57 protein-coding genes (1 of these 57 only partly in view) are annotated in these 55,707 nt (G+C 61.2%); 9 read left to right on the top strand and 48 right to left on the bottom strand.

The genetic code is table 11. The features are described 5' to 3' along the window. The 6 genes from DSD28_RS02445 to DSD28_RS02420 all read right to left on the bottom strand — a co-directional run. On the bottom strand, positions 1–1,463 hold the 5' portion of the coding sequence (locus DSD28_RS02445) for an aldehyde dehydrogenase family protein (RefSeq protein WP_119254750.1). Its footprint begins 16 nt before the window's first position; 1,463 of the gene's 1,479 nt are visible here — the first part of the coding sequence; its start codon is at positions 1,461–1,463; its stop codon lies beyond the left edge, outside the window. Between the two features lie 106 nt (positions 1,464–1,569). Beyond that, complete coding sequence (locus DSD28_RS02440; RefSeq protein WP_119254749.1) at positions 1,570–2,382, bottom strand: amino acid ABC transporter ATP-binding protein; 813 nt, start codon at positions 2,380–2,382, stop codon at positions 1,570–1,572. Further along, entirely contained in the window at positions 2,379–3,035 is a 657-nt protein-coding gene (locus tag DSD28_RS02435) for an amino acid ABC transporter permease (protein ID WP_119254748.1), read from the bottom strand. Before DSD28_RS02435 ends, DSD28_RS02440 begins: the two co-directional genes overlap by 4 nt. A gap of 90 nt (positions 3,036–3,125) precedes the next feature. Beyond that, the gene (locus tag DSD28_RS02430) at positions 3,126–3,965 is read right to left on the bottom strand and encodes a transporter substrate-binding domain-containing protein (RefSeq protein WP_119254747.1); all 840 of its coding nucleotides are present in this window, start codon (positions 3,963–3,965) and stop codon (positions 3,126–3,128) included. A 44-nt stretch (positions 3,966–4,009) separates the two neighbouring features. After that, positions 4,010–5,002 carry a proline racemase family protein gene (locus tag DSD28_RS02425; RefSeq protein ID WP_119254746.1) on the bottom strand — a complete coding sequence of 331 codons (993 nt, stop codon included), beginning with the start codon at positions 5,000–5,002 and terminating at the stop codon, positions 4,010–4,012. Further along, positions 4,999–5,685 (bottom strand): GntR family transcriptional regulator, encoded by a 687-nt coding sequence (locus DSD28_RS02420; protein ID WP_119254745.1) that lies wholly within the window; start codon positions 5,683–5,685, stop codon positions 4,999–5,001. The genes DSD28_RS02425 and DSD28_RS02420 overlap by 4 nt, the downstream gene beginning before the upstream one ends. Before the next feature lie 349 nt (positions 5,686–6,034). On the opposite strand from DSD28_RS02420, the gene DSD28_RS02415 reads away from it, so the two are divergent. Beyond that, positions 6,035–6,268: a hypothetical protein gene (locus DSD28_RS02415; protein WP_245424706.1), complete on the top strand. Its 234-nt coding sequence runs from the start codon at positions 6,035–6,037 to the stop codon at positions 6,266–6,268. A 100-nt stretch (positions 6,269–6,368) separates the two neighbouring features. Then, positions 6,369–6,521 carry a hypothetical protein gene (locus tag DSD28_RS26430; RefSeq protein WP_348627886.1) on the top strand — a complete coding sequence of 51 codons (153 nt, stop codon included), beginning with the start codon at positions 6,369–6,371 and terminating at the stop codon, positions 6,519–6,521. Positions 6,522–6,722: 201 nt separating this feature from the next. On the opposite strand, the gene DSD28_RS02405 is transcribed toward DSD28_RS26430, so the two are convergent. The 7 genes from DSD28_RS02405 to DSD28_RS02375 are packed head-to-tail and all read right to left on the bottom strand — an operon-like array spanning position 6,723 to position 12,968. After that, positions 6,723–7,772: an ABC transporter ATP-binding protein gene (locus DSD28_RS02405; protein WP_119254744.1), complete on the bottom strand. Its 1,050-nt coding sequence runs from the start codon at positions 7,770–7,772 to the stop codon at positions 6,723–6,725. After that, the gene (locus tag DSD28_RS02400; protein WP_119254743.1) at positions 7,772–8,350 is read right to left on the bottom strand and encodes an AAA family ATPase; all 579 of its coding nucleotides are present in this window, start codon (positions 8,348–8,350) and stop codon (positions 7,772–7,774) included. Before DSD28_RS02400 ends, DSD28_RS02405 begins: the two co-directional genes overlap by 1 nt. Before the next feature lie 6 nt (positions 8,351–8,356). Continuing rightward, the gene (locus DSD28_RS02395) at positions 8,357–9,202 is read right to left on the bottom strand and encodes a class II fructose-bisphosphate aldolase (RefSeq protein ID WP_162911195.1); all 846 of its coding nucleotides are present in this window, start codon (positions 9,200–9,202) and stop codon (positions 8,357–8,359) included. Continuing rightward, positions 9,199–9,999 (bottom strand): ROK family protein, encoded by an 801-nt coding sequence (locus DSD28_RS02390; RefSeq protein WP_119254741.1) that lies wholly within the window; start codon positions 9,997–9,999, stop codon positions 9,199–9,201. The genes DSD28_RS02395 and DSD28_RS02390 overlap by 4 nt, the downstream gene beginning before the upstream one ends. Beyond that, on the bottom strand, positions 9,996–10,814 hold the full coding sequence (locus DSD28_RS02385; RefSeq protein ID WP_119254740.1) for a carbohydrate ABC transporter permease: 819 nt from the start codon (positions 10,812–10,814) through the stop codon (positions 9,996–9,998). The genes DSD28_RS02390 and DSD28_RS02385 overlap by 4 nt, the downstream gene beginning before the upstream one ends. Then, complete coding sequence (locus DSD28_RS02380) at positions 10,807–11,691, bottom strand: carbohydrate ABC transporter permease (RefSeq protein WP_119254739.1); 885 nt, start codon at positions 11,689–11,691, stop codon at positions 10,807–10,809. The genes DSD28_RS02385 and DSD28_RS02380 overlap by 8 nt, the downstream gene beginning before the upstream one ends. 11 nt (positions 11,692–11,702) lie before the next feature. Then, positions 11,703–12,968 carry an ABC transporter substrate-binding protein gene (locus DSD28_RS02375; RefSeq protein ID WP_162911194.1) on the bottom strand — a complete coding sequence of 422 codons (1,266 nt, stop codon included), beginning with the start codon at positions 12,966–12,968 and terminating at the stop codon, positions 11,703–11,705. A 129-nt stretch (positions 12,969–13,097) separates the two neighbouring features. Here DSD28_RS02375 and DSD28_RS02370 point away from each other — a divergent pair, with 129 nt between their 5' ends. Beyond that, positions 13,098–13,964, top strand: coding sequence for a MurR/RpiR family transcriptional regulator (locus DSD28_RS02370; RefSeq protein ID WP_119254737.1), 867 nt, complete (start codon positions 13,098–13,100; stop codon positions 13,962–13,964). A gap of 181 nt (positions 13,965–14,145) precedes the next feature. Here DSD28_RS02370 and iolG read toward each other — a convergent pair whose 3' ends face one another. Genes iolG through iolD form a run of 11 tightly spaced genes read right to left on the bottom strand, consistent with a single transcriptional unit; the run spans position 14,146 to position 25,521 of the window. Continuing rightward, positions 14,146–15,150 carry an inositol 2-dehydrogenase gene (gene iolG, locus DSD28_RS02365; RefSeq protein ID WP_119254736.1) on the bottom strand — a complete coding sequence of 335 codons (1,005 nt, stop codon included), beginning with the start codon at positions 15,148–15,150 and terminating at the stop codon, positions 14,146–14,148. An 18-nt stretch (positions 15,151–15,168) separates the two neighbouring features. Beyond that, complete coding sequence (locus tag DSD28_RS02360) at positions 15,169–16,044, bottom strand: SMP-30/gluconolactonase/LRE family protein (RefSeq protein WP_119254735.1); 876 nt, start codon at positions 16,042–16,044, stop codon at positions 15,169–15,171. Next, positions 16,041–16,955, bottom strand: coding sequence for a TIM barrel protein (locus tag DSD28_RS02355; RefSeq protein WP_119254734.1), 915 nt, complete (start codon positions 16,953–16,955; stop codon positions 16,041–16,043). The genes DSD28_RS02360 and DSD28_RS02355 overlap by 4 nt, the downstream gene beginning before the upstream one ends. After that, complete coding sequence (locus tag DSD28_RS02350) at positions 16,955–18,088, bottom strand: Gfo/Idh/MocA family protein (RefSeq protein ID WP_162911193.1); 1,134 nt, start codon at positions 18,086–18,088, stop codon at positions 16,955–16,957. The genes DSD28_RS02355 and DSD28_RS02350 overlap by 1 nt, the downstream gene beginning before the upstream one ends. A 21-nt stretch (positions 18,089–18,109) precedes the next feature. Then, a complete protein-coding gene (locus DSD28_RS02345; RefSeq protein ID WP_119254732.1) occupies positions 18,110–18,913 on the bottom strand; it encodes an ATP-binding cassette domain-containing protein in 804 nt (267 codons plus the stop codon). A gap of 11 nt (positions 18,914–18,924) precedes the next feature. Beyond that, entirely contained in the window at positions 18,925–20,043 is a 1,119-nt protein-coding gene (locus tag DSD28_RS02340) for an ABC transporter permease (protein ID WP_119254731.1), read from the bottom strand. A 57-nt stretch (positions 20,044–20,100) separates the two neighbouring features. After that, entirely contained in the window at positions 20,101–21,036 is a 936-nt protein-coding gene (locus DSD28_RS02335; RefSeq protein ID WP_119254730.1) for a sugar ABC transporter substrate-binding protein, read from the bottom strand. 52 nt (positions 21,037–21,088) lie between these two features. After that, positions 21,089–21,859 (bottom strand): HpcH/HpaI aldolase family protein, encoded by a 771-nt coding sequence (locus DSD28_RS02330; protein ID WP_119254729.1) that lies wholly within the window; start codon positions 21,857–21,859, stop codon positions 21,089–21,091. Next, a complete protein-coding gene (locus DSD28_RS02325) occupies positions 21,849–22,826 on the bottom strand; it encodes a hydroxyacid dehydrogenase (protein ID WP_162911192.1) in 978 nt (325 codons plus the stop codon). The genes DSD28_RS02330 and DSD28_RS02325 overlap by 11 nt, the downstream gene beginning before the upstream one ends. An 11-nt stretch (positions 22,827–22,837) precedes the next feature. Then, positions 22,838–23,671 (bottom strand): NAD-dependent epimerase/dehydratase family protein, encoded by an 834-nt coding sequence (locus DSD28_RS02320; RefSeq protein ID WP_162911191.1) that lies wholly within the window; start codon positions 23,669–23,671, stop codon positions 22,838–22,840. Positions 23,672–23,673: 2 nt separating this feature from the next. Beyond that, the gene (gene iolD / locus DSD28_RS02315) at positions 23,674–25,521 is read right to left on the bottom strand and encodes a 3D-(3,5/4)-trihydroxycyclohexane-1,2-dione acylhydrolase (decyclizing) (RefSeq protein WP_119254726.1); all 1,848 of its coding nucleotides are present in this window, start codon (positions 25,519–25,521) and stop codon (positions 23,674–23,676) included. A gap of 234 nt (positions 25,522–25,755) precedes the next feature. Between iolD and DSD28_RS02310 the strand changes: the two genes are divergently transcribed. Then, on the top strand, positions 25,756–26,553 hold the full coding sequence (locus tag DSD28_RS02310; RefSeq protein WP_119254725.1) for an IclR family transcriptional regulator domain-containing protein: 798 nt from the start codon (positions 25,756–25,758) through the stop codon (positions 26,551–26,553). Between the two features lie 40 nt (positions 26,554–26,593). On the opposite strand, the gene DSD28_RS02305 is transcribed toward DSD28_RS02310, so the two are convergent. Continuing rightward, positions 26,594–27,364, bottom strand: a complete 771-nt coding sequence (locus tag DSD28_RS02305) for an SDR family NAD(P)-dependent oxidoreductase (RefSeq protein ID WP_162911190.1) — start codon at positions 27,362–27,364, stop codon at positions 26,594–26,596. 29 nt (positions 27,365–27,393) lie between these two features. Then, positions 27,394–28,704: a histidinol dehydrogenase gene (gene hisD, locus DSD28_RS02300; RefSeq protein ID WP_119254723.1), complete on the bottom strand. Its 1,311-nt coding sequence runs from the start codon at positions 28,702–28,704 to the stop codon at positions 27,394–27,396. Positions 28,705–28,794: 90 nt separating this feature from the next. Here hisD and DSD28_RS02295 point away from each other — a divergent pair, with 90 nt between their 5' ends. Next, positions 28,795–29,775, top strand: a complete 981-nt coding sequence (locus DSD28_RS02295; protein ID WP_119254722.1) for a LacI family DNA-binding transcriptional regulator — start codon at positions 28,795–28,797, stop codon at positions 29,773–29,775. 103 nt (positions 29,776–29,878) lie between these two features. On the opposite strand, the gene DSD28_RS02290 is transcribed toward DSD28_RS02295, so the two are convergent. The 10 genes from DSD28_RS02290 to DSD28_RS02245 all read right to left on the bottom strand — a co-directional run bounded on the left by DSD28_RS02290 (position 29,879) and on the right by DSD28_RS02245 (position 39,135). Next, positions 29,879–30,634 (bottom strand): SDR family NAD(P)-dependent oxidoreductase, encoded by a 756-nt coding sequence (locus DSD28_RS02290; RefSeq protein WP_119254721.1) that lies wholly within the window; start codon positions 30,632–30,634, stop codon positions 29,879–29,881. A 4-nt stretch (positions 30,635–30,638) separates the two neighbouring features. After that, positions 30,639–31,391: an SDR family NAD(P)-dependent oxidoreductase gene (locus tag DSD28_RS02285; RefSeq protein WP_119254720.1), complete on the bottom strand. Its 753-nt coding sequence runs from the start codon at positions 31,389–31,391 to the stop codon at positions 30,639–30,641. Next, positions 31,388–32,419 carry a proline racemase family protein gene (locus tag DSD28_RS02280; protein WP_119254719.1) on the bottom strand — a complete coding sequence of 344 codons (1,032 nt, stop codon included), beginning with the start codon at positions 32,417–32,419 and terminating at the stop codon, positions 31,388–31,390. The genes DSD28_RS02285 and DSD28_RS02280 overlap by 4 nt, the downstream gene beginning before the upstream one ends. Further along, positions 32,416–33,885: an aldehyde dehydrogenase family protein gene (locus DSD28_RS02275; RefSeq protein ID WP_119254718.1), complete on the bottom strand. Its 1,470-nt coding sequence runs from the start codon at positions 33,883–33,885 to the stop codon at positions 32,416–32,418. Before DSD28_RS02275 ends, DSD28_RS02280 begins: the two co-directional genes overlap by 4 nt. 17 nt (positions 33,886–33,902) lie before the next feature. Next, the gene (locus DSD28_RS02270) at positions 33,903–35,135 is read right to left on the bottom strand and encodes an NAD(P)/FAD-dependent oxidoreductase (protein WP_119254717.1); all 1,233 of its coding nucleotides are present in this window, start codon (positions 35,133–35,135) and stop codon (positions 33,903–33,905) included. Positions 35,136–35,199: 64 nt separating this feature from the next. Further along, positions 35,200–36,078 (bottom strand): 4-hydroxy-tetrahydrodipicolinate synthase, encoded by an 879-nt coding sequence (gene dapA / locus DSD28_RS02265; RefSeq protein WP_119254716.1) that lies wholly within the window; start codon positions 36,076–36,078, stop codon positions 35,200–35,202. Positions 36,079–36,114: 36 nt separating this feature from the next. Next, entirely contained in the window at positions 36,115–36,780 is a 666-nt protein-coding gene (locus tag DSD28_RS02260) for an amino acid ABC transporter permease (protein WP_119254715.1), read from the bottom strand. Positions 36,781–36,790: 10 nt separating this feature from the next. Then, the gene (locus DSD28_RS02255; RefSeq protein ID WP_119254714.1) at positions 36,791–37,459 is read right to left on the bottom strand and encodes an amino acid ABC transporter permease; all 669 of its coding nucleotides are present in this window, start codon (positions 37,457–37,459) and stop codon (positions 36,791–36,793) included. Between the two features lie 10 nt (positions 37,460–37,469). Next, positions 37,470–38,243 (bottom strand): amino acid ABC transporter ATP-binding protein, encoded by a 774-nt coding sequence (locus DSD28_RS02250; RefSeq protein ID WP_162911189.1) that lies wholly within the window; start codon positions 38,241–38,243, stop codon positions 37,470–37,472. Positions 38,244–38,304: 61 nt separating this feature from the next. Further along, complete coding sequence (locus DSD28_RS02245) at positions 38,305–39,135, bottom strand: substrate-binding periplasmic protein (protein WP_119254965.1); 831 nt, start codon at positions 39,133–39,135, stop codon at positions 38,305–38,307. Positions 39,136–39,335: 200 nt separating this feature from the next. On the opposite strand from DSD28_RS02245, the gene DSD28_RS02240 reads away from it, so the two are divergent. From DSD28_RS02240 to DSD28_RS02230, 3 genes are all read left to right on the top strand, one after another. Then, positions 39,336–40,055 (top strand): GntR family transcriptional regulator, encoded by a 720-nt coding sequence (locus DSD28_RS02240; RefSeq protein ID WP_119254712.1) that lies wholly within the window; start codon positions 39,336–39,338, stop codon positions 40,053–40,055. 382 nt (positions 40,056–40,437) lie between these two features. Further along, the gene (locus DSD28_RS02235) at positions 40,438–40,788 is read left to right on the top strand and encodes an antitoxin Xre/MbcA/ParS toxin-binding domain-containing protein (protein ID WP_119254711.1); all 351 of its coding nucleotides are present in this window, start codon (positions 40,438–40,440) and stop codon (positions 40,786–40,788) included. A gap of 8 nt (positions 40,789–40,796) precedes the next feature. Next, the gene (locus DSD28_RS02230) at positions 40,797–41,294 is read left to right on the top strand and encodes an RES family NAD+ phosphorylase (protein WP_119254710.1); all 498 of its coding nucleotides are present in this window, start codon (positions 40,797–40,799) and stop codon (positions 41,292–41,294) included. A gap of 419 nt (positions 41,295–41,713) precedes the next feature. Here DSD28_RS02230 and DSD28_RS02225 read toward each other — a convergent pair whose 3' ends face one another. The 4 genes from DSD28_RS02225 to DSD28_RS02210 are packed head-to-tail and all read right to left on the bottom strand — an operon-like array spanning position 41,714 to position 45,911. Further along, the gene (locus DSD28_RS02225) at positions 41,714–42,136 is read right to left on the bottom strand and encodes a GlcG/HbpS family heme-binding protein (protein WP_119254709.1); all 423 of its coding nucleotides are present in this window, start codon (positions 42,134–42,136) and stop codon (positions 41,714–41,716) included. Positions 42,137–42,145: 9 nt separating this feature from the next. Then, complete coding sequence (locus tag DSD28_RS02220; protein ID WP_119254708.1) at positions 42,146–43,879, bottom strand: FAD-dependent oxidoreductase; 1,734 nt, start codon at positions 43,877–43,879, stop codon at positions 42,146–42,148. Positions 43,880–43,912: 33 nt separating this feature from the next. Then, positions 43,913–44,740, bottom strand: coding sequence for a phosphoenolpyruvate hydrolase family protein (locus DSD28_RS02215; protein ID WP_119254707.1), 828 nt, complete (start codon positions 44,738–44,740; stop codon positions 43,913–43,915). Next, positions 44,727–45,911 (bottom strand): Tm-1-like ATP-binding domain-containing protein, encoded by a 1,185-nt coding sequence (locus tag DSD28_RS02210; protein ID WP_119254706.1) that lies wholly within the window; start codon positions 45,909–45,911, stop codon positions 44,727–44,729. The genes DSD28_RS02215 and DSD28_RS02210 overlap by 14 nt, the downstream gene beginning before the upstream one ends. 326 nt (positions 45,912–46,237) lie before the next feature. Here DSD28_RS02210 and DSD28_RS02205 point away from each other — a divergent pair, with 326 nt between their 5' ends. Continuing rightward, a complete protein-coding gene (locus DSD28_RS02205; RefSeq protein ID WP_162911188.1) occupies positions 46,238–46,672 on the top strand; it encodes a hypothetical protein in 435 nt (144 codons plus the stop codon). A 12-nt stretch (positions 46,673–46,684) separates the two neighbouring features. On the opposite strand, the gene DSD28_RS02200 is transcribed toward DSD28_RS02205, so the two are convergent. Genes DSD28_RS02200 through DSD28_RS02165 form a run of 8 tightly spaced genes read right to left on the bottom strand, consistent with a single transcriptional unit; the run spans position 46,685 to position 55,431 of the window. Beyond that, on the bottom strand, positions 46,685–48,439 hold the full coding sequence (locus DSD28_RS02200; RefSeq protein ID WP_281048092.1) for a phosphoenolpyruvate hydrolase family protein: 1,755 nt from the start codon (positions 48,437–48,439) through the stop codon (positions 46,685–46,687). A gap of 54 nt (positions 48,440–48,493) precedes the next feature. Next, positions 48,494–49,606, bottom strand: a complete 1,113-nt coding sequence (locus DSD28_RS02195) for an ABC transporter ATP-binding protein (protein ID WP_119254703.1) — start codon at positions 49,604–49,606, stop codon at positions 48,494–48,496. Positions 49,607–49,639: 33 nt separating this feature from the next. Then, positions 49,640–50,428: an HAD-IIA family hydrolase gene (locus DSD28_RS02190; RefSeq protein ID WP_119254702.1), complete on the bottom strand. Its 789-nt coding sequence runs from the start codon at positions 50,426–50,428 to the stop codon at positions 49,640–49,642. Continuing rightward, positions 50,421–51,194 carry an SDR family NAD(P)-dependent oxidoreductase gene (locus DSD28_RS02185; protein ID WP_104680096.1) on the bottom strand — a complete coding sequence of 258 codons (774 nt, stop codon included), beginning with the start codon at positions 51,192–51,194 and terminating at the stop codon, positions 50,421–50,423. Before DSD28_RS02185 ends, DSD28_RS02190 begins: the two co-directional genes overlap by 8 nt. Continuing rightward, the gene (locus tag DSD28_RS02180) at positions 51,194–52,132 is read right to left on the bottom strand and encodes a ribokinase (protein WP_119254701.1); all 939 of its coding nucleotides are present in this window, start codon (positions 52,130–52,132) and stop codon (positions 51,194–51,196) included. The genes DSD28_RS02185 and DSD28_RS02180 overlap by 1 nt, the downstream gene beginning before the upstream one ends. Continuing rightward, the gene (locus tag DSD28_RS02175) at positions 52,129–52,989 is read right to left on the bottom strand and encodes a carbohydrate ABC transporter permease (RefSeq protein WP_119254700.1); all 861 of its coding nucleotides are present in this window, start codon (positions 52,987–52,989) and stop codon (positions 52,129–52,131) included. Before DSD28_RS02175 ends, DSD28_RS02180 begins: the two co-directional genes overlap by 4 nt. Positions 52,990–53,000: 11 nt before the next feature. Beyond that, entirely contained in the window at positions 53,001–53,954 is a 954-nt protein-coding gene (locus DSD28_RS02170) for a carbohydrate ABC transporter permease (RefSeq protein ID WP_119254699.1), read from the bottom strand. A 58-nt stretch (positions 53,955–54,012) separates the two neighbouring features. Continuing rightward, on the bottom strand, positions 54,013–55,431 hold the full coding sequence (locus tag DSD28_RS02165) for an ABC transporter substrate-binding protein (protein ID WP_245424705.1): 1,419 nt from the start codon (positions 55,429–55,431) through the stop codon (positions 54,013–54,015). Between the last annotated feature and the right edge of the window lie 276 nt (positions 55,432–55,707).

The following is a 55,707-nucleotide window of genomic DNA, read 5'->3' as shown; positions in this document are numbered from 1 at the left end:
CACACGGCCTTCTGCCGGGTGAATTCCTCGATGCCGGCGCGGCCCATGTCCTTGCCGAAGCCCGAGCCCTTCCAGCCGCCGGCGGCATAGGTGAATTCGGGATCGCGCCCGTGCTGGTTGACCCAGACCATGCCGGCCTCGACGGAGTCGGCGACCTTCATGGCAAGCTTCAGGTCCTGCGTGTGGACGGAGGCGGCAAGGCCGTAGATCGGGTGCTGCGCCTCGGCGATGGCCTCCTCGATCTCGTCATAGGTCGTCACCGACATAACCGGGCCGAAATACTCCTCTGTGAAACCGATATTGGCGCGCGAGACATTGGCCAGCACCGTCGGGGCATAGAAGTTGCCCTGGTTGGGACCTTCGAGCCGCGCCGCGCCGGTCAGCACCTCGGCGCCCTGCTTCACGGTCTCCTGCACGAGTTGGTCGATCCGCTCGAACTGCCGGGCGGAGATCACAGGGGCGAAGGTGGTGGCCTCGTCCCATGTGGGGCCGGCCTTGATCTGCTTCGTCCTTTCGAGGACGCGGTCGACCAGTTCGTCCGCGACCAACCGGTCGACGATCAGCCGCGAGGCGAGCGTGCAGACCTGGCCGGCATTGACCATGAAGGCGTTCGCGACGCGCGTTGCCACCGCATCCATGTCACCCGGATTGCGGGTGACGATCTGCGGGCTCTTGCCGCCGAGCTCCAAAACGACGGGCTTGATGCCGGATTGCGCCGCAAGCGTCATGACCGCCGTACCGGTTTTCGTGGAGCCCGTGAAGGAAACGATGCCGATGTCCGGATGAGCGACGATGGCCGCACCCGTCGTATGCCCCCAGCCGTTCAGCACGTTGAGAAGACCGCCCGGCAGTCCGGCTTCCGCAGCGCATTCGGCGAGCGCCAGCAGGCTGTGCGGCGTCAGTTCCGACGTCTTCATCACGACCGCGTTGCCGGCCGCGAGCGCCGGCGCGAATTTCCAAGCGGCGGTGATCATCGGGAAGTTCCACGGCACGATCGCGCCGCAGATGCCGTAGGGTTCCCGGCGCGTATAGCTGAGCGTCTCCGCCTTGGTGGCGGTGACGATGCCTTCCAGCTTGTCGCAGTATTCGGCGAAGTAACGGACGACGCCGGCGGTGCGGATGGCATCGCCGGTGACCGTGCCCGCCACAAGCCGGCTCGAGCCCATGGCTTCCAGGCGGCCGAGATACTCGGCCTTTTCCTCGATCTTCCCGGCGAAGCGGAACAGGACCTTCGCCCTGTCGCGTGGGTTCATTCGCGCCCAGCCGGAGGCGGCGAGCGCGGACTTGGCAGCGGCAACGGCCATCTCGACCGCATCCTTGCCGCCATCAGTGACGGGACGCATCGGCTGCTCATCCGAGGGGCGCAGCACGGCGATCTTCTCACCGGGCAACTCGACGAAGCGTCCGCCGATATGGTGGCCAGAGGGAATGGTGACTGTGTCGGGATTGAAGCTGAGGGACATGCTTTTCTACCTTCATATCTTGCCCGCGACGGGACGCAGGAAACCGTCCGGCCCCAGCGGGCCGGCGCTCTGGATGCGGGTTCGGCAATGCGCCGTTCGTTCCGGATCAGCCGCCTTCGAGGAAGGGGCGCAGTAGGTCGGCGGTCTCGTGGAAACGGCCGACGAAGCTCTTCAGCCGGGGATGGGTCGGTCGCAGCAGAACATCCTTCGGCGGCCCGTCCTCTGCGATGGTGCCAAGGTCGAGGAAGATCACCCGGTCGGCGATCTCGAAGGCGAAGCCGAGTTCGTGGGTCACAATGACCATGGTCATGCCGGTGCGGGCAAGATCGACCATGGCCTTCATCACCTCGCCGACCAGTTCGGGATCGAGCGCGGAGGTCGGCTCGTCGAACAACATGACCTGCGGCTGCATGGCGCAGGCGCGCGCAATGGCGACACGCTGCTGCTGACCGCCAGAAAGCTGGCGCGGATGCTTGCCGACATGCTCCTGAAGGCCCATCTGCGCGAGCAGGTCGAGCGCCTCCTTGCGGGTCACCTCGACATTCGCGCCCTTCACCGTGACCGGCCCTTCCATGACGTTCTCAAGAGCCGTCATGTGCGGGAAGAGGTTGAACTGCTGGAACACCATGCCGGTCTGCGAGCGGATACGGTTCACGATCTTGGACGGCACGCCATTGCCGTCGCGGCCGGCCGGGTCTGCATTGTAGATCGCCTCGCCGCCGATCGTGATGCGGCCTGCGGACGGCATGTTGAGGAGGTTGATGCAGCGCAGCAGCGAGGTCTTGCCCGAGCCGGAAGCGCCGATCAGCACCACGACCTCGCCCTTCTCGACCGAAAGGTCGACGCCCTTCAGTACTTCGCGTTGGCCGAATTTCAGCCGCAGGCCCTCGATTTTCAGAAGCGGATCGGACTTGCTCATTTGACGCGCTCCGAGATGGTTTCCAGCTTGCGCGACAGGAATGTCAGCGGCACCAGCAGGACGAGGAACATGACGCCGACCATGGTGTAGACTTCCATCGGCCGGTAGGTGAAGGAGCTGACATAGCTTGCCTGGTAGAGCAGGTCGGGCACGGTGATCATCGACATGAGGGTTGTATTCTTGATCTGGATGATAGACTGGCCGGCGAGCGGCGGGATCATGCGGCGGAAGGCCTGCGGCAGGATCACGCGGCGCATGCGCTGGCCGTAGGTCATGCCGAGCGCGGTGGAGGCGTCGGTCTGGCCCTTGTCGATCGACTGGACGCCGGCCCGCAGGATCTCGGCATAGAAGGCGCCGGCATAGAGGCTGAGGCCCGCAAAGCCGGCCCAGAACTTGGTCACGGCAAGGCCCGCGAAAATGGGGAAGGCGTAATAGATCCACAGCAGGATCACCAGAAGCGGGATATTGCGGAAGATCTCGACATAGACGCGCCCGAGCACGGAAAGGGCGCGTGAACCGGTGAGCTGGATCAATCCGACGACCAATCCGATCACGAGACCTGCGGCGATGGAGATCGCCGAATAGAACAGCGTGACCAGCAGCCCGTTCCAGAACAACGGCCAGTTCTGCTGAATGACGGAAATATCGAACAAATGCGTGACTCCAGGCTGGTTCGACCGGCACCGCACGGGCGCGGGGTGTGAGGACCTGCCGAACAAGGCGTCGGCAGATCCCTTGGCGGATCAGAAGCTGAAGTTGCTGGGCAGGATCGACAGATCGATGCCCCGGTCTTCCCACGACTTGGCAAGACGCCCCTGCGCAAGACCCAGCGAACGCTGCTGCTGGATCCAGTTGGTCAGGAAGTTGATGAAGCCCGCATTGCCCGGCTTGCGGGCGACGGCCAGCGTTGCCGGATTGCGCAGCATGGGCTCGGGCACCGAAACCTCGCCGTTGACCTGCTTGGATATCTGGAGAACATCGAAGATCGACTGGATCATCGCGTCCGCGCGGCCGGCCTGCAGTTCCATGATGGCGAGGTTGCGATCTTCCACAACGGTAATCTTCGCCTTGGGTAGCAGCGCCTCGGCGACGATCTGCATCGTCGAGCCCTTCTGGACGACGACGGTCTTTTCAGGCGTATTCAGCTCCGCCCAGGTGGCGACCGGCTTGCCCTTCGGCGAGAAGACGCCCCATGCATCCGTGAAGATCGGCTCCCAGAGATAGTCGACCACGAGGCCGCGCTTGGGGTTCGGATTCACGCCGATGGCGACATCGATCTTGTTGGCCTGGAAGTCGGCGGCAAGGTTGCCCCAGGTGGTTTCGACCGGCGTGACCTTGACGCCGAGTTCGTTCGCGACGTCCGTCAGGAAGTCGACGTAGAAGCCGCTCCAGGTGCCGGTGGACGGGTCCTTGATGTAGCCGGGCTCCTCGCCCACCATGACCGGGATCTTCAGTTCGCCGCTGGCGCGGATCTCGTCGATCACCGCCGAGGGGTTTTCCTGGGCGGTCGCCGGGCTCCACGCGGCAACAGCTACCGCCGCCCCCAGGGCGCAGGCCCGGAGGATGTTTCCGAAAAATGACATTTCAACTCTCCCTGATTTCTTTCAACGATTGAGCGCGGAGCGTTTCACCGGCTCAGGAACCCCCCGGAAAGCGGATCACCCTTTTCGAGGTATAGTGTGCCCTGGGAGGCGACATGAGCCTCTCCCCGGACGATGACGGCATAACCCGTCGTACCGCAGGTCTCGCTCTTTTCGGCAAGTTCCGCGGCAAAGGGCACGCCGAAAATATTCTCGGCGCGATAGGTATCGGTCTCCGACAATTCGCCGCGGATCAGCAGCTGCGCCATCCGCGCGCAGGTGCCGGTGCCGCAGGGCGAACGGTCGTACTTGTTGGGCGCGAGCACCAGGAACTGGCGCGAATCCCCCTTGCCGAGATCACTATGGAACAGGACCGAAGGGGCAGGAAGGCCGCGCATCTCGGGCCGTCCGTCCGTGGCCTTCGCGATGGCTTCCTTGATCCTCCAGCCGAGCGCAAGGCCGGCCGAAGCATTTTCGGGGGTGAGCGCCAGCCCCAGCGGGTCGGCCGCCACCATCGCATACCACATGCCGGAATAGAGGATGTCGGTGCGGATCGTACCGAGCCCCGGAACCTCCACTTCCAGTCCTTCGATGCCCATATAGGCAGGCACGTTCTTCAGAGAGACCGCGCCGAGACGCCCCTCCCCGTCCCATTCCAGCCGGACATCGACCACACCGGCCGGCGTTTCCAGCGAAAACCGGTCGCCGGTGGCCGGAGAAATCGCGCCCGTAAAGGCCAACGTCTTGGCAAAGCCGATGGTGCCGTGGCCGCACATGCCGAGATAGACGTAGGACGAGATGAAGATCGCACCGAAATCCGCCACTTCGGAGGAAACCGGAATGAGCCCCACCATGGCGGCATGGCCGCGGGGCTCATGCAGGAGCGCGGGACGGAGATGATCGAAGCGGCGCTCGAAGTCCTCGCGCTTCTCCAGCACGCTGCGCCCTCGAAGCGGCGGAATCCCTCCCAAAACGGCACGGGTCGGATGCCCGGCCGTATGGGTGTCGATATAGGGAAAAGCCGCCTCGACGCCGATCATTTGCGACCTTCTCCGAACTCCGCACGGATCGCGTCTCGCGTCTCGCGCCAGATCTTCTCGATCAGATCGTGCTCCAGTGCGTAGGAACGCTCGGCATCGCCGTCCACGATCGCCTGGAAAACCCGCGCCGTGTCGTCGAAGGAGAGATCCACCACATTCCGGTCGCGCTGGTAGAGGTGATAGCGATAGCGCAATGCCTGCTTTTCCAGCCCCTTGAGCAGCCGGCGTAGCGTGGTGTTGTCAGCGATCTCGTAGATCAGCTCGGAACCGCGCACGTCATGCGTGAAGAAGAGCCGGGCATCGCCGGCCTCCCGCGCCTGTTTCATCCCGTCGAGCACCTGCCAGAGCTGTGCCTTAAGGGCGGCATTAGCAGAGCGAGCCGCCTGCTCGGCCGCAATGGCTTCCAGGGCGATGCGGCAGCGGTAGATCTCATCGAAATCCCGCAACGACATGGGCGTGACCCAGATACCCTTGCGCGCCTCGCGCAGCACGAGACCGTCACGCTCCAGCGAACGCAACGCATCCCGCACCGGAGAGCGACTGACACCATAGCGCTCCGCCACATCTTCCTCGGTTAGCCGCTCGCTCGGCGCGAGTTCTAGGAAGACAATCGCATTCTCAAGCACGGCAACGAGGTTGTCCGCGATTCCAGCCGAAAGCTTGTATGAGTGGCTCATATCCATGCACTCACCATACTGTACTCTGTATACAATGCAAGCTCCTTTTTCGTTTCGCCCTTCTTGGGGCTATCGGGTCCCAGCATTCAATGGCCGCAAAGGATTGCGGCATAATCGAACAGTGAACGCCAATAGGATGAAAACTTCTTATGCAGCGGACTAGCGATTCGAATCGAGCACCGGCTCAGCGCAATGATCGCCCGCTACTGTTGGCATGAGCCATCTCTCGAGAGATGCGAGAATTAATCACAAATCCTCGCTCTGGCAGCCATTGCAGTGATAGCGCTCATTTAAACGCATCATGGTGATGCAGCAAAAGCCGAAGACAGTTTGAAAGAGTTGTTCAGAGATGACTATGCTCACGGAACTCCTGATCAGCGGCGGGACGTACAACTACGTTTGGCCCTATGCCAACGGAAGGGAGATGGAGCAGGTGGTGGAGCCGCTCGTCACGGCCGTGCTGGACGCAGTCCTGAAGGACGACGTACTCTATGAGTACCTCGCGTTGGTCGATGCGATCCGGCTCGGGAACCAGCGGGAAGTTGGTCTCGCGGCCAACCACCTCAAGTCAAGGATCGTGAGCAAATGACGCGATCCGCGCTCAACTGCTGGAAATGATGAAAGCCGTTGCCTCGGCCCTTGGCGAAGACCTCCGCTCGCGCTTGGTCTTCCTTGGCGGAGGCACGCCCGTGCTATTCATCACTGATCCGGTCACGCTCGAGGATGTGCGTGCCACAGACGACATCGACCTGATCGTTGACCTGGCGGGCCTTCTCGCCTGGGCACAGATCCAGGAGGACTTCGACACCGGGGCTTCATGGAGGCCGCTGACGAAGCGGTGAACCGCCTTCGTCGCCTGCTGGAATTCGCCAGCTACCAATGGGCGGCGCGTGCGCGAATGGTGCCAGGAGCACCTGCGCATTATCACCGCGCTCCAGGAGGGCGACCGCTCGCAGCCGATCTGATGAAAGGCCATCTCAAAAGGGCGAAGGCCAGCGCCGAGCAGACGAAGCGCGAAGGATAGGGGAACGCCAGCCGACACCCTATCCAAGCCGCACCCCGTTTGCATCGAAGACATGTCGCGCCTCCTTTCGGAAGGAGACGTGGACTGTCGATCCGATATCGGCATTCGTTCGCTCACGCATGCTGGCGAGGATGCGTTCCCCGGCGATCTCCAGCGACAATACCGTTTCCGACCCCGTCGGCTCGACGAGAAGGACACGGGCCGGAATGCCGGCAGGGTCGATCTCCACATGCTCCGGGCGTATGCCGAAGACGATATCGCCCGAGGCTCCCAATGCGCCTGTCGCCGTCGCGAGGACGGTCCCGTCCCCGGCGACGAGCAATCCCTGCGACACCCTGCAAGGTATGAAATTCATGGCGGGCGAGCCGATGAAGCCGGCGACGAAGCGGTTGACGGGACGGTCGTAGAGGTCGAGCGGACGGCCGACCTGCTCGATCCTGCCATTGCGCAGCACGACGATCTTGTCGGCCATGGTCATGGCCTCCACCTGGTCATGCGTGACATAGATGGACGTCGTCCCGAGCCTCTGGTGCAGGTCCTTGATTTCCTGGCGCATCTGCACGCGCAGCTTGGCATCGAGGTTAGACAGCGGCTCGTCGAACAGGAAGACGGCCGGCTTGCGGACGATCGCGCGACCCATGGCCACGCGCTGGCGCTGGCCGCCGGAAAGCGCGCGCGGATAGCGCGCAAGAAGCGGCTCCAGGTTGAGAATGGCGGCGGCGGAGCGGACCGCCCTGTCGATCTCGTCCTTCGGCAATCCGCGCAGCTTCAGCGAGAAACCCATATTCTCCGCGACCGTCATATGCGGATAGAGCGCGTAGCTCTGGAAGACCATGGCAATGTCGCGGTCGCGCGGTGCGACATCGTTGACGACATTGCCGCCGATCGAGACCGAACCGCCCGTCACCGATTCCAGCCCCGCGATCATCCGAAGCAGCGTCGACTTCCCGCATCCGGACGGGCCGACAAGGGTCACGAATTCACCGTCGGCGATATCGATCGAGACACCGTGGATGGTTTCGAGGTCGCCGAACCGCTTGCGGACGTCGGAGAGGGTTACGCTGGCCATCAGGTTCCACTTTCTTTCTTGAGCGGCACGGCGTTCCCGCCCTCCGCCATATAGGCGACGATCTCTTCGACGATGCCGTCGAGCGCGCCCGTCATGTCGACCCTGATGTGCGGGAGATCCAGCGGCTCGAATTCGCCATGGATGCGCGCGGCCTTTTCCGGGGTGCGCTGCGCCCTGAGGTTCGAGGCATCGGAAAGGCCGTTCTTCAGCCGTTCGCTGATGACATCGAGCGGCGCGTCGCAATGCACCACATGGACGCGCGCATGGTGCCGCTCCGCCAGCGCGACGATGCTGCGAACCTCGTGCGCGCGTGAAAACGGCTTGCCGTCGATGATCAGGCGGGCCCCGTCGTGACGGTGCAGGATATATTGCAGGACGGAAAGCAGCGCATCCGTCCCGACCTGGTTCTGATCGGGGGAATAGTCGAGATAGACATCCGGGAAGATCGCATCCCGGATCCTGTCGCGACTGAGAATCTCCGCACCGATGCGCCGGGCCAGCGCATCGGCGAGCGTCGTCTTTCCGACGCCGGGCAGGCCCACGAGCAGGATGACTTGGGACGCAGGCGCTGCCGGCATGGCTCTTTACTCCGCGCGTCCGTTGGCGCCGAACATCCGCAGGCGGCGGTCGACGGCGATCTCGGCGAGCCTGCGCGACTCCGCCATCGGCTCGCGCGTATCGACCACCGGGTCGGCGACGCTGTAGGCCTTGATCAGCGCTTCGCGGAAGCCGCCCTTGACGGCGGCGTCGATGTTGATCTTGGCGATGCCCGCCTTGACCACGGCGGAAACCGTCTCGGCGGGAACGCTCGTTCCCCCATGCAGCACCAGCGGCATCTTCAGCGCGGCGGAAAGCTGCTCGACCAGCGGCACGTCGATCGGCGCGCCGTCGCCGAGAACGCCGGGCGTATTGCCGATGGAGACGGCGAGATAATCGACGCCGGTGTCGCGCACGAAGGCCACCGCCTCCTCGACCGTCGTCTTGCGCTCGATGACCTCGTCGCCCTCTTCCGCCAGCGTTTCGCCGATCTGCGCCTCGACGCCGACGCCGTGGCGGCGCGCCAGCGCAACGACCTTGCGCACGAGTTCGACATTCTCGTCGTAGGATGCGCTCGACGCGTCGATCATGACGGAATCGAAACCCGCCTCGATGCACATCCGCACCGTCTCGTAGTCGGCGCCATGGTCGAGATGGAGGATGAGCGGGACGGACGTGCGGCCGCGCGCGGCTTTGGCCATGCCCATGAAATAATCGAGGCCGACATGCTTGAGGCCGCCCATCGTGGTGCTGAGCATCAGCGGCGCCCTCGCCTTCTCGGCAGCGCTGGAGATCGCCTGAACGGCCTCCAGGTGATGCGCGTTGAACATGCCCACGGCCCAACCCTCGCGATAGGCCTTGTTGATCCAGTAGGTTGCGCTTTCTCTGATCATGATTGCTCCATCGATAGTAAAAGGGCGCCGCACAGGTTCGGGTCCGCCGCATAACTGCGGACCAGGCGCGGCTGGCTTGCTGCGGGATAGGTGAAGGCCGGAATGAGCGCGGCGAGCCGGTCGAGATCGAACCACGCCTGGTTGAGGGCGCCGCCGGAAAGGATGACGCATTCGGGCTCGACAAGCGTGACGGCATTGCCGATGGACAGCGCCAGGCGCTGAAGAGGCACGTCGCTCGCCGACTTGTCCGCCTGCGCGAGGCCGGAGGCCTCGGTACAAAGGCATCCCTGATGGCCGCAATAGCAGCGCGCGCCGGAGGGATCTACGATCGTATGGCCGAAGGCGTTCGCGCCGCGTCGCGCACCGCGCCACACGCGGCCATCGAGGATCAGCGCATGCCCGATGCCCGTGCCGATGCCGAGATAGAGCGCGGAGGTCGCGCCTGCCGCGGCACCGAGCCGCGTTTCATAGGCAGCGCCGCAGAAGACGTCGGTCTCCACGAGAACGGGACAGGAAAAGGCATCCGCCAGGATCCGGCGCAGCGGCACGTCCTTCCAGCCGAGGTTTTCCGAGGCGAGGAGATAACCCTCGTCATCGACCACCGCGGCGACCGAAACGCCGATCGACTGCGGCCGGCCGGTGCCCCATTCGCGGATGAGGTCGGACAGCAGGGCGACGAAGTCGGCCGGCGTCATTCCGGCCACGCGGCGCGAGCGGTGCTGGTGGCGCCATTCGCAGCCGGACTGCGCGGCCGCCACACGCACATGGGTGCCGCCGAGATCGACCGCATATCTCATTTGACACCCGATGCGACGGCGCCTTCGACGAAATATCGCTGGAGGCAGAGGAAGAAGATCGCGGTGGGCAAGGCGCCGAACACGGAAACCGCCATGACCTCGCCGTACTGCGTGTTGAAGCCGGCCTGGAACGCGGCCATGCCGAGCGGAAGCGTGCGCAGCGTATCGTCGGAGGCGACGATCAGCGGCCAGAGATAGCTGTTCCAGGTCAGGTTGAACGTCAGGATCGCGACCACGCCGGCCGTCGGCAGCACCATCGGCAGGATGATCGAGAAAAGGATGCGCGGCTCGCTCGCGCCGTCGATCCGCGCCGCCTCGATATAGGCGTCGGGGATCGACACCATCGCCTGGCGGAAGATGAAGATGCCGACCACGTTGAAGGCCGTGGGGAGGATCAGGCCGGCATAGGTATTGGTCCAGCCGAAGGCGTGCACTTCGAGGAATAGCGGAATGACGATGGCTTCGAGCGGGATCATCACGGAAACGAGCACGATCATCCAGAAGAGGGGCGCGAGGCCATGGCGGAACTTGGCGAAGCTGTAGCCCGCAAGCGCGCTCAGCAGCACCGTCAGGATCACGGAAATGCCCGAGGCGAGAAGCGAGTTGAGGAGATAGACGAAGAACGGGCGCTGCGAGAAGGCCGAGACATAGTTCCTGAACCCGGCCGATCCGATCGAGAAGAGCGCGGTGCTGAAGATTTCCCGGCTTTCCTTGAGCGAGGAGGACACCATCCACACGACGGGATAGAGCGTGAGCACGGCTCCGAGCAGGAGAATGGCGATGGCGCTGTAGCGCTGGAAGGCGGAGCTAGGCATTGCGGTCCCTCAGAAGCCAGATCTGCACGAGGCTGACGAGGAGGATGCCGCCGAAAAGCACGACCGAATAGGCGCTGGCGCGACCCATATCGAGATAGCTGAACGACGTCTTGTAGATCAAAAGGGTCATGATCTGCGTGGAATTGGCCGGCCCGCCGTCGGTGACGATCTGCTGGAAGGCGAAGGTCTTCAGTCCGTTGACCGTGGACAGCACAACCGCCAGCGCGATGGTCGGCTTCATCGCCGGAAGCGTGATGTAGCGCAGGACCTGGAAGCCGCGCGCACCGTCTATCGACGCCGCCTCGTAATAGTCGCGCGGGATCGCCAGGAAGCCGGCAAGGAAGATGATCATGTAGTAGCTCGCCGCGTGCCACCAGCTCATGATGACGAGAGCGATCGGCGCGTAATTGCTATTGTTGAGCCAGGGGATCGGGCTGCCGCCGAGGCTGGTGACCGCGTCGTTCATCGGTCCGTTGAAGTTGAAGATCAGCTTCCAGACGAGCGCGACCGAGACGATCGGCATGACCGAGGGGATGAAGAGAAGCGTGCGCCACAGCCTGCGGGACGTCCGCACCTGCGTCAGCGCCCAGGCCATCACGAACGACAACCCCAGAACCGGCACGACCGTATAGGCGACATAGGCGATGGTGATCCAGAGCGAGCTCATGAAGGCCCGGTCATGCGGCAGCGCGGCAAAGTGCTTGAAGCCGACATAGACCGGGTCCGACAGGAGATCGTAGTCATGAAGACTGATGTAGAAGGAAAAGAGGATCGGATAGAGCTGGAACAGCAGGATGTAGCCGAGGGCGGGCAGCGCGAAGACGATGCCCCAGACGGTCACGTTGCTCTGCCGGAAACGGCTCTGTCCGATCTTCATTGCTGCGGGCCTTACTTCTGCCGGACGCTGTCGATGTCCTGGGCGGCGTGGTCGAGCGCATCCTTCACCGGGACGCCCTGGGCGAACTGCTCGATGGCGGCCTTGATCGCGTTGCCTTCCTGCGTCCAGGTCTCGGAGCGCCAGACGAAGGAACCGTGCTTCTGGCCTTCGGCGAAGATCGCCGCGCCGCGGGTGTTCTTCGCCGTCTCGCTCTCGGCCCAGCCCTTGCGGCCCGTGACATAGCCCGTGGCGGCAAGGTAGCCCGCGCTGTCGGAGGTCAGGAAGTTGAGGAACTCGAAGGCTTCCTTCTTGTGCTTCGAGCCTTCCGTGACGGCCAGCGCATAGGAGTTCAGGAGCGTCTTCGGATTGGCGGCGTCGAGCTGCGGAAGCGGGGCGACGACATATTGCTCCTTGACCTCGTCGGAGAACAGCGGCGGCGCCCAGATGCCGGCGATCGCTATGGACTGGCGGCCTTCGCTGAAGTCCTGCAGCGCGTTGACCGGATTGACGGTCGCCATGGTCGGCCCGCCGATCTTCTTGTCGATCAGCGCCTGCCACGTTTCGGTGAAGGCCTTGACGCAGGCATCCGAATTGATCGTCGCCTTGCCGTTCGCATCGACGACATCGCAACCATATTGCTGGAGGATCGGCCAGTATTGCTGGGCATACCAGTAGGGATCGAGGTTCCAGACCCAGTTGAAGCCGAGGCGCGAGCCGTCTTCCTTCGTCAGCTTTGCCGAGACGTCGAGCAGGTCGTTCCAGCTTTTCGGCCAGTTCGCCTCGTCTTCCGCATCGAGGCCGATCTCCTTGAAATGCGCCTTGTTGATGAAGAGCGCCAGCGTGTTGAACTCTTCCGGAACGCCGTAGACCTTGCCGTTGATCGTCAGGCCGGAGAGGGCCTGGGGCTGATACAGCGACTCGAGCTCGGCGGCGTCCTTCACGCCGAACGCGGCATTGTCGACTTCGGCCAGAATGCCGCGGCCGGCATATTGCGGGAAGAGGTAGTCGAGAACGTTGACGATGTCCGGCGCGTTGCCGGCGGCGATCGCGGCGAGCAGCTTGACCTCATAGTCGCCATGCGGGTCGTCATGCAGCTTGATCGTGATGTCGGGATGCTGCGCGGTGAATTCGGCGGCCTTCTTCTCGATGAATTCGCGTGCCGGCGGGTAGGTGTGGTGCCAGAAGGTCAGCTCGACGGCGGCGGCCATGGACGATGCCGACAGGACGGTCGCAGCAGACAATGCGGCAATATATGCGGATTTCCTGATGAAATTCATGATTTCCTCCATTGCTGACGGCCTCACTCCCGAGCCGTCCTCCGTCTTTTGCCTACATGACAGTTTATGTTTCGCAAAATGTTTTTTTATGCAATTTATGAAGCATAATGCGTCAAAAACGAGGGTAAAATGACCTCCACAGGGGATTCTCTGCTCCACCGCGTCTCGCGCATGGAGTTTTCGGCCGCTGAAAAGCGCGTCATCGAGCTCTTGCTGAGCATTGCCGAATATGACGTGGCGGGCCTGCCCTCCTCGGCCATCGCCGAACGAACGGGGACGAGTCGCTCGACGGTCGACCGGCTCTGCAAGCGCCTGGGATATAACGGCCTCAAGGAGTTGCGCCGGGCGCTGCTTCAGGAAAGCCGCAGCATGCAGGGGCCGGTCTCGACGCATGTGGTGTCGGACGCCATCGCCCATTCCGACAGTTTTGCGGAAATCGCCTACAAGGTATTTCACAGCGCGTCGGTCCGGGCCCTGCGCTTTGCCGATCTCCTGTCCCATTCCACGGAGCTCGACCGGCTCGTCAATGCCATCCGCGACGCGCGCAGCGTGCAGGTCTTCGGCGTCGGCGCCTCGGCGGTCGTGGCGCTGGACCTGCATCAGCGCCTGATGCGTCTCGGCATACGCATCGCATTCTCCGAGGACCATCACAACCAGATCGCCGGCGCATCCCTGATGGAGCCGGGCGATCTGGCGATTGCCATTTCCTATTCCGGCCGGACGCGGCCGACGCTGCACGCTGCCCAGATCGCCAGGACGCGCGGCGCCACCCTCGCCGCCGTCCTCGGCGTCTCCACCTCCCCCCTGGAAGCCATTGCCGACATCCCGATAATCACCCCGCCGGGGATCAACCTGTTCGGCGCGGACGCCGTGATGACACGCGCGCTGGAGATCATGTTCAACGAGGTGCTGTTCCACTGCCTGGCGTTCGGCAACGAGAAGATGATGCAGAATGTGTCAAGAATCGAGGACGACCTGCGGGATGAGCGACGATAATTCTTATTGCTCCATGCACGCAACCAGGCACGAAGCGTTGATTCACGCTCTTGAATAGATTCGAACTGAAGATCGTGCGCCCAAACATCTAAAAGTGACCTGCGTCTTGCGAGGCGAGCAATCACAATCGCCCCCTCCCAACCGGAAGAATGCGGTCGAGAGGGATGCCATAGGTAGGGCTTCAGCTTCCCAAGTCGATCCGCACGAGTTCCCCACTCGTCATCGACCTGCGTGCGGCATCTGCCAGCAACACCGCGTTCCGTCCACTCCGAAAATCAGATTCAATCTTCCGGCCATTCGAAACCGCATCCACGAAATAGTTCAGTTCAGTAGCATAAGTCGGGAGGTAGCGTTCCATGAAGCTTGGGAGCAGGGTGTCGCGTGCCCCCGTATTGGCTGCTCCGAAGCGCTCAACACCTGTCTTCAGAAGGTTGCTTGAAGTGACCATTCCTTTGGAGCCAAACACTTCGACACGCTGATCATAACCGTAGACAGCCCGGCGACTACAATCGATGCGGCATATGGCGCCATTCTCAAAGCGTATCATGACGTGAGCCGTGTCGGTGTCGCCGAGTTCGCCGATGGCCGGATCGACCATGTTGCTGCCCATCGCGCAGAGCTCCAGACGCCCTATTGCACCTGTCAGCCACAAAGCCATATCGAAGTCGTGGATCATCTGGTCATGGAACTGGCCCCCGGACACAGCGATGTACGAGGCTGGCGGCGGTGACGGATCGCGGCTGATGATCGTGACGACTTCGACGGAACCAACCTCTCCGTCCAGTACGGCCTGCTTGACTGCCATGTGGGTCGCATCGAACCGTCTCTGGAAGCCGATCATAATCGGCACGTCGCAGTCCTTGATCCGATCCGCGCAATAGTCCACGCGCGCCAAGTCGAGGTCAATCGGTTTCTCGCAGAGGATCGCCTTGCCAGCCCTGGCCGATTCGACGATGAGATCGACATGCGTGTTCGTCGCGGACGCGATGATGACCGCGTCGACCGATGGATCATCGAGGGCAATACGGGGTTCGGCGATGGCCTTAGCCCCGTACCGTCCCGCAAGTTGTCGGGCGCGCTCCAGATCGACGTCACAGACATATTCCAGCACGGCCGTGTCGTGCGCCGCCAAATTCGCTATGTGCTGCGCGCCCATGCGACCAGCACCGAAAACACAAAACCTCATAGGACTTTCCTCGTAGATCTATATTGCAGCAAGACGTTGCGGGGGACCTGGCACTTTGACCTGGACCGAGAACAACCCGCCAGCAAAGGGAGCCGCGCGAAGCTCCTCGGCGGTGTGCATCACGCGAAGCGTCGTCGCAAAAAGGGTCTTCCGATCCCTCCCCCCGAACGTCACGCATGTCGGCCCCTTTGTCGGAAGCTGAACCCTTTCCTGCACGACACCTTCCTGACTGATGCGAACAAGGCATCCGCCCCAGACGCGGGCATTCCAGTAAGCGCCCTCAGAGTCGACCACCGCACCATCAGGTCGACCATCGGCAATGTCGAGTCCCGCCAGCGGACTGATTTCGCTGAGGTCTCCCCAGCCGGAAGTACCGATCTGGAACCGCCGGATCGTCCCTTCCGCGGTATCGGCGAAATACATGAGGTCGCCTGACGGCGAGAACGCGATTCCGTTGCTGATCGTGACATCGGACAGTAACTTACTGACCTTGCCTTCTTGAGAGCAGCGATAGAGAGCCGCGACGGGCTTGCGGTCTCGCTCGTCGAACGTCCCGAACACTACGCCGCCGAACGGATCAACGGCGGCATCGTTGACGCGGGTCTGGGGTAGATCCTCTTCGATGACGGAGATCGTCTCGAAGGACTTGAAACCGGCATCGCTGATGGCCACCCGCGTTGCCAGCCCAACCACGAAACCCGGCTGCTTGCGCGGCAGGATGAAACCGGCACGCTCCGGAAGCGGGAAAACGGTTACAGTCCCATCCCCGCTTAGCCGATAGATTCTGCTTTCAGCAATATCGGTCCAATAGACGCACCCGTCGCGATGATCCCAGACGCAGCCTTCGCCAAGGGTATTCTTGCAATCGACAATGCAGGATGCCTCCATCGTCATCCCCTTACCGAGGAGGACATCCCGATCGAAGCGAGATAGTCAAAGCTTTCCCGCGCATTGCTCAACGGCGATGCATCCCCCGTCGGATCGACGTCCTGCTCGACGACCGCCATTCCGCGATAATCGATCGCTGTCAGAGCATCACGAACGGCGACAAAATCGACGACCCCCTTGCCCAGTGGGCAGAAGATGCCGCGGGCAATCGCGTCGAAGAAACCAGTTCCATCGGCGATGCAGGCCGCGTGGACCTGCTTGTCGATGTTCTTGAGGTGCATGTGACCGATACGGCTGCCATATCGGCGGATGAGGCCAATCAGGTCGATACCGGCATAGGCGGAGTGACCAGTATCGACGCAAAGGCCGACAAGATCGTCGGGAAGATCGCTCATCGCACGATCGAGCTCGTCCTCATACTCGACATAGCAACCTGCATGAGCATGCAGATAGGACTTCACGCCGTAGTCGTTCCCGGCGATCTTCGCGAGCTCGACAATGCGGCCCATCATCGCCTTCCATTCATCTGCAGAAAGGCGGGGAGCATCGCCCGATCTGCCGGCATATTTTCCACGCTCGTCCGAAACGCGATCGATGATCACGAGACGGGGAGCACCGAGATCCTTCAGGATGGCGCAGGTTCGGCGCGTCTTATCGACGACACGTTCAAAGGCGCGGGGATCTGTCAGCGGATCAAAAAGGCCGCCTGCGGAAAGCACGAGATTGCGCTTTGCAAGCTCGTCCTTGAGCTGGGACGGATCGGTCGGGAAATAGCCGACCGGCCCGAGGTCGATCGCGGAAAACCCTGCCGCGGCCGCTTCGTCGAGAACCTTCGTCCAGGCGGGGTTTTCGGGGCGGTCGGCGAAATCGACGCCCCAGGAGCAGGGAGCGTTTGCAAGCCGATAGGCAACGGGCATCAGGCGATCTCCTCGGTCTTGACCCACCGGCCTTCATCGGCCGAAACCAGCACCGCCTCGACAACGCGATCGACGATGTAGCCGAATTCGAAATCCGCGACCCATCTCTTGCCCGCCGCGACGGATTCGATGAGCCGGCGAGCCTCGATGATCTTCAGGTCGTTATAGCCAAGCGGATTGCCCTGAAGGCCGAAAAAGGCGGCATAGTCGGGATGCTGCGGCGCGACCAGCACGCGCTTGTATCCGCGCTCCGCGGGATCGTCGGTCACGCGATAGAGGTTGAGTTCGTTCATCCGCTCCTGGTCGAAGAAGAGGGCGCCCTTGGTGCCCTGGATCTCGTAGGAGAGGTAGAGCTTGCGGCCGGTCCCGATACGGCTTGCCTCGAGATAGCCGGAGGCGCCGTTCTTGAAACGGCAGATGAAGTGCGCGAGGTCGTCATTCTCGACGGCGCGCTCGACACTCTTCGCATCACGCCGTTTGGCGTGCAGCACCTGACGCGCGCCGCTGACCTCGGTGACCTCCCCGACGAGATAGTGCGCGAGGCTGAGGACGTGGCTTGCCATGTCGCCCAGCGCCCCGGCCTTGCCCGCCGCTTTCGCATCGGTCCGCCAGGTGAACGGGAAGCTTTCATCGACCATATAGTCGTTGTCGAACGTGCCGCGGAAATGGAATATCTCACCGAGCTCACCATTCTCGATCAACTGGCGAGCATAGGCTTGGATGGGACTGCACAGGTAGTTGAAGCCAACGACGGTCACGACGCCGGCCTTTTGGGCGGCCTCATGCATCCGGCAGGCTTCGGCTGCCGTATTCGCCATCGGCTTTTCGCAATAGACATGCTTGCCGGCGGCGATGGCAGCAAGAGCGATCTCAGGATGAACATCGTTGGGCGTCGTGATGTCGATGACGTCGATGTCGGGATCATTCACGATGCTACGCCAGTCCCCTGTATGGCGCTCAACTCCGAAGCGCCCAGCGAATTCCTTCGCCGCCGCTTCGTTGACGTCGGCGACCGCGGCGATCTTCAGGATAGCCGGGTCGGTTCCAAATATCCGCGTGGCATTTTCGAACGCGGCGGCATGGGCGCGGCCCATCCAGCCCGCGCCGATAAGACCTACTTTAATGACGGTCACTTCTTGTCTCCGTATGACGTATCAGATTGTTCCACCAAGCTCGTCGGAAAGGGTCTGCAATTCCTTCCCGCCGGCCATCAGGTTTTGCAGCTCGTCGATCGCGATTTCGTCCTTCTTGAAGATGCCGAGCGTTTTGCCGCGATTGAGGACCGTGAAGCGGTTCCCGACCGCATAGGCATGACGAACGTTGTGCGTGATGAAGATCACGCCGAGGCCCTTGGATCGGACGGCATCGATATATTTAAGGACCATGGAGGTCTGGGCGACGCCAAGCGCCGAGGTCGGCTCATCGAGGATGAGCACCTTCGCGCCGAAATAGACCGCCCGGGCGATCGCGACGCACTGGCGCTCCCCGCCGGACAAGGTGCCGACGGCCTGATTGGGATCACGCACATCAATGCCGATCTTCATCATTTCGTCATGGGTGACCTTCTCGGCGAACCTTGCGTCGAACCAGGAGAACGGCCCTATGCGCTTCATGGGCTCCCGGCCCATGAAGAAATTCCGGCTGACCGACATCAGCGGGATCATGGCGAGATCCTGATAGACCGTCGCGATGCCGGCATCCAGCGCGTCTCGCGGGCTGCCGAATTCCACAGGCTTGCCGTCGACAAGAAATTCGCCCGACGTCGGCTTGTGCACGCCGGACAGGGTCTTGATCAGGGTCGACTTGCCCGCACCATTATCGCCCAGCAAGCAGAGGACCTCTCCCGGGTGCACGCTGAGCGAAACGCCGTTCAGTGCGATCACCGGCCCGAAATGCTTCACGAGATTCTTGATCTCGATGAACGGGGTCGTGTTGTCAGAGTTTTGACTGTTCAGCATGGACGTTCTCCTCAACGCTCGCCGGTTACGCGCTTGCGGATGATGTTGTTGAAGAGGACGGCAAGGAGAAGCATGCCGCCGAGGAACACCTGATACCAGTCTTGGTCGATCTGCGTGTAGGTGAGACCGATGAGGACCATGCCGAAGATGATCGAACCGAAGAATGCGCCGATTGCCGAACCGTAGCCGCCGGTGAGGAGGCAGCCGCCGATAACCGCGGCGATGATGGCCTCGAATTCCTTCTGGAAGCCGCGTCGGGCATCCGTCGATCCGGCGTCGAGCACGGTCAGGATGGCGACCAGGGCCGCGGCACAGGCGGTCAGAATGAACAGGATCGTCTTCACGCGGGCAACCGGCACGCCGGAATTGCGAGCGGCATTGGCATCACCACCCGCAGCGAAAATCCAGTTGCCGAAGCCTGTGCGCACGAGCAGGTATGTCGCTCCAAGCGCAATGGCCAGGAACCACAGGAGTTCCACCGGTACGCCGGGGACAGCGGGGCTACCGTTGGGGAACTTCGTGATGAGATCGTTGTCGGCCAGATACTGGAAAAAGCCCTTGAACGCATCGCCCGAGAAGAAGGGAACGAGCGGGCTATCCGCGGCGGCTTCCTTGATTCCTCGCATCTGCGTCGCGCCGCCCGTCACCCATTTTAGGCCGACGAGGGAGAGACCGCGAAGGATGAACAGGAACGCTAGCGTCACGATGAACGACGGCAGGCCGGTCCGCATCACGATCTGAGCGTTGGTTATACCAAGCAACGCGGCAACAGCCAGCGTCAGCAGAATCGCAACGCTGAGCGGCAAGCCCCAGGCCACGACGGCCGCGCCGAAAACCATGCCGCTGAAGGCGATCATCGAGCCGATCGACAAGTCGAACTCGCCGCCGATCATCAACAGGGCAGCCGCCACTGCGAGAATACCGAGCTGGGCGGCCGGCGCCATGAAGTTCATCACGCCAGCCAGCGTGAACATCTGCGGGCTTGCGGTCGTGAGGAAGAACACAAGCACGAAGGCCAGGCCGGCCAAGGCACCAAGTTCCGGCTTCCGGATCAGGGATGCCATCAGCGAAACGCGGATCAATCGCTCGTCTTTAGCCCCGCCTTCGGGCGCCTTGGATACGTCTACCATGTCACTATCTCCCGATCGGGCATGGATAGCTGCACGCTATCCATGCCTCGATTTCTGCTATCGGATGGCCTTCTCGGAAAGCTCCAGGACCTGCGGCGCTTCCTTCGCGGTGATGAACTTCGGTCCGCTCTCGATCAAGTCGTTGGTCGGCATCAGACCGTTGCGGATGTAGTTCGTCAGCAGGACGGTGCTGAGATAGCCGTGGAAATAGGGCTGATGCTCCACGGCGAACTCCGCCTTGCCGTCGATGATGGCCTGGAGGAAGCCCGGCGACAGATCGAAGGAGACTACCTTCACGTCGGTCCGTCCGAGGTCCTGAACAGCGGCGACCGCAGGCTCACCGGCCTGGCCGGCGCTGAGGCCGACGACGGTATCGATCTCCGCGTCGCTCGACAGCGCCGCGGTCACCTTGGACTTCACTTCCTGGAAGTCGTTGGACGTCGGCAGGATCGTGACCGCGCCGCCGAAGCCGTCGGTCACGCCGCGGCAACGGTCATCAAGAGCGGTGTTGCCGACCTCGTGATTGATGCAGATCGCCTTCTTGGCGCCGAGTTCCTTCAGCCGCTCGCCCACGCGCTTGCCGGCCGGATATTCGTCCTGACCGATATGGATGAGCGTGCCGAATTCCTTGGCAACCGTCGCACCGGAATTGACGGAGATGACCGGGATGCCCGAGGCGACCGCGCTCTTGATCGCGTCCTTGAGGGCATCCGCATCCGGGATCGTGACGATGATGCCGTCCGGCTTCTGGTTGACGGCGGAGGTGATGAGTTCGGACATGCGGACCATATCGAACGTCTCCGGCGCGATATAGTCGAACTTCACGCCCATCTGCTTGGCCGCCGTATCGCCGCCGTTCTTCACGATGTTCCAGTAGGGATCGTTGGCGAGCCCGTGGCTGATCATGATGAGGCGCTCTTCCGCAAAGCCGCTCGTGACGGCGCCGACGAGTGTTGCGCCCGCGAGAACTGCAATTTTCAGGAAATTCTTCATTCCATTCTCCTCCTCTAAAGATGACGCTCCCGCATCATCGGTTGCTCCGCACCTATTTGCGGTCACTCACACGGGCTCCGGTCGCTTCCGCAATCAGAGCCGATTTCAGAAGATTTGCGTCGCTGTTCGGCACGACGAAATCGAAGCCCTCGCCGCTGCGCCGCGCCGCGACCGCGCTCGACGGGCAGAAGATGCCGGCATGCTTTCCGTGCGCCCTGGCAGCGGACAGGCAGCGAAGGATCGCTTCGCGCACGGCCTCATCGGTCGGGTCGCCAAGCGTACCCTTCCCCATCGCCAGGCCGAGATCGTTCGGACCGACGAAGATTCCATCAAGCCCGTCGATCGCGAGGATCTCGTCGAGCGCCTCCAGCCCCTCGCGCGTCTCGATCATGCCCAGGCGGACGATCGAGGCATCGGCATGGGCGAAATAGTCGGCGCCGCCGTAGAGTAGGCCGCGCGCGGGGCCGAAGCTGCGGTTCCCAAGCGGCGGATATCGCGTTGCGGCAACGAAGGCTTCGGCTTCCCGGGCGTTGTTGATCATTGGGCAGATGATCCCGAAAGCGCCTGCATCCAGTGCTTTCATGATGGCTGCCGGATCGCACGACGGAACACGGACGATCGGCGTCGCGGGCGTTGCCGAAATCGCCTGCAGCATTGCGATCATCGTCTGTACGTCGGTCATCCCGTGTTGCAGATCGACCAGCACGCAGTCATAGCCCGACCAGCCGGCAATCTCCGCCGTGTAGGCGTTTCCGATCGACAGCCATGCAGATACGACAGCCTCGCCTTTTGCCCAGACATCGCGGATATTGTTATTGCGCATCGGCGGCCACCTTCAGGACTGCGCGATTGACGACCAGCGCCGGATCGAGGTTGCCATCGAGACCGGCCAGCGCGTTGCGCGCGGTCATGACGCCCATGGCGACAAGGGATTCCTCCGTGAGCGCCGCCGAATGCGGGCTCAGGACAACACGTCCCTCCGAAATCAGCGGATCGCCGGACGGAAGAGGCTCGACGGCGAAGGTATCGAGCCCTGCGGAGCGGACGTGACCGCTCTTCAGCGCGTCCACGAGTGCCGCTTCGTCGACGATGCCGCCCCGGGCCGTGTTGATGACAATGGCGCCTCGCTTGAGCGTTCTCAGCGCCTCCGCGTCGATGAGGTTTCGCGTGGCCTCCGAGAGCGGAATGTGGAGGCTGACGACATCCGCCGCGGCAAGCCCCTCCTCGAGCGTATCGACGAAGGATGCGCCGGCAAACGCCGTGCGCGACGCGAAGGGGTCGCGGACCAGGATGTCCATTCCGAAGCTCGCTGCCCGTTTCGCGACCTCGCGTCCGATCCGGCCGAAACCGACCAGAAGAAGCGTGCGGCCGCGAAGCTCGACACCGAGCAGCCGGGAACGAGCTGCGAAGTCGCCATTACGAACCGCGGCATCCAACTGAACCCCTGCCCTCGCGGCTGCCAGCATGAGGAACATGGTCTGCTCGGCAACGGAGATCGCGTTCACATCGCCGACGACCGTCACCGGAATGCCACGCGACGTGCAGTAATCGATGGGGATGTTGTCGTAGCCGACGCCGTGCCGGGACACGACCTTGACCTTCGATGCCGCGGCAAGGACCTCCTCCGGTAGCGGTGCATCGCGCACCGTGATCGCATCGGCGTCGACAACATGCCTCAGCAAGTTGTCTTTCGAGAAATCCGTCACGACTTCATACGACACGTCACTGCGCTGGTCGAAAAGGGCGAGCGCTTCGGCTCGAAGCGGCTGTATCACGACGATTTTCTTCAATGTTCCCTCCCTCACCAGCGCTTTCCAACGACTGGCACTGCGACACCCAATGGCATCAGCTTCTCGCGAATCCGGGCGGCCCGATCTTTCAGACGGCCCGTTAGAGTCATGTGTGGTCGATGACGCTCGAAGGGCGCATAGCCGATCGCCCGGTGAGCCTCTTCCAGGTTCCAGCGCATGCCATCATTGCGGGAGACCACATTGATCGCGTGGAAGCCGGTAAAATCGACGGTCGCGGATTTGACGACGGCCTGAGCCCAATCATCGTTGCCGAGCCACATCTGCTGGCCCCAGAGCCCGAAGGCCATGTGCGGACCGGGTTTGTTTTCTCCGGGCTGGCAGTAGCCGATCCGCAGCGACAGAAACGCCATGCCTGTTTCCTCGCTGACCATCCGGCCATAGCGCTCGATGAAGAGCTTTGACGCGCCGTAGGGATTGACCGGCCGAGGCTGCAAGCCAGCCGTCAATTCTTCACTGCGGAAGCGATACCCGCTGAGAACCCAATTCGAGCTGGCAAAGACAAACCGTTTCACGCCTCCGCTGCGCGCCGCCCGGATGACATTCAGCGCGAGATCGACATTGAGCTGCATGACGCTATCCCAATCGCCGGCCGCACGCGGATCGGCCGCGAGGTGAAGCACGGTGTCGATCCCACCGAAATGCGTCGCCCAGCTATTGTCAAAGACCTCAAGGTTCGCGGTAATGACTCCCGGATCGTTCCCGCCGTTGCGCCCGATACGAGTGAGTTCGATGCCCTCGGTCGCGTTGAGCGCGACGGTCGCCTTGTGCCCAAGATTTCCCGTCGAGCCCGTCAACAGGATGCGCCGTGTCGCGGGACCCGGCATGTTCAGACCCCTTTGCGCTGATGCTTGCGCTGTCCTTCTTGAGCGTCGCGGGCCGCGGCAATCGAGGCACGATCCGTCACTTCGGGCATCCCGACATCCCACCACGAACCGCCATCCATCCATTCATAGGGATGCGTGCGAAGGGCGATGACATAGGTTCGGTCGCTCGCCCGGGCGCGGGTAAGCGCGGCCTCGAGCTCGGCTATCGACGTGACATTCTCGGATTCCGCCCCCATCGACCGCGCATGCATCGCGAAATCGATCCGCGGCACGTCTCCGACATGCTTCGACGAGGCGAGCAGATTGTTGAACTCGGCGCCGCCCTTGCCGGTCTGCAACCGGTTGATGACCGCAAAGCCGCCATTGTCGCAGACGATGCAGATGATCTTGTTGTCGGTCAGGACCGACGAGTAAATGTCGGAGTTGAGCATCATGTAGGAGCCGTCGCCCAGCATCGCGATGATCTCACGCGTGGGATTAGCGATCTTCTGGCCGTAGGCCCCGGCGATTTCGTAGCCCATGCACGAGAAGCCGTATTCGGATTCGAATGTCCCAATGCCGATCGACTTCCATGTGCAATAGAGTTCGCCCGGCAAGCCGCCGGCGGCGGACACGATCACGTCATCCGCCTTGGCGCTGCGCTGGACCGCACCGATCACCTGCGGATAGTTCGGGAGTTCCTGGTTCGTCGGGCCGCTTCGGCTTTCGATGACCGCATCCCAAGCCGCCTTTTCCTTCACGGTTTCTTCGCCCCAAGCCGCCGGAGCACGCCAATCGCCGAGCTTGCCAGCGATTGCAGCCAGCGACAGCTTTGCATCCCCGACGACCGGCTGCGCCATGTGCTTGTTCGCGTCGAAGCGGTTTGCGTTGAGCGAAAGGAATTTGACATCCGGATCGCGGAAGACGCTCCACGAGCCCGTGATCATGTCGGCCATGCGAGTGCCGATCGCGATCACCAGGTCGGCCTTCTCGCCGATATTGTTGCCGGCATTGCCGCCCATGACGCCGATCGAAGCGAGATTGAGACGATGCTCATGGAGCAGTGCCGACCGCCCCATGATGGTTTCCGCGACCGGAATGCCGAAGCGATCGCTGAAATCGGCAAGCTCGGATGTCGCGCCGGAATAGTGCACACCACCACCCGCGATGATCAACGGACGCCTCGCGGCGCGGATCAGTTCCACAGCCGCCTCGATCTGGTAGTCGGCCGCCGGATAGCGCGGAATGCGATGAACACGCTCGGCAAAGAAGGATTCTGGATAGTCGAAGGCTTCGCCCTGCACATCCTGGGCAAGCGAGATCGTCGCCGGACCGCAGGCAGCGGGGTCGAGCATCAAGGCGACGGCCTGCGGCAAGGAGGTAAGAATCTGCTCGGGCCGGGTGATGCGATCGAAATAGGACGAGACGGCTTTGAAGGCATCGTTCGTCGTCAGCGACATATCGTGGAAGTGTTCCACCTGCTGCAGGACCGGATCGGGCAGCCGCGAAGCGAAGTTGTCACCGCACAGGAACAGGACCGGAAGACGGTCGGACATCGCAACGCCGGCGGCCGTGACCATGTTGGAGGAGCCCGGCCCGACCGAGGCGGAGCAGACATGGATCTGCTTGCGCCGACGAGCGCGGGCATAGGCGACCGCTGCCAGAGCCATCGACTGCTCATTCTGGCCGCGATAGGTCGGCAACACGTCCTGAACCTGCTCGAGCGCGGAGCCGAGGCAGGTCACGTTGCCATGGCCGAAAATCGCGTGGACGCCCGTGAACAGCGGGAGGATTTCGCCTTCGTCCTCGATCTTCTGTGCGACCAAAAACCGGACGATTGCCTGAGCAAGCGTTAGCCGAACCGAACCCATCTATTCCTCCTTCGGGCATTCAGACCATTCGGCGTACGATCGGCGCGGGCTTCTCAGCCTGCTGCGCATTTTGGCCACCTGAACAGTTTCCTCACATTTGCCCACCCCGTCATTTCTTCCTCAGAGGTGAGCATCAGGGGTATTTCACATTCAAAACCCATTGTCAACATATCGCGCACTTGCGCGATAATCGCACATTGACAGGTTTTCAATGCCGTGAGATGACTAGTCGCCATGGACACAGACATTCAGAAACGCGACTTCGCCCAGACCCTCGCCCGGGGTCTTTCCTGTCTTGAAAAGCTGGCGGAGGCCGATGCTCCCGCGACCTGCACGGAGGTCGCCCGGGCCATGGATGTGAGCCGCGCGGCGGCACGACGGATTCTCCTGACGTTGGAAAGCCTCGGCTACGTCAAGGAGGAGCGCGGCCTTTATGCGTCGACGCCGAAAGTGCTGTCACTCGGTCGCGGGGTCCTGCGACGTACCAATATCTGGAGCGCTGCTTCGACCGTCGTCATTGCACTGGCTGACCAGCTCAACGAGCCCTGCTCGATCTCCGTCCTCGAAGGCCTCGACATTCTGTTCGTCAGTCGCGATGCGACGCGGCGCATCTATACGTCACGGCTTGGGGTCGGCGACCGCCTTCCGGCGCATTGCTCGGCGAGCGGCAAAATGCTGCTGGCCTCTCTGCCGGTGAGCGAACTGGACAACCGGCTGGCCACTGTTGTCCTGCGGAAGCAGGGACCAGCCTCGATAACCGAGGTCGAGATCCTGAAAGCGCACTTGAGTGAGGCGCGACGGTCCGATTTCGCCACCGCCATCGACGAAATGGAAAATGGTACGATCTCGATCGCGGTCCCCCTGCGAGAACGGGCGGGCCGCGTCGTAGCCGCCATGAGCGTTGCCTCGCACCGCGACCGCATGTCGCCGGAAGAGCTGGAAACCAAAATCCTTCCTTCCTTGCGCGACTGCGCGCGGAAGGTCGAAGGCATCCTGCGGGACTATCAGGAGCGGAATTGGGCAATCCTTTAGCCCAGGTCCCGTGACGTTCACACGACCGGCGAAGACTGCATCAGCCGGCCGTCCAGCCGCCATCGACCATCAAGGCGGTTCCGGTGATCATCGCCGAGGCGTCCGAGGCGAGAAAGGTTACCGGTCCCATGATGTCCTCCAGCTCGCCGATACGGCCAAGCTTGATCTTCTCCTCGATCCATCGGACCCGCTCGGGATTGGAAAATGTCTGCTCGGCCAACGGCGTCTTGATGAATGTCGGGCAGATGGTATTCACCCGGATGCCGCAACAGCCCCACTCTATCGCCATGGACTTCGTAAAGCCCTCGATAGCGTGTTTCGTGGCGCTGTAAACGGCCCGGTCGATGCCGCCGACATGGGCCATCTGGGAAGAAATGTTGATCAACGATCCCGGTCGCTCCGCCTCGATCAAACGTCTGGCAATGGCGCGCGTCAGAAAATAGGCCCCCCGAAGATTGATCGACGCGACGGCGTCGAAATCGGCGGGGGTCGTCTCCAGTGCCGGCCCATGCCGTGCAAGACCGGCGCTGTTGACGAGAATGTCGAAGACAGGAAGCGACACTAGCGTCGCCTCCATCGCTTCGACGTCACCGACATCGAGCGCGACCGCCATCCCCTCAAGGCCCAGGTCATTCATCGACGCAACCGTGAGTTCGAGCTTGTCTATCGCACGTGCTGCCAGCGTCACCCGTGCACCGACCTCCGCGAGTGCTACGGCGGCGGCCTGGCCGATGCCGGAAGATGCTCCGACAACAAGCGCGTTACGGCCATCCAGTCTGAAGGACGGCGTGCGGGGCAATTTCAGGGTCATCACATCACCTGGTTTCCCGGAGCCGACGGCTATTCGGCCGCCGCCCCATAGGCCACATTCCTTCCACCGTAGCGCCGGACACGAACATTGGCCTGCTCGGCATGCCCGACGAAACCTTCCAGGATGCAGAGACGTGAGCAATATTCCCCGATCCGGGCGGCCGCCTCATCGGTTAGGACCTTCTGGTAGGAATGCGTCTTGAGATACTTGCCGACCCATAATCCACCCGTATAACGGCCCGCCTTCTTGGTGGGGAGCGTATGGTTGGTGCCGATGACCTTGTCGCCATTCGCCACATTGGTCTTGGGACCGAGGAACAGCGCGCCGTAGGAATGCATATTGGCAAGGAACCAGTCGTCCCGGTCGGTCATGACCTGCACATGCTCGGACGCGATATCGTTGGCGACATCGAGCATCTCCTCGTAACTGTCGCAGACGATAATCTCGCCATAGTCGCTCCAGCTACGCGATGCCGTGTCGGCTGTCGGCAGGATTGCGAGAAGCCGGTCGATTTCGGAAAGCGTCGCATCCGCGAGCTTGCGCGAGTTCGTGACGAGAACGGCGGGGGAATTGTAGCCGTGCTCTGCCTGGCCGAGAAGGTCGGTCGCGCAAAGCTCCGCATCGACGGTTTCGTCGGCGATCACCATCGTCTCCGTCGGTCCGGCGAAGAGATCGATCCCCACCCGGCCGTAGAGCTGCCTCTTGGCTTCGGCGACGAACGCATTGCCAGGCCCCACGAGCATATGAACGGGCTTGATCGTTTCCGTGCCCAACGCCAAGGCGCCGATCGCCTGGACGCCGCCGAGAACATAGATTTCATGAGCGCCGCCGAGATGCATCGCGGCGATGACCGCAGGATTGGGTTCGCCCTTGAAGGCGGGCGTCGCCGCCGCAATGCGGGGCACACCCGCGACCGACGCCGTGGCGACCGACATATGGGCGGACGCCACCATGGGGAATTTCCCTCCCGGAATGTAGCAGCCGACGGACTGGACCGGGATATTGCGGTGGCCAAGGATAACGCCGGGCAACGTCTCGACCTCGATGTCGAGCATCGAGTCCCGTTGAGCCTGCGCGAAGTTGCGCACCTGCGCCTGCGCGAACTTGATATCCTCCATATCGCGCGCCGACACCTTGTTCATCAGCGCTTCGATTTCGCTAGCCGAGAGCCGGAAGGACGGGGGAGCGTAATTGTCGAATTTCACTGACAACTCGCGCACGGCGGCATCGCCGCGCGTTTCAATATCTCTCAGGATGTCGGCGACAATAGTCCTGACCTTCGTATCGTCCTCCGAACGTTCGGATTCGGATTTGCCACTCTTGAGGTAGGTAATAGCCATCGGTGATCTCCCTTTCGCGGCGGAGGATATGATGCTAATTCCCGGGCGCAAGTTTTCATCGATAGTGTGAAAAAGTTTCAATCATTCGCCATGAAGCCGACAGCAAAACAGGTTGCCCATGCCGCAGGCGTTTCCGTCGCCGCGGTTTCGCGCGCATTCACGCCGGGCGCGTCGATCCAGGCGGAAAAGCGCACGCGAATATTCGCGTGCGCAGAAGAAATCGGTTATATCAGCCCGGCACGGCGGACGGCCAAGGTCATCGCATCTCGAACGATCACTCTTGTGGCCGGTGATCTCCTAAACCCTTTTTATCCTACGGTACTGGACGCATTGGCGCAGCGACTGCAGGAAAGCGAACGGCAGTTGCTGGTGTACACCCTTCCCGCTCATACCGATGTCGACGCCGCGACTGAGCAGATCCTGGCCTCAAGGCCGTCCGGGATCATCATAACGTCCGCGCAACTTACGTCGAAGATGGCGCGCGCGTGCCGGCAGCATCAGATCAAGGTCATCCTCCTCAATCGGGTGCAACGCGATATTCGCACCAACGCGGTCGCCTGCGACAACTACCAGGGTGGGCGGGACGTTGGCAGGTTCCTGATGGTACAAGGACATCGAAAGATCGCTTTCCTCGGCGGTATCGCCAACACGTCGACCCATGCCGAGCGGGCGCGCGGCTTCCGCGACGTTCTAAGTGAAGCCGGTATCGGCATACATGCTCAAGCCTCGGGGGAATACGAGTATCGTCGTGCCTATCTCGCCGGACAGGCTCTTTTAGCGGCTACCAAGCCTCCGGAAGCGGTCTTTTGCTGCAACGACATCATGGCACTCGCCGTTATCGACGCTGCGCGCGAACGCGGAATTCGTGTTCCGGAAGATCTTGCAGTCGTCGGCTTCGACGATATTCCCATGGCATCGTGGAACGCTTACAGGCTCACCACAATTCGGCAACCCGTGGAACGTATGGTTCAAGAAGCGTTGAGCTTGATCGATGACCCAAGCATCAAGCCCACCGACGATGGCATAACGCGAATGCTCTCGGGCGAACTCATTCGACGTGGAAGCGCTTGATATCGACGATCGTTCACAAAGGCTTTTGAGCGGAAGTGAACCGCAGACCTGCTTCTTGAAGGTGGTTTTCGACTTTTCTGATTCAGAAAGGTGTGAGAGTTCCTTATCGGGAAGCCGCCTGCGCCCCTGTAATCTCGACCAGCGAACCGCACATGAAGGCCGCCTCGTCGGAGGCGAGGAAGGCGACCAGCGCGGCGACCTCCTCCGGCCTGCCGATGCGGCCGAAGGGCACCAGCCTGTTGAGGTCGGCGATGGTACGCCCCGAGCGCTTCACCCCGGCTTCCAGCATCGGCGTGTGGATCTCGCCGGGGCAGACGGCGTTGACGCGGATCTTGTCCGGCGCGTAGTCGCGGGCAAGGTTCTGCGTGAAGCTCGCCACCGCCGCCTTGGTGACATTGCAGGCGATGTGGTTCGGCGCCGGGTGAAGGCCCCATTGCGAGGCGGTGTTGACGATGGCCCCGCCGCCGGCCGCGATCATGGGCGGCAGCGCCGCCTGGCAGAGATGGAACATCGCATCGACATTGACAGCGAAGCTCAACCGCCAGTCATCCGGCATCAACGAGAGCAGGTTGCCGCGCCGGTTGATCCCAGCATTGTTGCAGAGCACGTCAATGCTTCCCTCCGTGGCGACGACATCGTCGATGATCGCCCGGCAGCCTTCGGCAGTGGATATATCACTGGCGAAGGCACGCGCTCTGCCGCCCGCGGCCGTTATCTGCGCGGCCGTAGCCTCGGCCCCTTCGCCGTTCATGTCCGTGACGACAACACGCGCGCCTTCGGCTGCAAAGCGGGCGCTGATCGCTCCTCCAATGCCACCGGCAGCCCCGGTGACGATGACAACCTTATCCTTGAAACGCATGGGATTACCTCATGTAGCTACCGCCGTTCACATCCAGCACCGCGCCGTTCAGCGACGCTTGCGAGGGACGGAAGGCAAAGGCGGTGATCTCGCCGATTTCCTGCGGGTCGGCCATCCGGGCGATGGGGATGCCAGCCAGAGCCGCCGCCTCGCCATGCTCGCCAATATAGGCCTCGGCCATTTCAGTGCGCACCCAGCCGGGCGCGAGCGCGACGGCGGTCACACCCTCGTGCCCATGGCTTCGCGCGATGGATTTGGTGAGGTTGATCAGGGCGGCTTTCGAGGCACCATAGGCCATGGCACTGGAGGTGTAACCGCGCTGACCGGCGCGGCTTGCCATATTGACCATCCGCCCTCCGCCATGGGCGCGAAAATGCTGGATGGCAAGCTTCGACAGGTCGACGGCCGACAGGAAGTTGACCCGCATCTCCCGCGCCCAGACCTGCTGCCATTCTTCCATCGGCGCATCGACCGAGACCTCAGAGCGGATGCCGGCATTGTTGACGAGGCCCGTCAGCCGGCCGGCGGCGGCAAGCGCACCGTCCCACAGGGTTTGCGGCCCGGCCGGGTCCGAAAGATCGGACGGTACGCACCAGCCCCGCCCATCGAGCGTTTTCACAAGCGCCTCGGCGGCATCGCGATTGCGGCCGTAGTGGACGACGACATTGGCGCCATCCGCCACCAACGCCCGGCAGATCGCTTGCCCGATGGCACCTGTAGCGCCCGTCACAAGAATAGATTGTCCCGACAGTTTCATAATTCCCCCACCTGCGGCCCCCAGGTGTCCGACATGGCGAAGCCCTGCGTGAACGGATCAAGCGGATCGAGCCGCAATTGCTGGCGGCCAAAGACATAGCCCCGGCCGGTGATGCGTGGCAGCACGGCGGGACGGCCTCCAACCGTCGTCTCGCCGAGGATTTCCGCCGTGAATTCTCCGCCGATGATGCTTCGGGAGACGCGGAGATCACCGGTCCTCGCCTGCCCTCGCGCATGGAGGATAGCGAGATTGGCCGAGGAGCCCGTGCCGCAGGGCGAGCGATCCACCCGCCCCGGCTTCAGCGTGGTGCAGGTAACGACCGAGCCATCGGGCTGGTAGTCGCGGAACATCACATAGGCAATCTCGTCGAGGCCAGGGATTTCCGGGTGTTCCACCGCGACCTGCCCCGCCAGCAAAGCCTTGATCTCGGTTCCGGCCTCGGCGAGTGCGCGGGCGTGCTCCGGCACGATGCGCAGCCCCACGCGGTCCACGTCGATCTGGGCGTAGAAGACGCCGCCGAAGGCGATGTCGCCGGTAATCTTGCCCCATTTCGGTGTGTCGATCATGACGTCGAGCGCATGGACGAAGGCCGGAACGTTGTCGAGGCTGACCGAGAGGCAGCGTCCGCCCTCACAGCGTGCGCGGGCGACGATCAGCCCGGCCGCCGTATCCAGCCGCACCACCGTTTCCGGCTCGACCTTGGCAACACGGCCGCTTTCCAGAAGCGTCGTCACGACACAGATGCAGTTAGAGCCCGACATCGGATGGGCGCGGTCCGGCTGGAGTACGACGAAGGCCGCATCGGCATCCGGCCGCGTCGGCGGCAGGAGGAGGTTCGTCGTGTGGACGACCTGCGCACGCGGCTCGCGCGTCAGGAACAGGCGGAGCGACGGGTCCACGTCGTTCAGATGGTTCATCTTGTCGAGGATGGTCGCGCCCGGGATTTCAGGCGCGCCACCGATGAGGACATTGCCGCTCTCGCCCTGGCAATGGACGAGGAGGATATCGAGCGCCTTGTCGAAGATCATTTCAGATACCACCCCCACGGCTCCTCGCTGACGAGGCGGGTGATCTGTTTGGTCTCCAGGTAATTGTCGAGGCCCCATCGGCCGAGTTCGCGGCCGATGCCGGACTGCTTGTAGCCGCCCCACGGCGCCTCGGTGAAGGTCGGTTGCGAGCAGTTGATCCAGACGATGCCGGCGCGGAAGGCGGCGGCGACGCGTTCGCAGCGTTCGTCGTCCGCCGACATGACGGCGGCGGCGAGACCGAAGCGGCTGTCGTTGGCGAGACGGATCGCTTCTTCCTCCGTTTCGAAGGGGCGGATGCAGACGACCGGGCCGAAGATTTCCTCCACCCAGGCGTCACTGTCTAGCGCCATGTCGGTGAGGATGGTGGGGGCGACCCAGAAGCCCCTGTCGAAACCGTCGTGTCGGCCGCCGCAGGCAATGGTTGCGCCCTGCTCGACCGCCCGATCGATATGGCGAAGCACATCCTCGTACTGACCCTTGTTGACGAGCGGACCAAGCAAAGTACCCGCGTCGAGTCCATTGCCGACCCTGATCTTCTTCGCTTCTTCGACCAACCGTTCAAGCAATCGCGGATAGAGCGGAGCCTCGACCAGAACCCGCGAGGTGGCCGAGCAAACCTGGCCCTGGTTCCAGAAGATGCCGAACATGATCCATTCGACCGCCTTTTCGATATCGCTGTCGGCGAAGACGACGAAGGGCGACTTGCCGCCGAGTTCCAAACTGATGCGCTTGATGTCCTTCGCGCCCGTGGCCATGATGCGCGAACCGACCGGGCCGGAGCCGGTGAAGGCGACCTTGTCGACCTGCGGATGTTCGACCAGTGCCTGACCAACAACGGAACCCTTGCCGGAAAGGATATTCAGCACGCCCCTCGGAAGGCCGGCAGCCTCAGCGATCACGCCGAGTTCCAATGCGGTCAGCGAGGTGGTTTCCGCCGGCTTGAGGATCATCGTGCAACCGGCGGCAAGCGCCGGAGCGATCTTCCACGAGGCCATGAGCAGCGGATAGTTCCAGGGCACGATGGCGACGGTCACGCCGAGCGGCTCGCGCACGGCCTTCGAGACGAAGCGCGCATCCGCCAGTTTCACCTCCTCCACCTCGCCGTCCAGCTCCTCGGCGAGGTCAGCATAGAAATCGAAGCAGCCGGCAGCATCCGAAAGGTCCCATTCGGATTCGGGCAGCGGCTTGCCATTGTCGCGGGTTTCCATGCGCGCGAGGTCCGGCAGTCGGTCGCGGATACCCTCAGCCATGGCGCGGAGATATTTTGCCCGCTCCTTACCGGTAAGGCGCGGCCATGGGCCGTAATCGAAGGCCTCGCGGGCGGCCCTCACAGCCAGTTCCGCCTCCACGAGACCGGCGGCGGCGATGTGGTGGAAGACCTCCTCGGTTGCCGGATCGATCACGGGAAGCATGGTTCCGTCGGATGGAGCGACCCACTGGCCATCGATGAAGAGCTTGTTCTGCATGGTATCCTCGCTGTGCTTCAGAAGCGGTCTATACGATAAGGGCGCATGTCGATGGGCGGCACCACGCCGGTCATCAGGTCTCCCATCAGGCGTGCAGTCGTCGCGGCATAGGTGACGCCGAGATGGCCATGGCCGGTGGCGTAGAAGACGCCCGGTACCCTCGCTGAGGCCGACATGACCGGCACCGTATCCGGCAAGGCCGGGCGGTGGCCCATCCACTCGGAGAAATCCTCGCAGCGCAGGTTGGGCAGCGCCGTCTGCGTCCGCCGCACGGTAATCTTCGAACGGCGATAATCCGGCGCGGCGTCAAGGCCCGCCATCTCCACAGTTCCGCCGACGCGGATGCCGCCGGCCGTCGGCGTGACCATGAAAGCCCGCGCCGGCCAGATGATCGAATGACGCATGGAAATGCCCGGGGACATGATCTGCGTATGATAGCCGCGCTCGGTCTCGAGCGGCATCGGTTCTCCCAGCATTTTCGACAGCAAGCAGCTATAAGCGCCGGCGCAGATCACCACCTCCTCGGCTGCGACGCGGTCGCCTTCCGCAAGCCGGACGGCGGTGATGCGGCCGGACCGGTCGAAGCCCGCGACCGTCCCGCGCCGGATTTCACCGCCGAGCGCGGTGAAGCGTTGCGCAAGGCTGCTCACTAGCCGGAACGGGTCACGCAGGCTCCGGTTCTGCGGAAACAGCACGGCAATGCCGATGCTTTCAGACAGTTCCGGCTCCAGCTCTTGCGCCTGCACGCCCGTCAGTCGTTGATACGGAAAGCCGAAGCGCTCGAGGATTTCGATATGCTCGCGGTCGGCGCGGAACTCCGCCTCGTTGCTGTAGAGCGAAAGGCAGCCCTCCTCCGTCAGCTCGCCTTCCAGACCCGTTTCCCGCAACAACGGCAGCAGGTCGTCATAGACGCGCTTGCAGAGAGCGGCACCCTGCGCCTCGAGTTGGCGCAGCTTTCCGGGCCGCGACGCCGCGACAAAGCGGGCGAACCACGGCAGGAGTTTCGGCATATAGGTCGGCCGCACGCACACCGGTCCCTCAGGATCCAGCATCCAGCCGGGAATCTGTTTCCAGATCGACGGCCGTGAGGCGGGCATGAACTCGGTCACGGCAATAGAGGCCATGTTGCCATAGGATGCACCGCGCCCGACCTCGCCCTTGTCGAGGAGGATGACCTGCCGGCCGCGCTTCTGCAGTTCGTATGCGATGGCCGTGCCGATGATGCCCGCGCCGACAACGACGGTGGTCATGCTCGTCTCTCCCATTAGGTGTCAGGAAACAGCCGGGCGACCATTGCGCCCGGCCCCTGTCAGCTTACCAGTTGAGGATCGGCTGCATGGCGGCGCGGAATTCGGCCTTTTCCTCGTCCGTCAAGGGACCGAGCGGCGCGCGGCATTCGCCCATCGGCAGGCCCTGCAATTCGCAGCCATATTTGATCTTCTGGACGAATTTTCCGGATTCGAGGATATTCATCGCCCGGTAGAGGATCTTCATCATCTCGCGGGTCTTGCCAAGATCGCCGGACTTGTAGGCGCGGTCGAGATCGCAGCATGCCTTGGCCATGCAGTTCGACGGGCCACAGATCCAGCTTTCCGCGCCCCAGAACATGAAATCGAGCGCAATGTCGTCCGAACCCGAAACCAGTTGGATCCGGCCCTCGTAACGGCTGGCGATGTCGATCGCGCGCTGCAGCACGCCCGAGCTTTCCTTGATGCCGATGACACGCGGATTGTCGGCGAAGTGATCCATCAGTTCGAAGCTGATGTCCGACCCATCCTTGGCGGGATAGCTGTACAGCACGAGATCGACGTCGACCGCGGCGAGCACGGTTTCGTAGTGCTTGATGAGTTCGGCCTGAGTGGGGCGGGTGTAAAAGGGCGGTGCGAGCAGCACCGTGTCGTAGCCGATTTCCTTTGCCATCGCGGTCTGTTCGATGACCTCCCGCGTAGCGGGTGCGTTCGTGCCGGCGATCAGGGTTTCACCCGGCCTGGCGAAATCCTTGACGAACTTGAGCACGTCGCGGCGCTCCTCGGTCGACTGGCTGAAATATTCGCCCGTCGAGCCGTTCGGCACCCAGCCGGTCACCCCGGCTTCACGCAGATGAGCGAGCAGCTTTTCGAAAGCCTTGAAATCGACCCGGCCTTGCGTGTCGAAGGGGGTGACGAGGGCGGGCATGACGCCTGACAGTTTCATGGGAGTCTCCATTTCGAGGGTTCGGATGCCGGCGCTTCAGGCAGCCAGCCGCTTGAGGATGCGTTGTTCGACGACCGTGACGGCGCGCGTCAGCGGGAAGGCGATGACGAAGTAGATGAGAGCGACGACGGTCAGCACCTCGATGGGGCGGGCCGTGTTGTTGGAAATGTTCTGGCCGACGAACATCAGGTCCGCCATGCCGACCGCAGAGACCAGCGCGCTCTCCTTGAACAGGCTAACGCAGTTGGACAGAAGCGTCGGGGCGGCGCGCAGCACGGCTTGCGGCAGAACGACACTCGTCGTGCGCGTCCAGGCAGAAAGCCCCAAAGCCACGCAGGCATCCATCTGCTCGCGGCCGACCGATTTCAGTGACGCGCGGAATGTCTCGCTGCTGATCGCCCCCATATAGAGCGTCAGCGCGATCACGCCCGAGGCCATGTTGGAAAGCTCGGCGCCGAGCACCAGCGGCAGGCAGAAGAAGATCCAGAAGAGCTGCACGAGTACGGGCGTGCCGCGGAAGAACTCCACATAGACGCTCGCCAGGCTCCTGAGCACCTTGCTTTTCGAGGTGCGGGCAAGCGCCAACAGGAAACCGAGGACACAGCCGAACACAATGCAGATCAGGGTCAGCTTCAACGTCATCCAGAGGCCGAGCAGAAGCGCGTCCTGATATTTGAGCACGATGGCGAAGTTCAGGTTCATAGCCTTCTCCTCAGCTTGCCAGCGCTTCGCGGCGACGTTCGAGATAGCCGACGATCTGGGAGACCGGGAACGACACGGCGAAGTAGACGAGCGCCACGATGGTGAAGGTCTCGATGGGACGATAGGTCTGTGTAGCGAGGGTTTTGCCCTGGTACATGAGATCCTGCACGGCGACGATGGCGACCAGCGCGCTCTGCTGGAAGGTGCCGATGCCGTTGGTCAGCAGAACGGGAATGGAATTGCGCACGGCGGCCGGCAGCACGATGTAGAGAATGCGCTGGAGCGGCGTCAGGCCGAGTGCCACGCCCGCATCGAGCTGCTCGCGCGGCACCGCCTGGATCGAGGCGCGATAGGCCTCGGCGTTGAAGGCCGCGAGATTGAGGCCAAGCGCCAGGATACCCATCGTAACCGAGCCGAGAAACACATTGAACAGCATGGGCACGCAATAGAAGAACCAGACGATCTGGATGATTGCCGGCGTGCAGCGGAAGAATTCGACGAACAGCATGACCGGCAACCGCACTACCGACCAGCGGCTCATGACCAGCAGCGCCAGTGCGAAACCGAGCGTCAGGCCGATGGCATTGGCCGCGATGGTCAGCTGGATCGTGACGAGGAGACCGTCCCAGAGAGGTCCCAGATTGCGGAAAACGGATGCGAAGTCGAAACTGTAGTTCATGGCCCGCCCCTCAATGCCTGATATGGAACACCCGCTCGATGAATTCGCGCGTGCGTTCCTCCTTCGGCGTGCCGAGCACCTGTTCGGGCGGGCCGTCCTCGACGACGACGCCGCCGGCGCAGAAGATCACGCGGGAGGCGATATTTCTGGCGAACCACATGTCATGGGTCACGATGACCATCGGCATCTGCTGCTGGGCGAGCTGCATGATCACCTGCTCGACTTCGGCTACCAGTTCCGGATCGAGCGCCGAGGTGACCTCGTCGAAAAGCATCAGCTTGGGATCGAGCATGAGAGCACGAGCGATGGCGACGCGCTGCTTCTGCCCGCCGGAGAGCTGGGCCGGATAGGAATTCGCCTTCTGCGCCAGACCGAAACGCGTGAGAAGCGCCATGGCCCTCGCCTCGGCTTCCGCCTTCTTCTCGCTCCTCACCTTCATCGGCGCAAGGATCAGGTTTCCGATCACGGTCAGATGCGGGAACAGCGTATAATGCTGGAAGACCATGCCGATCGAGCGCCTGACCTTCGTGTCGATCACTGTCCTGCCATTGCCATTGGCGGAAATATAGGGCTTGCCACCGAAGGCGACGGAGCCGCCGTCGATCTGCTCCAGTCCCATCAGCACGCGCAGGAGCGTGGACTTGCCGCCGCCGGAAGGGCCGATGACGACGACGCGGTCACCCGCCTTCATCTCGATATCGAGGCCCTGCAGCACCTTAACGACACCGCCATAGCTCTTGTGCAGTCCTTCGATCTTAACCAGTGGCGCGGTGCTGTCCGACATCGTCAAAACTCTCCTCCTTGGAACAGGCAGGCGGGGCCGCGGCAAGGCGGCCCCGGATGGTTCACTGGCCGGCCGTGAGAACCTCGTCAACCGCCTTGTGGATGAGCTCCTCGACATGGCCGGTCGCGACCCGCTCCTCAAGGAAGATATTCACCACCTCGACATCGGCGGCGGAAAGCTGGTGCGGCAGGCCGAAGGAAACGCCCTGCTTGGCAAGGGCCGGCTTTGGGTTCAGCGCCACGGCCCAATCGGGGTTCGACTGGGTGAAGAGCTGGTTCGTGTCGGAAGCATCGACCAAGATATCCGCCCGGCGCGAGACGACGGCAAGGCGCGTCTCGTCATTGGTCGGAAGACGCAGGATCGTTGCGGTTTTGACGGCCGCCGAGATCGCCTTGTCCTGCGCCGTGCCCGACATGACGGCAAGCGTGACGTCAGCTTTGTCGATATCGGCCACCGATGTGGCGCCGGCCGGGATCTTCGGGTTGTCCTTGTTATAGGCGAGCGAGATTTGGTACTCCATCGCCGGGATGGAGAACTGCACCGCCATGGCGCGGGCCGGCGTGCGGTTCAGCGCCAGCGAGACGTCCCATTTGCCGGCCTGAAGGCCCGCCACGATGTTGTCCCAAGTCGTATCGACGAATTCGGGCTTCACCTGAAGCGCCTCGGCGAACTCCCGGCAAAGATCGGCGTAGAAGCCAGAATATTCGCCGCTCGCCGGATCGCGCATCACATAGGGCGGGGCGACGGCTGCGCCGCAACGCAGCGTGCCGCTCTTCTGAACACCCTGCCAGTAGCCTTCGGCCGCCTGGGCCATGGCAGGGGTCGAAAGCCCTGCCACCAGGGCGAGCGCGGCCGTCGCCCGCAGAGCGGACGTCATCACATTCGAAAGCATGTGCATTCCCCATTTTGAGCGCGTTCAACGCGCGGTTCCACCCGTCGGCTTCGGCCGTTCTTGTCGTCTTTTTCTGTCGGCTCCGTGTCGACTGGAGAAATTATGTCGTCTCAGTGTCGACAAAGTCAAGCGGAAATTTTACGATTGCTGTGCGCCTGATTTTCTGGCCCAATGGCCGCGACATGCGGAAAGGGACGTAAGTGTCTGAGGAAATTGAATCGAAACGCGTGCGCGGCATGGGCTCGAAAAGCGTGTACGACACGCTGCGCAACGAAATTCTGGCACTGACCCTGCCGCCTGGGCAGCTCCTCGACGAGACGACGCTGGCCGAACGCTTCGCCATGTCGCGCTCGCCGATCCGTGAGGCCCTGATCCGGCTGGCAGGTGAAGAGCTGGTGGTGACGCTGTCCAACCGCAGCACCATCGTTGCTCCCATCGAGGTGGCGAGCTTTCCGAAATATGTCGAGGCGCTCGACGTCGCCCAGCGCATGAACACGCGCCTCGCCGCGACACTGCGGACGGAAGCAGACCTGAAGATCATCGCCAAGCGCCAGAAGGAGTTTGAAGCGGCGGTGAAAACTGGCGTGCATCTGAAGATGTCGGAGGCCAACAAGCAGTTCCACATGGCCATCGCCTATGCCGGCAAGAACACTTATCTAGCCTCGTTCTATGAGCGGCTGCTCAACCAGGGCCAGCGCATGCTGCACCTGCATTTCGAATATCTGGAGCGCGGCGGTGACGGCTATCTGCTCACCGACGAACACGAACTGATGCTGGAAGCAATCAGGGCCAAGAACGTCGACCTGGCCGACGAACTGGCCCATGCCCATACGCGGCAGTTCCAGGACAATTTCATCGCCTTCCTGCGCGAGAACTATACGACCCACGTTTCCTTCGGTCCCCTTGCCGCCGCGGAATAGGCACGACTGCGTCCGAGAGGTCATGAACATACGTGACTGATAAGCTCTTGAAAGGAACCGAACCGACGGTTCGCGGTCTGAAGCTTAACGTCAATGCAAACTCCTACTCTTATTGAGACCGTCGACGCCGAGCGAGCGGGTTGGTGCAAGTGCGGCCGAGCCTCTCCTGCCTGGCCCGCCCAGCAGGGCTCACAGCGCTGCGCAGGACGACAGCCGGGAGTACGAGGCGCGGTTGAGAGCTTGTGTCAGCAGTTCGCCCGATCTGCGAGCGGCATCTTTCTCCGATTCTTATCTCCTCTTCCCCTCCGCTCCTCATTGAATTCCGCGAATCCTGACGCTATATTGCGTCATAATGGTTGGCAGGTCGAACGGAGGTTTTGAGATGGGTCTCGCCCAATATGCCGATGGCGGACTTTTCTCGCCACGCAAGATCGCCAGTGCCCTGCGCACCACGAGCGAAGAGATCGCTCGGACCGCAGGGCTCGGGAAGGACGCGATCCAGCGGCAGGACCGCATTCGCTCGGACAAGACGCAGCGGCGCCTTCGGGAGATGACCGAGATCGTCAACAAGGTCGAGCCTCGGTTTGGCTCCGCCCTGATGGCCTATGCCTGGTATCGCTCCGAACCGTTGCCCGGCTTCTCAGGCTTCACGGCGATGCAGCTCGTACGCGATGGCCGAGCTGACGAGGTTCTCGACTATATCGACGCCGTCGATGCCGGCGTTCACGCCTGACCGCGCCGATGAAGTTTCGAGGAACACTCTACCGGGCGCTCAACCCGATCTATGCACGCGAGCCGATGTCGGGACGCGGCGCCGAACTCTATGGAGGTCGGTTCAACCGAAAGGGGACGCCGGCACTCTATACGTCGTTGTCAATCGTCACGGCTTTGCGCGAAGCCAATCAGGCCGGCTCCCTGCAACCGACGACGCTCGTCTCCTATGATGCGGTCTTCGAACGCATATTCGATACGCGCGACGATATCGCTCTGCGCGCTGAAGGCATGGACAATGCGGATTTGGCGGATCCCACTTGGCGCGATCAGATGAAAACTACCGGAGAGGCGAAGACGCAAGCCTTCGCAGGTCGGCTTGCCGCTGCCGGCTATCATGGATTGATCGTGAGGAGCTTTGCACCCGGCGCGGCCCGAGACGATGCCAATCTAGTCCTTTGGACGTGGAGCGATGCCGCGCCTTGCCGGCTGACGCTAATCGACGACGAAGGTCGCCTGTCGCGATAGGATCGGTGTCGACCGACCACTACACATCGACATGAAGCTGGCCAGTTGGAGACCGCCGCTCATTAGATTTTCCACCCATATCGTCATTCAAGAAATCTCGTTTCTTAAGCTCTTGAATGGATACGAACGGTCATTCCTGTCGTTCAGTGGTTTGATTCACCCCGAATATCCCTTTGGACCAGTTGCTTGCCATCGGGATTGGCCGATCGCTCGAGGGCCTGAGCAACAGCCGCCTCAACTCTACGGGCGCGACCCAAACAATCAAGACGTTGACTTACGCAATATTCGGTACCTCTACGAAGAGGTCACCGATTTTCACGCTACACTGTAGATAAATTGGATGCCCTGCAACGACGTTGCAGGGCATGTCACACCTGCTTGGGAGATTGATGTGACTCTTGCGATCAAGCTTTGAGGAATCAAACTTCGACTAGAAAACGGTCGATTCCTGCGAGAGCACAGGCGTGATCCTGCGCTGGTGTACCGGAACTGACGCCAATGCCGCCCACAACCTCGCCCTCGACAATCACCGGAATGCCACCAGCAACTACCGTCAATCGACCGCCAATTGTCGAGTTGATACCATAGGCAGGCTGTCCCGGTTGACTGGCTGTACCATAGCTTTCCGTTGATCTCTTCGCCCCGGCAGCGGTGTAGGCTTTGTCTTGGGCGATGATTGTACTTGTTATCTTGCCACCGTCCATTCGCTCGAATGCTATCAGTTGCCCGGACTCGTCGGTGATCGCAATACACATGGGAACGCCGATTTCTTCAGCCTTTGCACGAGCACCGCCGATCAGGATGTGAGCGTCGGCGAGACTTAATCTGTTTATTGTCAGCATCTGAATTCCTCACGAATTGCGACCAGCAAGAGCTTTTGCGGCTCGGTATGCGAAAACGATACCTGGTCCGATCGTGATCCCGGCACCTGGATAAAGGCCACGCATGAGCGAAGTTGCGTCATTGCCGCAAGCGTACAGTCCTTGAATCTGCTTTCCGTCTTGATCGAGCACGTGCCCCCACGTGTCAGTTGATAGTCCCGTCGCGGTCCCCAGGGTAGCCGGCACGATCGGCAGAGCGATGAACGGACCGGCAGTGATCGATCCGAGGTTTGGGTTCACCGTTCCAACTGAAGGGTCGCCCAGCATGCGGTTGAAAGCAGACTCTCCGCGCTGGAAGTAAGGATCCTTGCCAGACCGCGCATGCGTATTGTGCTCTTCGACGGTCTTCTCAAGATCCTTGGCATCGATCCCTATCTTCCTAGCAAGGTCGGCGATTGTCGCACCCACCTTGATGTAGTCGACCCGCTCATATGCCCTTGTTCCCATGGTCCACGGCCACGGCAACATGTGTCCCATTCCGCGCTTTTTAAGAAACTCGGAGTCGCAGATGAAAAAAAAGCGCTTGTCCTTCGGGTATCCGTTCTTGAACATCGCAAGGCAGATATCGTGATAAGAATTGGACTCGTTAACGAAGCGCCGCGCATCGGGCCCGACGGCGATCACTCCCGGGCGGCCGCGATCCAGCCACCCATACGGTACTGTCTGCTGGCCACCTTTCTTGTCACGCAGGAGTGAAACCGGGGTCCAGAACCCTGCACTCGCCACATCATTGTCTATGGCGCCACCTGCTTGCTGGGCGAGCTTGATGCCATCCCCCGTAGAGTCCGGGTGAGCAAGCGTATCATCATGCTGGTGCGGTCCACTTAGTGATGCCCGGAGGCCTGCGTCGCGGGGAAAGCCCCCTGTCGCGAGAACCACGCCTCTATCAGCCCTGACACGCAAATCTCGACCGTTGCGGCGGATAATTGCGCCCACCACCTTTTGATCCTCGATAACAAGGCGGACAAGCGGGGCTTCGGTCCAGATCGCGACCTGACGCTTCCTAAGGCTGGCTATGAAACGCGCAATCAGGGCGTTTCCGCCACTGAACTCGGTTCCGCGACGATACGACATTCTGTCGCGAGCGTAACGTCCCACGCGCTTCAGGACATGCCGCATCGAATCGACCGACTTCAATGGATTCAAGAACTTCGTCACTTCGCCGGAGGAGATCATCATACCCCCCAAGACAACACGAATGGGATCACCGACGAGATCGAAATCCTTCCCGAGAAGACGGCCGTCGTATGGTGCAGGGCTAAGGGCTCGACCGGACTCCACACCGCCGATCTGGCTGGAATGATAGTCCGGTGCAGAGGCCAGCGTGAACTTGACGTCAGTCCCGTCAGCTATCTGGCTCAAGGCCGCCGGTCCGTCAGTCAGGTACGCCTCAACAAAATCCTCCCGGTAGTAGTTACCCAGTTCGTTCCTAAGATAGGTCCTCGCATTCTCGATGCTGTCGGCAACTTTTGCTGCGATGGCCTGCGGAGAGCAAGGCACCCAGATCATTCCGTTAGAGAGGGCCGTCGTTCCGCCCAGCTTGGGAGACTTCTCGCATATGAGGACTTTAAGTCCGGATTGCGAGGCGAACAGAGCAGCAGATAGGCCTGCTGCTCCGCTGCCAACGGCGACGACATCATAGATTTCGTCCCATTGGCTGGAATCGGCAGGCCTGGTGCCGATAGAAGCGGATGCTAGGGTCATATCAGTCTCGCTGAATAGATAATGGATCGAGGATCAGGAACGGGGGACCGGGACGGCTTTGAACGCCTTGGCAACTGCCTGCACTGCCCGCTCGATCGGTATCCTTTCGATCGAGGAAGCTCCTACGAAGCCAACACACTTCGTCTGCCGATACACTTCTACCGTGTCTTCGGGTTCCGCGACAGCGCCGCCATGGGCAAGAAGAATGATGTCGGATCGTACGGCTCTGGCGGCATCGTTGATCTTGTTGATCTTCACGACTGCTTCCTGGACCGCCTGGCCTTCCTCGTGACCGACCAAGCCCCCGCGGGTTGCCCCTACGTGAGGAACAATGCAGTCCGCTCCCGCTTCTGCCATCGCAGCCGCATCTTCAGCCGAGGCTACGTAGGCCATCGAGAAAATATTCTTCTGTCGCGCCAACCTGATCATCTCGACCTCCCGGTCGAAACCCAGACCAACGCGGCCTCTTCGATCGCGCCATTTATCACCCATCGTCGAGATGGTGGGGTAGTTGATCACACCGGAGTATCCAGCGGCCCAGAACCTGTCGAGCAGGCGATCAAGGTCAAGTCTGACAGGATCCCATGCCTCGACGCCGCCGATCACTGGGACGGTCGAGACGACGTTCCGGATCTCGTCCGCCATTTCGATGGTCCGTGCGTTCGAATCTCCAATCCGGCTCGTTGGCAGGCCCATAAGACGCGAAAGGCCGGTGCTGTAGACGACCAGCATGTCCGCTCCACCCAGCACCGCGCACTTGGCGACCAGGCCGCAACTACTTCCTGCGGCCAGAATGGCATTTCCGCTTGCGGTCTGCTCAGCCACAGCCGAAAGGATTTCCGAACGTTCAAACATTTTCATCGGCTACAACCTCGCTTTTGATTTTCTCAAGGATCCACGCGACGGCAGCATCGGCGAATTCAGGATCGTTGATGTGGAATGGGATTTTGATGCACTTGGCCGTCTCTGGAAGAGTGTCCTCGACACCCGAAAGCCAGGCCTCGTTTGCAGCAGGATCGTGAAACACCCCGTTCTCGCGATCGTAGTCGGAGACACCTTTCTCGGGCCACATCACGCACACTGGCCCTGAGGCACTCCGGAGCTTCAATCCTGTGCGCCGCCCAATCTCGCGCGTTTCCTCAGGGGTCGTGCGCATCAGGGTCGTGTAGGGGGTGTGGGAATAGAATGACCGATGCGCATACCGCTCCGGAACACTCGTCGGCACCCCGAAGTTGACCATGTCTACGGCGCCTGGAGCAATGAGCTGAGGAATTCCCATCAAGCCCGCCGCAGTCAGTCTTCTATCGCCTGCACTGGCTGTTCCGCCGAGCAGTTCGTCCGCCAGTTCTGTGGTCGTCAGATCGAGCACGGCGTCGAATTCTCCGTCTTCGATAAGAACCTCCATCTTGCGGCCCCCTGATCCATTCGCTGGAAACACGACGGCTTCGATATTGCGATCTGCGAGCAAGCGAACGCATCGGTCCACGGCTGGAGTGGTTACGCCGAAGGCGGAAATTGCGACTATCGAGCGCCGCGCGTCCTTTTGCGGCGCGTACCGCAGCGATGCGATAGCGTGAGCAGCATTTGTGAGTATCCGTGAAGTGAAGCCGTTCACGCCGAACAGATCCACCAAGGTCGGGTAAAGGAGAATGTCGCTTGTTTTGGCGAGTTCCGCGAGAAGCGCTGGCCTCGCACTCGATACAAGCAGCTTGGGGAAGCCGTAAGGCAGATCTGCAACCACCTCGCCGAAGAGGCCGCTCCCTTTACCGCCGGCAATACCGATCACAGCAGTTATGCTGCCATCAGCCTGCATCTCCCCTATCGATACGCGTGCGCGCTGCGCAATCGACTTGAGCAGGCTTGCCGGATCGTTCGATCGGTCAGGAAATGAGGAGGAAGTACCGACATCGATCCGGACAACATCCCTTCCGCATTGCCGGATGATATTGGAAACGAAATCGACTTCTGCGCTTTTCGTATCCATGGTCGCTACGATGGCGATCGCGTCCGCCTTCGACACAGATACGCTCATAAGGCCAGCGCCCGTGCGCCAATCAAAGATCGCGCTGTCCGATTTGGTGAGATTGACATGTGACCCTCCCTTGAGTCTGCTCGATTCCTGGGCAATTTTGAGTACGAATAGTCCCTCGCTGCTATTGGCAGAACCAAGCGCGACATGAGAGATGGGTAAAATTGGGTATGTGGGCGATTGTCGATAACACAGAGCTTTCCATAGGGGCCGCGCACGACTGCCCTGCGAGCCAAGGCGTTATCTTCGCCCCGGGGATTCGAGTCCTCCCAGAAGGCTCACCGCTAGTGTTGGCAACGCTACCTGTGCTCGACTGGAACGCAGAGCTGATGAATGCACTGAGGACCACAGTTAGCCCAGCAAGGCCCAACTGCTATGCCGCTGTGATGATGATCGATCCATTTCCGCTGTGGGAGGACCTCGGTGATCTGCTGATAGATCAGGGCTTTGCCGGGGTTGTGAACTTCCCTCCCGCCTCTCTTGTCGAGGTTAAGCAAGGACAGTCGTCACCCCAGGAGGGCAACACGATCGAGATCGACAGGATGAAGTGGTTTCATGAGATCGGTTTAGGGCTCGTGTACGCAGCATCGCGGACGGAGGAGATCAGCACCATCGAGTTGCGTCTATCAGGACTCCTGGATGCAATAGTCAGCGTGCCAGTCTCGTCGCTGCATCTGCCCATCAGTGAAAGCCTGCTCTTAGAATGTGACCCCGAGATCAATGCCGATCGTCGAGGAGCACCGCCGATCCTTTCGCTCAGATAGCCATCGAAGCCATTAGTCGAGAATGCGAAGCTTTCTGATTTTGTTGTAAAGTGTCTTGCGTGACAGACCCAGCGCTCGGGCTGTTTTCCCGCGGTGCAGCTTGTTCCGCCGGAGTGCATCAATGATCCACTCCCGCTCGGATAGATTTGTGGGTTCTGCGGGCGGCGGGCTCACTCCAAGCACTGCACTGATCCGATCTGCAGCGATCGCGACATCCGGAGGCAGGATGGCCAACTGTTCGACAACATGCCGCAGCTCCCTGATGTTTCCGGGCCAGGAATGACTTGCGAGTGCAAGAAATGCAGAGTTCTCGATGGCAAGAACGCCTGCAGACGCATCACCCCTCGTTTCCACTGTGAAATGATGGATCAAGGCCGGCAGGTCCTCCAGACGATCCCGAAGCGGAGGCAGTACCACTTCGAGGCCAGCAAAAGCGTCGCGCAGGCGAGAGGTCAGAAGACCTTCCGACGAACGCCTCCCGGCTGGTATCGTGCACGTGGCGATTATCTTCGCATCGGAACGGTTCGTCGTCGCGCCGTTGTGTGCGGTGTACGAACCCGACTCGATGAAATCGGCGAGTTTTTCCTGTTCCTCGACTGAGAGTTCGTTCACGTGAAGGATGACGAGCGAGGTCTCTGAAGCAGTTTCGAGCACGGAAATTCGGCGGCGGGTATCCTTGTCGGCATCCAGACCAAACAGCGCGATCGCATTCTGGCTTCCCGGAGACGGACGGCAAGGAAATACCACGGGCTTTCGATGTTTCCGGCCAGACAGGGAATGGACAAGCGATGCGACACGCCGCTTCCCGGCCCCCGCTTCTCCCGACACCAGTACGGGATTTGCTCCCGTTGCCAGGCGTTTTGCAGCGTCGAGCGACTTGTTCATCGTCGCAGACTGGGCAATCACTCCGTGCCTGTAACCATTGAGCTGGAGCCGGCGTTCGAGAAGATCGACCTTCTCGCGCAAGACGTGGATTGTCTTGAACCCCGAGGTCATTTCCAGGACCGAGGTCTCCAAAGGCACACGATCGAGAGATGAGCCCCCTATGAAGCCCTGCGTCCCAGTTTCCCTGCAGACATCCATGAGTTCCTCAGGCTTGGTGATCGGACCGCCCGCGAGCAGACAGACGACATTTCTGTCTACTCCATGAACGGTTCGGGCAATGTCTCTCGTCCTTGCCGCTAGCTCTGGCAGGCCTATCGAGGATGCAGACTGTGCCGTCTCTGCAGCGTTTAGGTTGAAGTTCATGGCAATGGCCTCAACGCCTGCTTCGACCATACGACGCGCTTCGCTCTGCGTACGCGTGTAGGCTATGGTCATCATTCCACGCTGTCTGGCTTTGACAAGGAGATCGACCTCTCTCTGATATCCAAGCTTGCTTTCCTCGAGAATCGCCCGGCGTGGGTCATCGAGGTGGATGACAGATGGGAAATTCGTCACACCAGCGAAACCCCACCGCTTCAATCGGTCGAGGAAGAGATCGATGTCCAACGTCGGATTGAATGTGCACGCGCCGAAGAACACCGGGAGCCGCGTACTGCGTAGGATCTCCGAACGACTAAACCCTTCGACAAAGGCGTTGCTGTCGCGTATCGGAAGGATCGATGCCGGAGAGGATCCACCCATTGCTCGAAAACGGCCGGCGTTCAATGCCAGAACGAAATCCGCTCCCGCCCTTTCGGCAGCGCGCGCCGTCATGCCGGAGCCAATGGCGGCCCCAAGCATGAATGATCTCGAATCGCTCAGAAACTGTCTAAGCTCGGAAATGGTGATCGATCCTCATTTTCAGCGGCAGCAGGATCGACCATTCAGCCCGAACATTCAACTCCAGCTTTTCGGTGCCTGGAAACGCGGCAGTGCCTTGCCATCACGTCCGAACACGTGACAATCCGAGGCGGCGACGGCCAGCGAGATCGGCCCTTGCCTGCCCACATGGAAATGATCGTCAGGGGAACGCGCCACGACGTTCTCTCCGAGAGCCGTCCCATAGAGATAGGTGGCGCTGCCCAGATGCTCGACAAAATCGACTTCGATGTCGACAAGCAGTTCGCCAGGATTGCCCGATGGTGCAATGAAGTCGTCAGGTCGGATCCCGAGCGTTACGGTCGCTCCCGGCCCTACCTCTTTCCCGTCGACCGGAAGCCAGCGACCGTTTGAACCCACTCCGATCTCCACCTGGCTTTCGTTCCTTGACTTGACCTTGCAAAGAAGGAAATTCATCCGGGGCGACCCGATGAAGCCAGCAACGAACTGAGTCGCTGGCTTGTGGTACAGATCATGGGGGCTTCCAACCTGTTCGATGCGACCGTCCTTCAGCACCACGATCTTGTCCGCCATCGTCATCGCTTCCACCTGGTCGTGGGTGACGTAGATCATCGTGTTTCCGAGCTGACGGTGCAGCTTTGCAATCTGCACCCGCATCTGTACACGCAACTCGGTATCCAGGTTCGACAACGGTTCGTCGAACAGGAACACTTTCGGCTCCCGAACAATTGCCCGTCCAATGGCCACGCGCTGCCTTTGTCCACCTGAAAGCTCCTTCGGCTTCCGGTCAAGCAGGTGCTCGATCTGAAGCAACTTTGCGGCGTTGCCGACCTTGACCGCGATTTCTTCCTTTCGCGCCTTTGCCATGCGCAGAGGGAACGCCAGATTGTCACGCACGCTCAAATGCGGATAGAGCGCGTAGCTCTGGAAAACCATCCCGAGGTTCCTGTCGGCCGCATCAACGCGGTTGACAACCTTGCTGTCAATTTTCAGCGTACCGCCGGAAATCTGCTCAAGACCGCCTATCATCCTGAGCAGTGTCGATTTTCCAGAGCCCGATGGCCCGACGAAAACGACGAACTCTCCGTGCTCGATCTCAAGATCTATGTCACGAAGGATTTCGAGACTTCCGTATGCCTTTCGAATACCATCAAGTTGAACGTCGGCCATGTGTTCCTCCTACAGATCCAGTGATGCGCCTCCTCAGCGCACTCCCGGTATTTCCCTGAGCGTTGCGATAGTGAAGTCGGGCGGCAGAAGCGTCGCATCCTCGACGGGCGGGACACCCGTCGTGACGAGGACCGAGCAGAGGCCAGCCTTCTTTCCAGCCTGGATGTCGGTTGGGATCTGATCCCCGATCATCAAGGTGGACGAACGATCGGTACCTATCCGCTTCAGCGCAGCTTCGATCATGTGGACTTCCGGTTTTCCGACGATGATCGGCTTGACGCGCGCGGCAGTCGCCACTGCAGTCAGGATTGCGCCGGCACCCGGCTCGAAGCCAGTAGGGGTCGGAAGAAGCAGATCGGGGTTCGTTCCGATAAGCAGCGCCCCCTTCAGGATTGCATCAACAGCGATCCTCATCTTCTCGTGTGTGATCTCCCGGTCCAGACCCATCACCACGACGGAAGGTTCATGTTCCGTGATTTCCAGATTGGCCGCGGCGATCGCCTGCTTCAAGGACGGAGCCCCGATGACAAACACGCGCGTCCCTTCGGGAAAGCGCTGCCTGATGAGCTGGGCAGCCGTGACCGCAGAGGTGACGACATTGTCGAGAGTCACATCGATTCCGAATGAGACCAGCTTGGAAACAACGTCCTCAGCCGTATGCGTCGAGTTGTTGGTCACGAAGCAGAATGGGATCCCTTCCGCTTGCCACGCCTGAAATGCCTTTACAGCATCATCAATAGGGGTCTTGCCTCGATAGACAACGCCATCGAGGTCCGACACTACGCCCCGGATCACGGGCCATGGATTGTCCAGCTTACCCATTCATCAACATCCCGCCGTTAACGTGTACGATCTGTCCAGTGATGTAGGTTGCCGCGGGCGTGGCTAGAAACACGGCCAAGCCTGCCACGTCCTCGGGCGTTCCAACACGGGCGAGAGGGATCCGCCCGGCGTGGCGTGCTTCCGTTTCCTCGCGGGGGCGTCCGTGCATTGGCGTATCGATGATTCCAGGCGCCACACCATTCACATTGATGCCAAGAGGTGCGCACTCGTATGCGAGTAGCTTTGTCAGGTCGTGAACCACAGCCTTGGAATAGCAATAGTCGGCACCGCCTGCCTGATAGTTGAACACGGCACCCTGCGAGGAAAGCGATGACCCGATGTTTACGATGCGGCCGCCGCCATCCTTCATGAACCGATTGACCACGAGCTTGGAGCAAAGCAGCACCGCACCGGAGTTGATCTCCATGGTCTTTTCAATCTTGCTAGTGTCACCGGACAGGAGCTTTTCTCCGGACTTGATGCCTGCGTTGTTCACGAGAACATCGATCCGGCCGAAGCGCTCAGCCACGGTGTCCATCACCCGGCCGATGTCTGCTTCGCTGGTCACATCCATCGACAATGCCAGTACGCGATCTCCACCCTCGATCGTGGCGAGCGTCCGTTCCAAGGCATCCTTGTTGGCATCCGTAGCAACGACGGTAGCGCCGCTTTCGAGAAATGCTCCGGTGATTGCGGCACCGATCCCGCCACCCGCACCAGTCACCAAGACCGTCTTGCCGGACATTTCAAAAAGAGAGTTTGTCATCATATCTCCAGAAGTGTTTTGTGATTGAGAAACTGATCCACCTCGACAGCCGAGGGCATGGCCTGCTGAGCCCCTCGTCGGGTCACGCAAAGCGCGGCTACCGCCATCGCCTGTCGTACGGCATCGCGGATCGAGGAGCCTGTAGCGAGCGCTGCAGCAAACCCACCGTTGAAGGCATCTCCTGCTGCAGTCGTATCGACCACGACTACGGGAAAGGCGGGAACGACGAACGTCTGGTTTCCGTCGGAGAAGAATGCTCCTCGTTCACCGAGGGTGATGAGAGCCGCCTTCGGGCCAAGCGACAGCAAGGCATCCGCAGCTTGCCGCGCCGCCTCCATCGACACGATCTCGATGCCCGTCAGTTCGAATGCCTCTGACTCGTTCGGAGTGACGAAGTCCACCTTCGACCAAGCGTCCCTCGTCAGCCCGTGACGTACAGGCGCAGGATTGAATATCAGCGTGAAGTTCCGCTCGCCCTTGAGATCGAACAGTCGCTCGAGCGCATCAGTCGGCAACCCCATCTCGGCGACGACGATCGCGTCTTCTTCGATATGATCGCAACCTGCTTCGATGATCTCCGGTGTCACCCGGGCGTTGGCGCCCGGATCGATGACGATCATGTTCCCGCCGTCGTCGCCAACCATCACCAGGGCGGAGCCAGAGACCTCACCGACCGCGATCTGCACGGCTTGGGTATCGACACCCGCAGAAACGAGTGACCGTAGAAGCTCCACTCCTGCGTCATCGTCACCGAGCCTGCTGAACAACCGCGGGGTAACACCCAACCGAGCCGCCGCAACCGCCTGGTTCGCACCCTTCCCGCCGGGGTTCCTGGAGAGAGACCCGATCAGGCTCTCCCCCGGTGTCGGAAGCCGCTCAACGTTGAAGCAGAGGTCCAGGTTGGTGGTGCCGAAGAATATGAGAGGTCTCGTGCTCATTTGACGGCTCCGAAGGTGAGACCACGTTCGAGGTGGCGCTGTCCGACGACGATCAGGATGACAGGCACGATCATGGTCACGACAAGACCCGCCGCCATGACCGGATAGAACTGCACGCCGGGATTGAGGAGCTTGAGCAGCGCCACCGTCACCGGAGCCTTCGTGGAGCTGAGCATCAGACCGAGTGCGAAGTTGTGCCACGCGAGTAGGAACACCAGGAGCGACGCGCCGATCAGCCCGGTCTTCAGGAGGGGAAGGACGATGTGCAGCACGATGCGGAAGGGCTTCGCACCATCGATTGCTGCGGCCTCCTCGATGTCCTTAGGGATGTCTTCGACATAGGAACGACTCAGCCAGACGATCATCGGAAGCGTTACGACTTGATAGACCCAGATCATCCCGATGTAGGTGTCATACAGGCCGATCGACTGGAACAGATTGAAGAGCGGAATGACGACAAGGAGAACGGGCGCAAACCGGAAACCAAGGATGAAGAACGCGACATCCTCCTTGAACGGCACGTCCCGTCGGGCGAGTACATATCCAGCAGGAACGCCGACGACGAGCGAGACAATCACCGAACCCAGCGCCACTATGATGCTGTTGATGATCGGGGTGAGAAAGTCGACCTTGATCGTCCCGTAGCTTGTGGCCCCAGCCTGCGCTACGTCGAAAAGAACGCGAAAGTTCTCCAGCGTGGGTGTGAAAATGAAGGTCGGAGGCCAGGCCATGACCTCGTTCTGATCTTTCAAAGCCATCATCACGATCCAGACCAACGGGAAGGCGAGGACCAAGGCGCAGATTGCGACCAGGAGATTCAGCACGAAAGATGTAAGCGGGGTGCGTGTGAAATCCATGAGTTCCTCCCTCAGTTCACGCGGCGGCGGACAGCCTGCCACAGCTTGACGGTCAGCATCGCTCCGATCAGCACGATCAGCCAGTTGACGACCATCATCGCCGCGCCTCGTCCGAACGTGAGATTTTGGAAGGCGGTGATGTATGCCTGAACAGAAAGTGCAGAGGTTGAGTTGCCCGGACCTCCCTGCGTGGTCCCGAAGATGATGTCGAACTGGTTGAACGACTCAATCAGGCGGAACAGGGCTGCGATCAGGATGTACGGCGCGACGAGTGGAAGCTCGATGTTCACGAAAGTCGCCCACGCCTTCGCGCCATTGATACGTGCGGCCTCTCGCAGATCGTCCGTGATCCCCTGAAGCCCGGCGAAGATAATGAGCGCGAAGAAGGGTGTGTAGGTCCACACATCTATGAGGATGACGGATATTAGCGAGGTTGCAGGGCTGGAAATCCAGGAGAATGGCCCGATCCCGACCAGGGAGAACAGGTAGTTGAGGATCCCGCTCTGCGGATTCATCATCGTCGTCCACATGAGCGCGACGCTCATTGGCGGCAGAACCAGCGGAAGGAGTATCAGAGGGCGCAGCCAGCGGGCCAACGTCACTCCGGATGCGAAGAGCTTCGCTATCATCAGCCCTAGAAGAGCCTCTATGAATACAGCTGAAACTGCGTAGACAACGGTTACTCTGACGCTGTTCCAGAATTCGCTCGTCTTCATCAGCGCAACGTAATTCGCGAACCCGACGAAGCGAACGACTGGTCGTCCAAGGCGAAGATCGGTGAGCGACTGATAGACTCCGTAGAAGAACAGAGCGAGGAAGCCTAGCAGGATAAGAATAGCGGGAGCGATTACGAGCAGGCTCACCCAGTCAACCTGACGTTCTGTGTGCTCGCCCTTGGTCGCCTCAGAAGCCTGTAGCGAAGGCGCGGCGCGCAACGCCACCACCTTTGAAACTTGGGTCGTCATGATAAACTCCAATCGTCCTGGAGACGGGGTGACGGCTCAGCCATCACCCCGGCCATTCTCAGAGGCCTGCTCGAATTTCTTCGGCCAGCGCGTGGAGAGTGGCTTCGACGTCGTCGCCGTTGACCATTTTCTGCATCGCGACGGCCCAGGCATTCATCGCTTCGCCAAATCCAACGCGGGGTGTGAAAGCAAGTGCCGCATGTTCCTGGGTGGCCTTGAAGCTTTCGACGAAGTTGTTGAATTCAGGCTGCGATGCGTAGTTCAGCCAGGTCTCGTCGCCCCATGTCGAGGCACGAGGGGGATTGACGAGCTTGCCTGCGACAGCGCCCGCCAGTGCAACCTTCTTCGAAGTCGCCCACTGGATGAAGAGCCATGCCGCCCCCTTCTTCTCCGATGCCGAGTTCATCGCCAGCGACCAGATCCAGATGTTCGAGCTGGGCCCCTTTGCATCTGGTGCGCGGAGCGGCGGTGCAAACGCGATCTTACCAGATGCCGGTTGGCCCTTCACGTCGTTCCAGAAGCCGAACATATTGGAGTCGATGGCCATTGCCGTGCGACCCGAGGAGATCCCGTCGACGACCTGGTACCAGTTATCGTTGGCGAAGGATGGCGCAGCGCACTTCTTGATCATGTCCACGTAGTCTTTGTGGAACGCGATCGATTCAGGGGAGTCGAGACCGGTATCCAACTTCCCGTCCTTCATCACCCAGTCCTGGACACCGTATGATTTCGCGATGGAAGCCACGGCGGTGTGAATGCTGGCCCAGAAGCGAACGCCACGGACCCCAAGCGGAGTGATCTGCGGGTCGGCGGCCTTCAGTTTCTCGCATGCCGCACCCATTTCCGTAGGTGTCGTCGGCACCTGAATGCCATGCTTTTCCAGGATGTCCTTGCGGTAGAATAACTGAATGTTCTCGAAGGCGTGCGGGATCGCCCATACCTCACCGTCGCCGCCTGCCGCGATCTGGCCGTCCTCCATCTTCCAGGTCAGGGCCGAACGCAGCGCCGGGAAGAAGTCGTTGTAGTCGTAAGACGCGTCGGTGAGCGCCGGATCGTTGAGATACTTACCCAAGGGCTCGAGGGCACCGCTTGGCGCGAGATCCCAAGCAGGCTGAATGCCGGTCCCCACAACGTCCCATGCGGGAGACTTCGTGGTGAGCTGGATGGTTAGCTTATTCCAGTAGGAGTCGTCCGGATAGAGTTCGGGCGTAACCTTGATTCCGGTGAGCTTTTCAAATTCCGGAAGTTCGGCACTCAGTGCATCGGCGTAAGGGTGAATGTCGTATGCCCAGGTGATCGTAGTGCCTTCGAACTGCCGCCAGTTCATGTCTGCGGCGATCGCGGAGGTCGACATTGTAACGGTTGTCGCCAGTAGCAAGACGCCGACCATGTTGTGTCTGGCAGCACGGCGCGCATGTGAGCAGAATGTGCTTATCGTGGAACGCATGTTTTCCTCCCAATGGAAAAAATCGATCATTCGAGGTCCACCACTCCATTCCCTGGTGAACCTTCGATGAAGGAATACGCGAGGGTCGGCGAAGCTAGGGGAAAAGCGGGAGGCGTTCTGGGTAAAGTTGGGTAACCCCCCAACTACCCCTTGTCCCAGCCTTGAGCCGGAACCTTGCAAGCGGATCTCTTACACGATCCTGAAAGTGCAACGCCACTCGAACTACGCAAGCGCGAAGTGCTTCTGCAGAGATGGTATAGTCCCCGGGCCAACTACTCGGGGCAGAGCAGGCAACTTTGTCTTAGG

The organism is Shinella zoogloeoides (assembly GCF_003574625.1).
Lineage (GTDB): Bacteria > Pseudomonadota > Alphaproteobacteria > Rhizobiales > Rhizobiaceae > Shinella > Shinella zoogloeoides_A.
Note: the sequence above shows the minus strand (reverse complement) of the source record. Positions and strands in the feature narration are given on the sequence as shown.

Bases quoted from the DNA above. Each gene is read 5' to 3' on its own strand.
- DSD28_RS02440 (WP_119254749.1), bottom strand. From the start codon at position 2,382: ATGAGCAAGTCCGATCCGCTTCTGAAAATCGAGGGCCTGCGGCTGAAA.
- DSD28_RS02430 (WP_119254747.1), bottom strand. From the start codon at position 3,965: ATGTCATTTTTCGGAAACATCCTCCGGGCCTGCGCCCTGGGGGCGGCG.
- DSD28_RS02425 (WP_119254746.1), bottom strand. From the start codon at position 5,002: ATGATCGGCGTCGAGGCGGCTTTTCCCTATATCGACACCCATACGGCC.
- DSD28_RS02420 (WP_119254745.1), bottom strand. From the start codon at position 5,685: ATGGATATGAGCCACTCATACAAGCTTTCGGCTGGAATCGCGGACAAC.
- DSD28_RS02415 (WP_245424706.1), top strand. From the start codon at position 6,035: ATGCTCACGGAACTCCTGATCAGCGGCGGGACGTACAACTACGTTTGG.
- DSD28_RS02405 (WP_119254744.1), bottom strand. From the start codon at position 7,772: ATGGCCAGCGTAACCCTCTCCGACGTCCGCAAGCGGTTCGGCGACCTC.
- DSD28_RS02400 (WP_119254743.1), bottom strand. From the start codon at position 8,350: ATGCCGGCAGCGCCTGCGTCCCAAGTCATCCTGCTCGTGGGCCTGCCC.
- DSD28_RS02395 (WP_162911195.1), bottom strand. From the start codon at position 9,202: ATGATCAGAGAAAGCGCAACCTACTGGATCAACAAGGCCTATCGCGAG.
- DSD28_RS02390 (WP_119254741.1), bottom strand. From the start codon at position 9,999: ATGAGATATGCGGTCGATCTCGGCGGCACCCATGTGCGTGTGGCGGCC.
- DSD28_RS02385 (WP_119254740.1), bottom strand. From the start codon at position 10,814: ATGCCTAGCTCCGCCTTCCAGCGCTACAGCGCCATCGCCATTCTCCTG.
- DSD28_RS02380 (WP_119254739.1), bottom strand. From the start codon at position 11,691: ATGAAGATCGGACAGAGCCGTTTCCGGCAGAGCAACGTGACCGTCTGG.
- DSD28_RS02375 (WP_162911194.1), bottom strand. From the start codon at position 12,968: ATGAATTTCATCAGGAAATCCGCATATATTGCCGCATTGTCTGCTGCG.
- DSD28_RS02370 (WP_119254737.1), top strand. From the start codon at position 13,098: ATGACCTCCACAGGGGATTCTCTGCTCCACCGCGTCTCGCGCATGGAG.
- iolG (WP_119254736.1), bottom strand. From the start codon at position 15,150: ATGAGGTTTTGTGTTTTCGGTGCTGGTCGCATGGGCGCGCAGCACATA.
- DSD28_RS02360 (WP_119254735.1), bottom strand. From the start codon at position 16,044: ATGACGATGGAGGCATCCTGCATTGTCGATTGCAAGAATACCCTTGGC.
- DSD28_RS02355 (WP_119254734.1), bottom strand. From the start codon at position 16,955: ATGCCCGTTGCCTATCGGCTTGCAAACGCTCCCTGCTCCTGGGGCGTC.
- DSD28_RS02345 (WP_119254732.1), bottom strand. From the start codon at position 18,913: ATGCTGAACAGTCAAAACTCTGACAACACGACCCCGTTCATCGAGATC.
- DSD28_RS02340 (WP_119254731.1), bottom strand. From the start codon at position 20,043: ATGGTAGACGTATCCAAGGCGCCCGAAGGCGGGGCTAAAGACGAGCGA.
- DSD28_RS02335 (WP_119254730.1), bottom strand. From the start codon at position 21,036: ATGAAGAATTTCCTGAAAATTGCAGTTCTCGCGGGCGCAACACTCGTC.
- DSD28_RS02330 (WP_119254729.1), bottom strand. From the start codon at position 21,859: ATGCGCAATAACAATATCCGCGATGTCTGGGCAAAAGGCGAGGCTGTC.
- DSD28_RS02320 (WP_162911191.1), bottom strand. From the start codon at position 23,671: ATGCCGGGTCCCGCGACACGGCGCATCCTGTTGACGGGCTCGACGGGA.
- iolD (WP_119254726.1), bottom strand. From the start codon at position 25,521: ATGGGTTCGGTTCGGCTAACGCTTGCTCAGGCAATCGTCCGGTTTTTG.
- DSD28_RS02310 (WP_119254725.1), top strand. From the start codon at position 25,756: ATGGACACAGACATTCAGAAACGCGACTTCGCCCAGACCCTCGCCCGG.
- DSD28_RS02305 (WP_162911190.1), bottom strand. From the start codon at position 27,364: ATGACCCTGAAATTGCCCCGCACGCCGTCCTTCAGACTGGATGGCCGT.
- hisD (WP_119254723.1), bottom strand. From the start codon at position 28,704: ATGGCTATTACCTACCTCAAGAGTGGCAAATCCGAATCCGAACGTTCG.
- DSD28_RS02295 (WP_119254722.1), top strand. From the start codon at position 28,795: ATGAAGCCGACAGCAAAACAGGTTGCCCATGCCGCAGGCGTTTCCGTC.
- DSD28_RS02290 (WP_119254721.1), bottom strand. From the start codon at position 30,634: ATGCGTTTCAAGGATAAGGTTGTCATCGTCACCGGGGCTGCCGGTGGC.
- DSD28_RS02285 (WP_119254720.1), bottom strand. From the start codon at position 31,391: ATGAAACTGTCGGGACAATCTATTCTTGTGACGGGCGCTACAGGTGCC.
- DSD28_RS02280 (WP_119254719.1), bottom strand. From the start codon at position 32,419: ATGATCTTCGACAAGGCGCTCGATATCCTCCTCGTCCATTGCCAGGGC.
- DSD28_RS02275 (WP_119254718.1), bottom strand. From the start codon at position 33,885: ATGCAGAACAAGCTCTTCATCGATGGCCAGTGGGTCGCTCCATCCGAC.
- DSD28_RS02270 (WP_119254717.1), bottom strand. From the start codon at position 35,135: ATGACCACCGTCGTTGTCGGCGCGGGCATCATCGGCACGGCCATCGCA.
- dapA (WP_119254716.1), bottom strand. From the start codon at position 36,078: ATGAAACTGTCAGGCGTCATGCCCGCCCTCGTCACCCCCTTCGACACG.
- DSD28_RS02260 (WP_119254715.1), bottom strand. From the start codon at position 36,780: ATGAACCTGAACTTCGCCATCGTGCTCAAATATCAGGACGCGCTTCTG.
- DSD28_RS02255 (WP_119254714.1), bottom strand. From the start codon at position 37,459: ATGAACTACAGTTTCGACTTCGCATCCGTTTTCCGCAATCTGGGACCT.
- DSD28_RS02250 (WP_162911189.1), bottom strand. From the start codon at position 38,243: ATGTCGGACAGCACCGCGCCACTGGTTAAGATCGAAGGACTGCACAAG.
- DSD28_RS02245 (WP_119254965.1), bottom strand. From the start codon at position 39,135: ATGCTTTCGAATGTGATGACGTCCGCTCTGCGGGCGACGGCCGCGCTC.
- DSD28_RS02235 (WP_119254711.1), top strand. From the start codon at position 40,438: ATGGGTCTCGCCCAATATGCCGATGGCGGACTTTTCTCGCCACGCAAG.
- DSD28_RS02230 (WP_119254710.1), top strand. From the start codon at position 40,797: ATGAAGTTTCGAGGAACACTCTACCGGGCGCTCAACCCGATCTATGCA.
- DSD28_RS02225 (WP_119254709.1), bottom strand. From the start codon at position 42,136: ATGCTGACAATAAACAGATTAAGTCTCGCCGACGCTCACATCCTGATC.
- DSD28_RS02220 (WP_119254708.1), bottom strand. From the start codon at position 43,879: ATGACCCTAGCATCCGCTTCTATCGGCACCAGGCCTGCCGATTCCAGC.
- DSD28_RS02215 (WP_119254707.1), bottom strand. From the start codon at position 44,740: ATGAAAATGTTTGAACGTTCGGAAATCCTTTCGGCTGTGGCTGAGCAG.
- DSD28_RS02210 (WP_119254706.1), bottom strand. From the start codon at position 45,911: ATGAGCGTATCTGTGTCGAAGGCGGACGCGATCGCCATCGTAGCGACC.
- DSD28_RS02205 (WP_162911188.1), top strand. From the start codon at position 46,238: ATGAATGCACTGAGGACCACAGTTAGCCCAGCAAGGCCCAACTGCTAT.
- DSD28_RS02195 (WP_119254703.1), bottom strand. From the start codon at position 49,606: ATGGCCGACGTTCAACTTGATGGTATTCGAAAGGCATACGGAAGTCTC.
- DSD28_RS02190 (WP_119254702.1), bottom strand. From the start codon at position 50,428: ATGGGTAAGCTGGACAATCCATGGCCCGTGATCCGGGGCGTAGTGTCG.
- DSD28_RS02185 (WP_104680096.1), bottom strand. From the start codon at position 51,194: ATGACAAACTCTCTTTTTGAAATGTCCGGCAAGACGGTCTTGGTGACT.
- DSD28_RS02180 (WP_119254701.1), bottom strand. From the start codon at position 52,132: ATGAGCACGAGACCTCTCATATTCTTCGGCACCACCAACCTGGACCTC.
- DSD28_RS02175 (WP_119254700.1), bottom strand. From the start codon at position 52,989: ATGGATTTCACACGCACCCCGCTTACATCTTTCGTGCTGAATCTCCTG.
- DSD28_RS02170 (WP_119254699.1), bottom strand. From the start codon at position 53,954: ATGACGACCCAAGTTTCAAAGGTGGTGGCGTTGCGCGCCGCGCCTTCG.
- DSD28_RS02165 (WP_245424705.1), bottom strand. From the start codon at position 55,431: ATGATCGATTTTTTCCATTGGGAGGAAAACATGCGTTCCACGATAAGC.